Origin of the sequence: Mesorhizobium sp. M0563 (assembly GCF_040321065.1) — a bacterium.
Lineage (GTDB): Bacteria > Pseudomonadota > Alphaproteobacteria > Rhizobiales > Rhizobiaceae > Mesorhizobium.
The window spans coordinates 171190-227731 of record NZ_JAMYQV010000005.1 but is presented as its reverse complement, the minus strand read 5'-3'; the positions used below and the strand labels follow the sequence as shown (position 1 = coordinate 227731).

51 protein-coding genes and 9 pseudogenes (2 of these 60 running past the window's edge) are annotated in these 56542 nt (G+C 60.4%); 31 read left to right on the top strand and 29 right to left on the bottom strand.

Going from position 1 to position 56542, the window contains the following annotated elements; translation table 11 throughout:
• Both panC and panB read right to left on the bottom strand, forming a co-directional pair.
• Positions 1-595, bottom strand: partial view of a pantoate--beta-alanine ligase gene (gene panC / locus NKI50_RS10060; RefSeq protein WP_352494305.1) — the 5' portion only. The gene continues 365 nt to the left of window position 1, outside the view; only the first 595 of its 960 coding nucleotides appear in the window; it begins with the start codon at positions 593-595; its stop codon lies off the left edge, out of view.
• Entirely contained in the window at positions 592-1428 is an 837-nt protein-coding gene (gene panB / locus NKI50_RS10055) for a 3-methyl-2-oxobutanoate hydroxymethyltransferase (protein ID WP_352716378.1), read from the bottom strand. Before panB ends, panC begins: the two co-directional genes overlap by 4 nt.
• Before the next feature lie 448 nt (positions 1429-1876).
• On the opposite strand from panB, the gene NKI50_RS10050 reads away from it, so the two are divergent.
• Both NKI50_RS10050 and NKI50_RS10045 read left to right on the top strand, forming a co-directional pair.
• Complete coding sequence (locus tag NKI50_RS10050; protein WP_023722276.1) at positions 1877-2188, top strand: hypothetical protein; 312 nt, start codon at positions 1877-1879, stop codon at positions 2186-2188.
• An 851-nt stretch (positions 2189-3039) separates the two neighbouring features.
• Positions 3040-3381, top strand: a complete 342-nt coding sequence (locus tag NKI50_RS10045; protein WP_352716376.1) for an FCD domain-containing protein — start codon at positions 3040-3042, stop codon at positions 3379-3381.
• Between the two features lie 153 nt (positions 3382-3534).
• Here the strand turns inward: NKI50_RS10045 and NKI50_RS10040 are convergent, their stop codons facing one another.
• A complete protein-coding gene (locus NKI50_RS10040) occupies positions 3535-3837 on the bottom strand; it encodes a hypothetical protein (protein ID WP_352484671.1) in 303 nt (100 codons plus the stop codon).
• On the bottom strand, positions 3834-4496 hold the full coding sequence (locus NKI50_RS10035) for a nucleotidyltransferase domain-containing protein (RefSeq protein WP_352484673.1): 663 nt from the start codon (positions 4494-4496) through the stop codon (positions 3834-3836). Before NKI50_RS10035 ends, NKI50_RS10040 begins: the two co-directional genes overlap by 4 nt.
• Positions 4497-4803: 307 nt before the next feature.
• Between NKI50_RS10035 and NKI50_RS10030 the strand changes: the two genes are divergently transcribed.
• On the top strand, positions 4804-5067 hold the full coding sequence (locus NKI50_RS10030) for a hypothetical protein (RefSeq protein ID WP_023722282.1): 264 nt from the start codon (positions 4804-4806) through the stop codon (positions 5065-5067).
• A gap of 55 nt (positions 5068-5122) precedes the next feature.
• Here NKI50_RS10030 and NKI50_RS30550 read toward each other — a convergent pair whose 3' ends face one another.
• Together NKI50_RS30550 and NKI50_RS10020 are read right to left on the bottom strand one after the other, a co-directional pair.
• Positions 5123-5713, bottom strand: coding sequence for a hypothetical protein (locus NKI50_RS30550; protein ID WP_502895956.1), 591 nt, complete (start codon positions 5711-5713; stop codon positions 5123-5125).
• 229 nt (positions 5714-5942) lie between these two features.
• Positions 5943-6356 carry a Ros/MucR family transcriptional regulator gene (locus NKI50_RS10020; RefSeq protein WP_023722284.1) on the bottom strand — a complete coding sequence of 138 codons (414 nt, stop codon included), beginning with the start codon at positions 6354-6356 and terminating at the stop codon, positions 5943-5945.
• Between the two features lie 83 nt (positions 6357-6439).
• Here NKI50_RS10020 and NKI50_RS10015 point away from each other — a divergent pair.
• Positions 6440-7276 (top strand): annotated as a pseudogene (locus NKI50_RS10015) (IS5 family transposase); the annotation flags it as partial.
• A gap of 201 nt (positions 7277-7477) precedes the next feature.
• Here NKI50_RS10015 and NKI50_RS10010 read toward each other — a convergent pair.
• Positions 7478-9064 carry a serine hydrolase gene (locus NKI50_RS10010; RefSeq protein ID WP_352716374.1) on the bottom strand — a complete coding sequence of 529 codons (1587 nt, stop codon included), beginning with the start codon at positions 9062-9064 and terminating at the stop codon, positions 7478-7480.
• 554 nt (positions 9065-9618) lie between these two features.
• On the opposite strand from NKI50_RS10010, the gene NKI50_RS10005 reads away from it, so the two are divergent.
• Complete coding sequence (locus NKI50_RS10005; protein WP_352716372.1) at positions 9619-9870, top strand: alpha/beta fold hydrolase; 252 nt, start codon at positions 9619-9621, stop codon at positions 9868-9870.
• Between the two features lie 389 nt (positions 9871-10259).
• Here NKI50_RS10005 and NKI50_RS10000 read toward each other — a convergent pair.
• Positions 10260-10675, bottom strand: a pseudogene (locus NKI50_RS10000) (molybdopterin cofactor-binding domain-containing protein); the annotation flags it as partial.
• Positions 10671-11086 (bottom strand): annotated as a pseudogene (locus tag NKI50_RS30545) (DHA2 family efflux MFS transporter permease subunit); the annotation flags it as partial. The pseudogenes NKI50_RS30545 and NKI50_RS10000, both read right to left, overlap by 5 nt.
• Positions 11087-11314: 228 nt before the next feature.
• On the opposite strand from NKI50_RS30545, the gene NKI50_RS09995 reads away from it, so the two are divergent.
• Positions 11315-12712, top strand: a complete 1398-nt coding sequence (locus tag NKI50_RS09995; RefSeq protein ID WP_352716420.1) for a cytochrome B6 — start codon at positions 11315-11317, stop codon at positions 12710-12712.
• Between the two features lie 56 nt (positions 12713-12768).
• Positions 12769-13371, top strand: a complete 603-nt coding sequence (locus tag NKI50_RS09990) for a DUF4142 domain-containing protein (RefSeq protein WP_031193942.1) — start codon at positions 12769-12771, stop codon at positions 13369-13371.
• Between the two features lie 344 nt (positions 13372-13715).
• Here NKI50_RS09990 and NKI50_RS09985 read toward each other — a convergent pair.
• The 3 genes and pseudogenes from NKI50_RS09985 to NKI50_RS09975 form a co-directional block, all read right to left on the bottom strand.
• Positions 13716-14579: pseudogene (locus NKI50_RS09985) on the bottom strand (IS110 family transposase).
• Positions 14504-15103: a hypothetical protein gene (locus tag NKI50_RS09980; protein WP_198030478.1), complete on the bottom strand. Its 600-nt coding sequence runs from the start codon at positions 15101-15103 to the stop codon at positions 14504-14506. The pseudogene NKI50_RS09985 and the gene NKI50_RS09980 overlap by 76 nt, the downstream one beginning before the upstream one ends.
• A gap of 337 nt (positions 15104-15440) precedes the next feature.
• Complete coding sequence (locus NKI50_RS09975) at positions 15441-15659, bottom strand: KTSC domain-containing protein (RefSeq protein ID WP_023722567.1); 219 nt, start codon at positions 15657-15659, stop codon at positions 15441-15443.
• A gap of 313 nt (positions 15660-15972) precedes the next feature.
• On the opposite strand from NKI50_RS09975, the gene NKI50_RS09970 reads away from it, so the two are divergent.
• From NKI50_RS09970 to NKI50_RS09960, 3 genes are all read left to right on the top strand, one after another.
• Positions 15973-16182, top strand: a complete 210-nt coding sequence (locus NKI50_RS09970) for a hypothetical protein (protein WP_023722566.1) — start codon at positions 15973-15975, stop codon at positions 16180-16182.
• Between the two features lie 431 nt (positions 16183-16613).
• The gene (locus tag NKI50_RS09965) at positions 16614-17126 is read left to right on the top strand and encodes a DUF2231 domain-containing protein (RefSeq protein WP_023722565.1); all 513 of its coding nucleotides are present in this window, start codon (positions 16614-16616) and stop codon (positions 17124-17126) included.
• A 99-nt stretch (positions 17127-17225) separates the two neighbouring features.
• The gene (locus tag NKI50_RS09960; RefSeq protein WP_084643096.1) at positions 17226-17423 is read left to right on the top strand and encodes an RNase H family protein; all 198 of its coding nucleotides are present in this window, start codon (positions 17226-17228) and stop codon (positions 17421-17423) included.
• A 95-nt stretch (positions 17424-17518) separates the two neighbouring features.
• On the opposite strand, the pseudogene NKI50_RS30540 reads toward NKI50_RS09960, so the two are convergent.
• The 3 genes and pseudogenes from NKI50_RS30540 to NKI50_RS09945 form a co-directional block, all read right to left on the bottom strand.
• A pseudogene (locus tag NKI50_RS30540) lies at positions 17519-17723 on the bottom strand (spore coat protein U domain-containing protein); the annotation flags it as partial.
• Positions 17724-17747: 24 nt separating this feature from the next.
• Positions 17748-18401 (bottom strand): annotated as a pseudogene (locus NKI50_RS09950) (IS110 family RNA-guided transposase); the annotation flags it as partial.
• A gap of 690 nt (positions 18402-19091) precedes the next feature.
• Positions 19092-19274, bottom strand: coding sequence for a hypothetical protein (locus tag NKI50_RS09945; protein WP_352589228.1), 183 nt, complete (start codon positions 19272-19274; stop codon positions 19092-19094).
• A gap of 845 nt (positions 19275-20119) precedes the next feature.
• Between NKI50_RS09945 and NKI50_RS09940 the strand changes: the two genes are divergently transcribed.
• The 4 genes from NKI50_RS09940 to NKI50_RS09925 all read left to right on the top strand — a co-directional run bounded on the left by NKI50_RS09940 (position 20120) and on the right by NKI50_RS09925 (position 23932).
• On the top strand, positions 20120-20989 hold the full coding sequence (locus NKI50_RS09940; protein ID WP_023722561.1) for an MBL fold metallo-hydrolase: 870 nt from the start codon (positions 20120-20122) through the stop codon (positions 20987-20989).
• Positions 20990-21331: 342 nt separating this feature from the next.
• Positions 21332-21784, top strand: a complete 453-nt coding sequence (locus NKI50_RS09935) for a YidB family protein (RefSeq protein ID WP_352494309.1) — start codon at positions 21332-21334, stop codon at positions 21782-21784.
• Positions 21785-22977: 1193 nt separating this feature from the next.
• Entirely contained in the window at positions 22978-23565 is a 588-nt protein-coding gene (locus NKI50_RS09930) for a PHB depolymerase family esterase (RefSeq protein WP_502900350.1), read from the top strand.
• 16 nt (positions 23566-23581) lie between these two features.
• The gene (locus NKI50_RS09925) at positions 23582-23932 is read left to right on the top strand and encodes a hypothetical protein (RefSeq protein WP_023722557.1); all 351 of its coding nucleotides are present in this window, start codon (positions 23582-23584) and stop codon (positions 23930-23932) included.
• A gap of 189 nt (positions 23933-24121) precedes the next feature.
• On the opposite strand, the gene NKI50_RS09920 is transcribed toward NKI50_RS09925, so the two are convergent.
• Entirely contained in the window at positions 24122-25204 is a 1083-nt protein-coding gene (locus NKI50_RS09920) for a sensor histidine kinase (RefSeq protein WP_352716369.1), read from the bottom strand.
• Between the two features lie 126 nt (positions 25205-25330).
• Here NKI50_RS09920 and NKI50_RS09915 point away from each other — a divergent pair, with 126 nt between their 5' ends.
• Complete coding sequence (locus tag NKI50_RS09915; protein ID WP_352716367.1) at positions 25331-26137, top strand: alpha/beta fold hydrolase; 807 nt, start codon at positions 25331-25333, stop codon at positions 26135-26137.
• 272 nt (positions 26138-26409) lie between these two features.
• A complete protein-coding gene (locus NKI50_RS09910; RefSeq protein WP_352589216.1) occupies positions 26410-27336 on the top strand; it encodes an ArsR/SmtB family transcription factor in 927 nt (308 codons plus the stop codon).
• A gap of 429 nt (positions 27337-27765) precedes the next feature.
• Here the strand turns inward: NKI50_RS09910 and NKI50_RS09905 are convergent, their stop codons facing one another.
• The gene (locus NKI50_RS09905; protein WP_352716365.1) at positions 27766-28689 is read right to left on the bottom strand and encodes a glycoside hydrolase family protein; all 924 of its coding nucleotides are present in this window, start codon (positions 28687-28689) and stop codon (positions 27766-27768) included.
• A gap of 420 nt (positions 28690-29109) precedes the next feature.
• On the opposite strand from NKI50_RS09905, the gene NKI50_RS09900 reads away from it, so the two are divergent.
• The 3 genes from NKI50_RS09900 (at position 29110) to NKI50_RS09890 (ending at position 31776) form a co-directional block, all read left to right on the top strand.
• Positions 29110-30282, top strand: coding sequence for a glycosyltransferase family protein (locus NKI50_RS09900; RefSeq protein WP_352547689.1), 1173 nt, complete (start codon positions 29110-29112; stop codon positions 30280-30282).
• A 2-nt stretch (positions 30283-30284) separates the two neighbouring features.
• Complete coding sequence (gene glf, locus NKI50_RS09895; protein WP_023717096.1) at positions 30285-31427, top strand: UDP-galactopyranose mutase; 1143 nt, start codon at positions 30285-30287, stop codon at positions 31425-31427.
• Between the two features lie 259 nt (positions 31428-31686).
• Positions 31687-31776 (top strand): hypothetical protein, encoded by a 90-nt coding sequence (locus tag NKI50_RS09890; RefSeq protein WP_352494395.1) that lies wholly within the window; start codon positions 31687-31689, stop codon positions 31774-31776.
• Positions 31777-31825: 49 nt separating this feature from the next.
• On the opposite strand, the gene NKI50_RS09885 is transcribed toward NKI50_RS09890, so the two are convergent.
• From NKI50_RS09885 to NKI50_RS09875, 3 genes are all read right to left on the bottom strand, one after another.
• Complete coding sequence (locus NKI50_RS09885; protein WP_023717094.1) at positions 31826-32992, bottom strand: beta-glucosidase; 1167 nt, start codon at positions 32990-32992, stop codon at positions 31826-31828.
• A complete protein-coding gene (locus NKI50_RS09880) occupies positions 32989-33261 on the bottom strand; it encodes a cell division topological specificity factor MinE (RefSeq protein ID WP_023717093.1) in 273 nt (90 codons plus the stop codon). Before NKI50_RS09880 ends, NKI50_RS09885 begins: the two co-directional genes overlap by 4 nt.
• A 293-nt stretch (positions 33262-33554) precedes the next feature.
• Positions 33555-34079 (bottom strand): YciE/YciF ferroxidase family protein, encoded by a 525-nt coding sequence (locus tag NKI50_RS09875; protein WP_352494317.1) that lies wholly within the window; start codon positions 34077-34079, stop codon positions 33555-33557.
• A 780-nt stretch (positions 34080-34859) separates the two neighbouring features.
• On the opposite strand from NKI50_RS09875, the gene NKI50_RS09870 reads away from it, so the two are divergent.
• The 4 genes and pseudogenes from NKI50_RS09870 (at position 34860) to NKI50_RS09860 (ending at position 38610) form a co-directional block, all read left to right on the top strand.
• Positions 34860-35786, top strand: a complete 927-nt coding sequence (locus NKI50_RS09870; RefSeq protein ID WP_023717091.1) for an NAD(P)/FAD-dependent oxidoreductase — start codon at positions 34860-34862, stop codon at positions 35784-35786.
• 1590 nt (positions 35787-37376) lie between these two features.
• A pseudogene (locus NKI50_RS30535) lies at positions 37377-37543 on the top strand (PIN domain-containing protein); the annotation flags it as partial.
• A gap of 150 nt (positions 37544-37693) precedes the next feature.
• A complete protein-coding gene (locus NKI50_RS30530; protein ID WP_353041502.1) occupies positions 37694-37978 on the top strand; it encodes a DUF982 domain-containing protein in 285 nt (94 codons plus the stop codon).
• 164 nt (positions 37979-38142) lie between these two features.
• A complete protein-coding gene (locus NKI50_RS09860; RefSeq protein ID WP_352716362.1) occupies positions 38143-38610 on the top strand; it encodes a PTS sugar transporter subunit IIA in 468 nt (155 codons plus the stop codon).
• A 309-nt stretch (positions 38611-38919) separates the two neighbouring features.
• Here NKI50_RS09860 and NKI50_RS09855 read toward each other — a convergent pair whose 3' ends face one another.
• Both NKI50_RS09855 and NKI50_RS09850 read right to left on the bottom strand, forming a co-directional pair.
• Positions 38920-39276 carry a hypothetical protein gene (locus NKI50_RS09855; protein WP_023717087.1) on the bottom strand — a complete coding sequence of 119 codons (357 nt, stop codon included), beginning with the start codon at positions 39274-39276 and terminating at the stop codon, positions 38920-38922.
• Between the two features lie 346 nt (positions 39277-39622).
• On the bottom strand, positions 39623-40447 hold the full coding sequence (locus tag NKI50_RS09850) for a 5'-3' exonuclease (RefSeq protein ID WP_352483876.1): 825 nt from the start codon (positions 40445-40447) through the stop codon (positions 39623-39625).
• An 825-nt stretch (positions 40448-41272) separates the two neighbouring features.
• Between NKI50_RS09850 and NKI50_RS09845 the strand changes: the two genes are divergently transcribed.
• Positions 41273-41560, top strand: coding sequence for a hypothetical protein (locus NKI50_RS09845; protein WP_352483875.1), 288 nt, complete (start codon positions 41273-41275; stop codon positions 41558-41560).
• Positions 41561-41713: 153 nt separating this feature from the next.
• Here the strand turns inward: NKI50_RS09845 and NKI50_RS09840 are convergent, their stop codons facing one another.
• The 4 genes from NKI50_RS09840 to NKI50_RS09825 form a co-directional block, all read right to left on the bottom strand.
• Positions 41714-42028 carry a hypothetical protein gene (locus NKI50_RS09840; protein WP_352483874.1) on the bottom strand — a complete coding sequence of 105 codons (315 nt, stop codon included), beginning with the start codon at positions 42026-42028 and terminating at the stop codon, positions 41714-41716.
• 456 nt (positions 42029-42484) lie between these two features.
• Positions 42485-44326, bottom strand: a complete 1842-nt coding sequence (locus NKI50_RS09835) for a HipA domain-containing protein (protein WP_352483873.1) — start codon at positions 44324-44326, stop codon at positions 42485-42487.
• Positions 44327-44661: 335 nt separating this feature from the next.
• Positions 44662-45018 (bottom strand): hypothetical protein, encoded by a 357-nt coding sequence (locus NKI50_RS09830; RefSeq protein ID WP_352716359.1) that lies wholly within the window; start codon positions 45016-45018, stop codon positions 44662-44664.
• Entirely contained in the window at positions 45005-45301 is a 297-nt protein-coding gene (locus NKI50_RS09825; RefSeq protein ID WP_352494324.1) for a hypothetical protein, read from the bottom strand. Before NKI50_RS09825 ends, NKI50_RS09830 begins: the two co-directional genes overlap by 14 nt.
• A 91-nt stretch (positions 45302-45392) precedes the next feature.
• Here NKI50_RS09825 and NKI50_RS09820 point away from each other — a divergent pair, with 91 nt between their 5' ends.
• The 7 genes from NKI50_RS09820 to NKI50_RS09790 are packed head-to-tail and all read left to right on the top strand — an operon-like array spanning position 45393 to position 53053.
• The gene (locus tag NKI50_RS09820; RefSeq protein ID WP_245278510.1) at positions 45393-46598 is read left to right on the top strand and encodes an ROK family transcriptional regulator; all 1206 of its coding nucleotides are present in this window, start codon (positions 45393-45395) and stop codon (positions 46596-46598) included.
• Positions 46595-47854: a M20 family metallopeptidase gene (locus NKI50_RS09815; protein ID WP_352716357.1), complete on the top strand. Its 1260-nt coding sequence runs from the start codon at positions 46595-46597 to the stop codon at positions 47852-47854. The genes NKI50_RS09820 and NKI50_RS09815 overlap by 4 nt, the downstream gene beginning before the upstream one ends.
• A gap of 33 nt (positions 47855-47887) precedes the next feature.
• The gene (locus NKI50_RS09810) at positions 47888-48949 is read left to right on the top strand and encodes a substrate-binding domain-containing protein (protein ID WP_352716355.1); all 1062 of its coding nucleotides are present in this window, start codon (positions 47888-47890) and stop codon (positions 48947-48949) included.
• Between the two features lie 59 nt (positions 48950-49008).
• Positions 49009-50070 (top strand): substrate-binding domain-containing protein, encoded by a 1062-nt coding sequence (locus NKI50_RS09805; RefSeq protein WP_352716353.1) that lies wholly within the window; start codon positions 49009-49011, stop codon positions 50068-50070.
• A 35-nt stretch (positions 50071-50105) separates the two neighbouring features.
• Entirely contained in the window at positions 50106-51080 is a 975-nt protein-coding gene (locus NKI50_RS09800; RefSeq protein ID WP_023717074.1) for an ABC transporter permease, read from the top strand.
• Positions 51081-51091: 11 nt separating this feature from the next.
• Positions 51092-52291 (top strand): alanine racemase, encoded by a 1200-nt coding sequence (locus NKI50_RS09795; protein ID WP_352716351.1) that lies wholly within the window; start codon positions 51092-51094, stop codon positions 52289-52291.
• A 9-nt stretch (positions 52292-52300) separates the two neighbouring features.
• The gene (locus NKI50_RS09790; protein WP_036244138.1) at positions 52301-53053 is read left to right on the top strand and encodes an ATP-binding cassette domain-containing protein; all 753 of its coding nucleotides are present in this window, start codon (positions 52301-52303) and stop codon (positions 53051-53053) included.
• A gap of 104 nt (positions 53054-53157) precedes the next feature.
• Here NKI50_RS09790 and NKI50_RS09785 read toward each other — a convergent pair.
• The 3 genes and pseudogenes from NKI50_RS09785 to NKI50_RS09775 form a co-directional block, all read right to left on the bottom strand.
• Positions 53158-54582: pseudogene (locus NKI50_RS09785) on the bottom strand (transketolase-like TK C-terminal-containing protein); the annotation flags it as partial.
• A pseudogene (traG, locus tag NKI50_RS09780) lies at positions 54549-55988 on the bottom strand (IncP-type conjugal transfer protein TraG); the annotation flags it as partial. The pseudogenes traG and NKI50_RS09785, both read right to left, overlap by 34 nt.
• Positions 55989-56506: 518 nt before the next feature.
• Positions 56507-56542, bottom strand: the final stretch of a protein-coding gene (locus NKI50_RS09775; RefSeq protein WP_051409569.1) for a YybH family protein. The gene runs 420 nt beyond the window's last position; only the last 36 of its 456 coding nucleotides appear in the window; the start codon falls outside the window, past its right edge; the stop codon is at positions 56507-56509.

Here is a 56542-nt window from a genome sequence, read left to right as displayed (position 1 = left end):
CGCGCTCTGCCGGCGAGAGCCGGACATTGCGCGATGACAAAGCGAGACCATCGGCTTCCCGGACTGTCGGACAGGGGACGACGGTGATCGGAATATCCAGGTCCCGGACCATGCGCCTGATAAGTTGAAGCTGCTGGAAGTCCTTCTCTCCGAAAAAGGCGAAATCAGCGCCGGTCTGCAGGAAGAGTTTTGCAACGACGGTCGCCACCCCATCGAAATGGCCGGGCCGGAACGCACCGCAAAGGCTTTCACTGACGCCCGACACGGACACGGTCGTGGCGAAGCCGTCAGGATACATCTCAGTCGCATCCGGAACATAAAGCAGGTGGGCGCCCAGCCGCGTGAGCTTTGCAGCGTCTTCGTCTTCCGTGCGGGGATAGGCGGCAAGATCCGCCGCACTGTTGAACTGCTTGGGATTGACGAACAGCGTCACGATCACGCGATCGGCCTTTTGAAGCGCAGAACGCACGAGACTCAAATGCCCTTCATGCAAGGCCCCCATCGTAGGCACCACGGCGATGTTGGCACCAGAACGGCGCCATCCCGCCACAACGGTACGAAGCCCGGCAATGGTGCGGACGATCGGCACGCTCACGCGGATTCTCCGGCCTGCGGCGCGTCGGCGGAGAGATGTTCGGCCGCCGGAAAGCGCCCTCCCCGCACATCAGCCGCATAAGCCGCAATGGCCGCTTCGGCCTCTGAGCCCAGTTCGGCATAGCGCTTGACGAATTTCGGACGAAAACCGGTGAACATGCCCAGAATATCGTCGACGACCAGAACCTGGCCGTCGCAGGCGGCGGAGGCGCCGATCCCGATGGTTGGAATCGTAACCTCCTCGGTTATTCTTCGTGCGAGCGGCTCGGCCACCTTTTCCAGCACAACGGAGAATGAGCCGGATTCGGCAACAGCAACAGCGTCCCGCAAAATCCTGTCGCCGTCTCGGCCCCTGCCCTGGACCTTGTAGCCGCCAAGCACATTGATCGCTTGCGGTGTCAGCCCGACATGGCTCATGACGGGGACGCCGCGGGCAATGAGAAAGCGGATCGTGTCAGCCATGCTCTCGCCGCCCTCCAGCTTGACCGCGGCGCATCCGGTCTCCGCCATCAGCCGGGCGGCGTTGCGAAAGGCCTGTTCGCAGCCCTCCTCATAGGAGCCGAACGGCATGTCGACGACCATCAGCGCCCGTTCAAGACCGCGGCGCACGGCCTTGCCGTGCATGATCATCATCTCCAGCGTAACTCCGAGGGTTGACGTCAGGCCATGAAGCACCATGCCGACGCTGTCGCCGACCAGGACCACGTCGCAATGCCTATCGGCGAGGCGCGCAACCGGCGTTGTATACGCTGTTAAGCAGACAATCGGCATCTTGTGCTTTCGGGCCGCAATGTCCGGCGGCGTCAGCGCCTTTGTTTCGACCGCCACACTCATCGGCACATTCCCTTGGGCCAAGTTCCAGCGGTGACGGTTTTGCATAGTTCTGTGCAGGTGCGAAGGCCAAAACCGCACTGCATCAGAAAAGTTTGTGCGTCGCGAAGCAGGCTCTCCGCAAAGCAAAGACAGAGGGCCAGCGTTTCTCTGCTTCGGTGATCCTGCGCGACAACCGTGTTGCTGATCGGCTGAGCAATCGGGCTCCGGCCGTTTTCAACTCGAACAGTTCAACTGCCGCACGGCGGTTCACGCCAGAAGCGACCTTGGTTGCAAGCCTACCCGAAATGCGTTGTGACGGAAGCATGCGCCCGCACTCCAGACACTACGATTTGAATCAAAATCGCTGGTTCGACTCAGTTCCGAAACAAGGTGCACGCTGGCGGTGTTGGCATCTTCCGCATATTAGCAATCCCTTGACTACCGTCAAAGCCGCTCCAGAATCAGGGGCATGGCTTGGGAAATTGCGGACATCAATATCGGCGATGAGGTGGCGATCACCGTGACGGTGCTGAAGCTCCTGGACGACGGAAGAGCTAGCGTCAGCATCCCCTCCTATGGTTTTCCGCATTCGATCCCTGCTCCTAAAAAGTCCAAACCAGGTGACGAGCTCCAGCTCACTGGCGAGGTCACGCGGGTCGACGAGGAAAATCGAAAGGTGACCGTGAAAGCTGGCGGGCTAATCACCGTCGATGCTGATACGATCATCGACTGGACGCCTGTCCGCCGCAAAAAGATGTCGCTCAGAGATGAGGCGGATTAGCGAACGCAGATCAAACCATCGATGCCGAAGACAAGTCCGCAAGGCCTGGCCGCCCTTGCTCTGGTGCGCGTGGCATCGAGGAGACCTGCCCGGCCGGCGTGCTGCCGATCGAGGAGGCTGTCTTCCTGCTCTTATGGCCAAGAGCCCATGCATGAGGGTGAGGCGCTTGCCAGGGCTATCATTGAAACAGTTGAACGGCTAACTGCTTGCGGAAAGGCAATCGGCCCCAGGTGGCGCACTGTACGAAAATTACCAACTTCGTTAGCCGGGAACAAGCACTCTACATCAAACGTTTTTTGCGCGAGAACTCTCCTCCGTTCTCCAGTCTGGCTGTAAAGGCCCGCTGCTCTGCACGGGCAGCGGGCCTGAGGGTTCGCACATGCCGCAGCGCCAGCGTACCAATCGCACCTGCCTTAGTCCTCATGATTTGGCTATTTGCCAGCGCGTTTTCGATCAGATTTGCGCAGACGAAGACCTCGACCCTTTAAGCCAACAGGGCAAAATCCTGGCGGAAACGGTAGTGGCGACTTTTCGAAATGCTTACACTGACGAGCGGGAACTGCTGAAGGCAGTCAGGTCTCATCGAGGAAATTGAGCGGCAAAATTTCACCCGACCGACAAGGTCGGGCTTGACCCATTCGGCCTTGTCCCCGGAGCAGGCCCGGAAGCTAACGAGGCCCTAACTGCCAACAAGATAGGCGTCACCGATTGCGGCGTCGCTGTGTTGACGGTCGTTTTGCGCCCTCATCATTCCGCTCTTGCATAGCAGTCCCAGTCTTCAGCCGCTGTTCCCGTAGTCTGGCCGTTTTTGCGTCCCGTGCCGTACGCTCAGTGCGGTCCTTGCTTTCCTGATGAGCAGCCATGCTTCACCTACGTTTTTTGCTGGTGCCCAAACCTTCGTCAAAAACCCGCTGTTCCACTCCGGATCCTACCTCAGGGCTAACTACGCCTTTCATTTCTCCATCTATCGAGCCGCGGGCTCGGAAAACATGCTCAACATCATCGAGAACCTGTGGCTGCAGATCAGTCCCTATTTCAACATGCTGCACGATTCCGGAAACTATTCGACCGCCAACCAGCACCATCAGCAGATGTTTGCAGCGCTGCGAGACCGTAACGCGGAAGCGGTCCGCGCCGCGGTTCGCGCTGACATCGACGCGGCTTTCACAGTGCTGATCAAACTGCTGAAGTAACATTCAGGTCGCCGTAAGCGACATGCCGCCTCCATTGCTGATCAGACTTCCAGTTCTTTTTCCGCCCACTCCGCGAACTTTTCCAACTTGTCGAGCAAGCTCTCCGCTTCGGGTAATGATTTTGCCCTTATTCCGTATTGAGTTTCGTCCTTCTCATCGAGGATGCTCCGCAACCTGCTGGCCTGCGCTGCAGGAAGGCGATTTCCAAGCGCGTCGCATGGTTTTCACCACGGCCGCATGATCCGCGCGGTTGATCTTTCCTGCAAATCGGGCAGTGAGCGCATCGGCGTATGCTATTGCCGCATTCACGATCTGCGACATAGCCGGATTTCCGATGTCACCCGTTCCGGACATTGCCACCTCTAAACGGGCAGCCTTCAAATATGAGCGGGCGATGCGCAATCGCCCCTCGCCAAAGCCTGTCTCGACTGCTTTCGTCGCACCTCTTCTGGTCATGCCAACGCCTGCCGGCGAGTTTTTGTTGCGAGTTCGTCCGGGCGTGAACCCAAGACGAGCAGGGCATTGGCTTCGACCCCGCCCCACCACGGGTCTCGCGTGCTCGACAGCCTTGCCACATCCTCCGGAGTGAGTCCCACGACCGAGGGATTGAAGCCAAGCTTTTGACCTTGGGTCACCAGTGCCTCACGGATTTCTTGGAGCGCGCTATCTAGCTTTTCGGATGGCGTAACCACTGCGATGTCGAGATCGCTGTCTGGACGGTCCTCGCCCCTCGCTACGCTGCCGTAAATCCAGGCCGCGAGTACTTTCGGCCGAACTGCGGAGACCGCCTCAGTGATTACGGCGCGAATATTGGAATACCGAAGCGCCTCCTGCTCGAAGAGAGCTTCCAGTGATGTCGCCAGCGGATGGCGATCATTCAACCGGTAAAGACGAGCCCTGCCCGTTCCCTCCGAAGATACGATGCCAATCCCTTCCAAGGTTGCGAGAGCAGACCACACGCTTGCCCTTGCAAGCCCGCTACGAGTCGCAAGCAATGGAGAAGAAAGCAAGCCGCCGTGGCGCGACAATTCCCGGAGCAATCTTACGCTTGCTTCGGTGCCGAGCATAATGGTGAGTGGATAGCGCAAAGCGCTTTGAGCGGTCGAGCGTGCCATGCGCAAGTTCCTTCTGCTGTGGACTCATAACACATCAAATCGTCGGATATCAAATCGGATGTTTTGTTTTCTAAACGAACGTCCTGTTGTCTGAATCCTGGGCGGTTGCTGCGCCACGTTTGCATCTGGACCTGATGCTGGTCGCCGTCGGCCATCTGTTCAGAGGATATCGGCGGCTTGGGCAACCCGCTCCAAGTGTAGATAGTGTTCCGCGACCTGCACGGGCTCCTCAAAACGGTGGTCTTGCATGCGCACCTCCCGAGTCTCGAACACGACTCAATCCTCGGTCATGTGACAGGTTCCTGCCATGTCTGATCATATTCTGCCCGGTCAAAAGAAGCCCAAGCTAATCGTCGTAGTGGCGTTCGATCGTGGCGAGGACGGCGAACTGTTTCCCGCCTTTGGTCCCGCCGATCAGCAAAGCGAGGAACGCGCAATCCGCACCGGTCAGGCGCTCGCAGGGAAGCACGTTGGCGTAATCGCATGGAGCCGCGACGCCGACCCGGCTATTGGCGACTATGGCCCGCCGACCGTGCTATTCACCTGCGGTGACGTGCCGGATATGGAGTAAATTCAGCCCCGAGATTCCATTTCGCGGCGTTCGGAGAACTCCCCTTCACTGCCCTTCACTGGGTATTTTGTGAATCATTTATTGGGTAACGCCGCTCTTGGCGATGCGCTCTTCGAAACTCGGGGCCGGCCCGACGTGCTGAAGCACTGGCCAGCGTCCATCGCGGCGGCAGCTTCTGGGCTAAGCGGATGCCTTCTGTTACTTGCGGACGTTTGATGTGGCGCAAAGGATCAGCAGAAGCTAACATATCTTGTTCTTGGAGGCTGTCGTGCGTACGAAACGTTTCAGAAAGCCCGTCATCATTCAACCCGGCCGGATCGATCGCGACAGAGTTGTTGCGTCGGTATCCGACGCGGCCGAAGTTCTGCTGAAGGATTGGCCGAGGCCGGAGGGCAAGTCGCGGCGCGCCGCAATCGAAGCATGCCTTGCCGTAATCCGTGGAGAAAAACCACCAAGGATAGCACGCCAGGCGTTCATCGCTGCTGCCAAGGAGGCCAGGATATTGCTCGGGGAAGAAATTTAGGCTTACCCAGCACCCGTATGGCCATGCCCTTGAAGCACGGAGCGCTGCTGGATTCAGCGGCTTTGTTGCTTTGTGGCATCGAGCAGAGCTTGATGTATCGATGTAGTGCGATTTTATCGACATGATTTGATTATCTGTCGAGGGCGACGATGTATCAGCTCGACTTGTCGATCGCACATTGATCGACCTCTCCTGCCCCCGCCAGGATACGAGGACGTGAAGACGCAAGCAGTGCTGAAGCTTGTGTTGTGGCGTGAGCGGCGCTTACTGAACTGCGAAGCCAGGCAGCTCATTCCCAGCCACGCCACCTGGACCATCTAGACCTGATGGCATGGCCCGAATTCGTGCACTGTCAGGCTTTGGCCTTGCGCTTTGCTGGTGCTTTCTTTGGCGGCGTTTTGGCAACCGCCCTGCGGCCGAGACCGGCAGCTTTGGCCAGCGCAGACCGCTGAGCCGCATAGCTTGGCGCTACCATAGGATAGTCCCGCGCCAAACCCCACTTGGCTCTGTACTCATCAGGTGTCATGCCAAGCAAGCCCAGGTGGCGCTTCATCGACTTGAACTTGCGCCCGTTCTCAAGGCTTATAATGTATTCGGGAAAGATCGACTTCTTAGGATTTGCCGCGGGCGTAAGTATTGGCGATGGTGCAGCGACCGGCTCATCCAGGCCAGACAACGCAGAATTAACACTGGCGATCAAATTCGGCAGATCCGCCACGGGCGTTGCGTTGCTCTGGACATAGGCTGCGACGATATCTGCTGTCATCCCTAGCAGGCTGTTGAAAAAGTGGCTCGCAGCGAGGACGTGAGCGTGATTCAGTGTCTCCGGAGAGATTCGGAGAACGAGGCATGCGCGGTGGAGACGAACGGTCTCTCGAGGCTCGGGTGCGGCGCGATCATCCGTTGCGGCGCATTCGGGCGATTGTGAACGAGGCGCTGGCGGCGTTGGAGCGGGACTTGGCGGCGCTGTATTCGCCGATGGGGCGGCCTTCGATCCCGCCGGAAAAGCTGCTGCGAGCGATGCTGCTACAGGCGTTCTACTCAATCCGCTCGGAGCGGCTTTTGATGGAACGGCTGGAATACGACCTTCTGTTCCGCTGGTTCGTCGGCATCGGCGTCGATGACGCGGCCTGGGACCATTCGGTGTTCTCCAAGAACCGCGACCGGCTGCTGGAGGGCGACATCGCCGCAAAGTTCCTGAGCGCGGTGCTGACGCAGCCCAAGGTCAAGAGGCTTCTGTCAACGGATCACTTCTCGGTCGACGGGACGCTGATCGAGGCCTGGGCGTCGATGAAGAGCGTCAAGCCGAAGGACGGCTCGGGCGAGCCGCCGGCTGAAGGGGGCGGGCGAAACGCGGAAGCGGACTTCCATGGCCACAAGCGCTCGAACGACACACATGCCTCGACCACCGATCCGGATGCCCGGCTCTATCGCAAGGGCAAAGGCAAGGAGGCCAAGCTGTGCTTCATGGGACATGGCTTGATGGAGAACCGCCATGGCCTGCTGGTCGACGCCTGCCTGACACTGGCCGACGGACATGCTGAGCGGGTGGCCGCACTGCACATGATCGAACCTCGAGCGGAGCGGCCACAGGCGATCACGCTCGGCGCCGACAAGGCCTACGACGCGGAAGACTTCGTCAATGAGCTGCGCTCGATGAGGGTGACGCCGCATGTAGCGCAGAACAAAGCTCATGGCGGAGACCGGCTGATGGCCAAGGTCAGGGCCACCGCCGGTCGGTGGCCACCACCCAGGGTGGTTTTGATCCCAACGAGACGAGGCGCTTTTTAAGACACTGCGGCTCTGTCTGGCGAGCGCCCACGAGGCTTTGAAGCGTGAGGTCGACCGACGGCATGGGGTGTATGAAGCACTCGACGCCTTCACCCCCTACCTCTGAAAATGCCCCAACTCGTTCTCATTCAGATAGTCCACCGTCATCACCCGCGCGCGAATGCCGCCGGGGGAACCGACGAACTTCACCGATGACAGCGAGCCGGTCGGCGCGTTCTCTCCGCGGGGCGTGAGGGCGTAGGTGTCGCCGTCCCAGTGCTCGAGCGTGAACTGCATGGGCTTGGGGCCGAGTTCGAGCATCAGCTTGTCGCCATCGGCCCGCACGGTGGCGGTGTCGAAATAGTTGCTCGTATATTGGCCCTCGTAGAAGGATGGACTGCGCGCCTTGGCGGGGTTCGTCGGCTTGACCTTGCCGGCGAGGTCGCCCACCGGCTTGTAGTAGCCCATGAACCGCGGCTTCATGTAGGGATACCAGTCGCGGGTGATCTGGCCATATTGCACGATGTCCATGAAGCTGGCGGCGACCGCCTCGGCGGCGCCGACGGGGGAGCCGTTGGTGAGCACGACGATGCCGACGTCGGCCGAGGGCAAGATCTGGAAGGTGGTGCCGGCGCCGAGCAGGAAGCCGCCGGAATGGCCCATCGTGGTGCGCCCATTGGCGTTCACCCCCACATTGAAGCCATAGCCATAGGAGCTGGCCCGCGTATCGGGCGTCTCGCCGCGGTAGGTCACGCTCTGCGGTGTGATGGCGGGCTGCAGGATCTTCGGGTCGATCATGGGCTGGCCGTTATAGGTGCCGTCGCCAAGCAGCAGGATCATCCACTTGGCAAGATCCTGGACGCTGGAGGAGACGCCGCCCGCCGGCGCCTGCTGGTCGGGATCGCGGTCATAGAGCGGCTCGAACACATTCTCCGCCACGCGCGCATGCAGCAGGGCGCGGTTCTTGCCGGCGGCCATGAAGTCCTCGTGCCGATAGCTGCTCGAGCGCATACCGAGCGGATCGAACAACAGGCTCTTGGCCAGCGGCTCCCAAGGCTGTTTCTCGGCGTGGGCCACTGCCTCGGCGCCGATCGTCGTGCCGAAATTGGCGTAGTGATAGGAGATGCGGAAGGGATCGAGCGGCACCATCCACAGGCCGCCGACGATCTGCTTGCGCTGGAAGCCGAGATCCTCGAGCTCATCGCCCGCCGCCATTGGCAGGCCCGAGCGATGGGCGAAGAAATCGCCGATGGTGGCGTTGCCCGAGACATAGTCGAGATTGAGGCGGAAGCCGTCCCAGACCTTGCCGACCGCGGTATCCCAGTCGAAGCTGTGGTCCTTCGTCATGGCGATGGCGGCCACCGTGGCCGAGATCGATTTCGACACCGAGGCGACCTGGAAAATGGTAGTGCTGCTGACCCTAGAAGGGTCGTCCCGGTTGTCGCGAAGGCCATAGCCTTCGTCAAAGATCATTTTGCCGCCCTGCACCACCGCCACGGCGAAGCCGGGAACGTCGGATGCTTCCTTGACTTTCTTGACGATGTCCGACAGGGCGGCCACAGCCTTCTCGACACCGCCGGGATACAGCTGCATAGCATCCTGCGGCGGCGACGGCCCAAGCTCCGGCACGTAGGACTGCGCGGCTGCCATTGCGGGCAGCATGGTAACGAGGGAAAGTACCAGGAGAGCAGCGGCCTTCTTCATTGCATGTCCTCAAACTTGCACCGGCAGATGATCGGACCATACGCGGCAAGATGAAAGATGGTTACGGTTATTTTCTACTGATATGTTTAAGTCCAAAGATCAGACAAAGACGGCGGCTGCGCGCATGTGATTTCGGGACCTGGCGAAGTATCCGCGTTACCTACCCGGGCGGCAATTGGATGGGACTGCGCGGGAGAACGTCAAGTTCCAAGGCCGGGCGGCAAATGGCATCCAATCAGGAGTTGTTCGCCAACGGGCTGGCGGCAAACCAGAAAGTCATCGAAGCCAATTATATGGCCCATCGCGAGGCCCTATGGCCTGCTGCATGGGGTCCGATGGCCGAGGGGCCGGGACGCTTCGTCTTCACCGATCTTGCCTGCGGCAGGGGGCCCGTTTGCTGTCCGTCCGGTTATTGCCGCGGGACCAGTTAAAGCCGCCATTCGGCTCACGACCTCTTCTCGGAAATACGTGGCAAGTTCACATCCCGCGGAAGCCGACATTGAACTGCCTCTCCGTTTACACGTTTGGCAAATGTTGCGAATGGAGGGAGTTGCATGTTTGAAGGTTTCTCGCTGGAGCAGATCAAACTTCCGGAAGCGACGCTCAGAGTGCGGGTTGGTGGAAGGGGCCCACCGCTTCTGATGCTGCACGGTCATCCTCGCACCCATGCCACTTGGCATCGCGTGGCGCCGATTTTGGCTGAGGAATACACCGTAATTTGCCTGATCTTCGCGGTTTCGGCCAAGCCCTTTGACATGCCTGACCATTCGGGCTCGTCTAAAGGTCCAATGCCCGCGATTGCTTAGCCCTTATGTACTATCTGGGCTTCGATCGCTTCGGACTTGCGGGTCAGGACCGTGGGGCGTACACCGCATTTCGGACAGCAATGGATCATCCGGCATCCGTCAGCCGGCAAGCCATTCCGATCGGCATGCGCTGGCGCGATGTGACGCTCGGTTCGCATCGGCTTGGTGGCATTGGTTCTTCTTCGCTCAGCCTGAAAAGCCGGAGCAGGCTATCCTTGCCAATCCAGACGCATGATACGGCGGTGATCCCGCGGAGATGGGCGCGGAGGCTTACGCTGATTTCTCGCCTCGATCCACGATCCGGCGACGGTCCACGGCGTGATCGAGGACTACAGGGCCGGGTTAGGCATAGACCGACAACATGACGAGGACGACCGAGCCGCAGGCCACGAGCCGGTCTCGGAATCCACCTCGATATGGCAGATGTGGGTGGCGAAGGAGACGCCGGCGCCGTGGGCGACGAGCTCACTGTGGCCGGCGATCGGTCCGCCGGTCTCCCCGACGCGGCGTCCTCCAGCGACAGCGGCGAAAGGTTGCCGTGCGTCGCGCCCCTGGCGATCGCGTGGCCCTTTTCCCAGGCCAGGTCGTCGACCGGGATGTCCCACGTCTGCGTGGCGCGGTCCCGCAGGATCTTGATGGCGCTGCGGGCGGCGGAGATCGCCGCCATCGAAGACGAGAAGGCGCCGCGGCTGCCGTCCGTCATATCGTTGTAGCCGAGGCTGGAGGTATCGGCGACCACCGCCTTGACCTGCTCATAGGGGATACCGAGTTCCTCCGCCGCCACCAGCGAAATCGAGGCGCGAGCCGCCGATGTTGCGGGCGACGTTGATCAGCGCTGACGCCTGATTGGTCTTTGCGCAGGGAGACCGACGTAAGCCGCGGTCGAAATAGGGATGATCAGGAACGCAGTCCGATCATCAGGAAGACGCGCCCAAAAGGCAAAAAGTAGTAGCTGGCGTCGGGGTGAGCGACGTCATATGCCATAGGGCGAACGTAGCCACCACATACCCGCAGCATGGCGATGCCGCCCGGCATTATCGAGAGGCCCGACAGCGTCCCCTGTGTAGGCCAATGCCGTTTGTTGCAGCTGTGGCATGATCTGCGTTGTGCTGAACATGACGGCGCCGACTGCCATCATAACCAAGAAACATGCACCAAATTGGCGAGTGAACAGCAGGCGTATTTCGACGGTCGGATCGCCGCGGCCAATATCCCAGAAATGACTGCAAACGTCGTGATGAAGCTCGACACGAACCAGCCGTTGCGTTGGCCTTGGTCAAGGAGGATTACCGCTCTGCAATTCCAGTCGTCTTAGTATCACGGCGGCTCGCCCGAGCTCATCAACGACGCGGTCCGGTTTGGTTGGAGTCACGGGAACAAACATCGCACGTGGGAGTTGGGGCGGTCTGTTCGTATTGAGACTTTCATAATCTTGGGAGGGGATATGTCACGTGTCTTCAACCTTGGCTTGCCGGCGCTGCTTGGCGCCGCCGCGGTCACGCTTACCGCTGCTTCCGATCCGCTGCCGCCAGATCTGACCTATCGTCCATTGCCAAGCCTGCCCTTTTCTGCGGTGAAGGAGAATGACGAAGCGCAAAAACCCGCCGTGATCGAGCGGCAGCGCAAGTTGCTCGAAAGCCGTTACAACCTGGCGGACCGGCCGATGCGGGGCGTCATGATGTCGGGCGGCCGGAAAGTGGTGCAGGAGGGCGTCAGGGTCAAACTCCCGGCAGGCGAGACCTGGGACAGCCTGGCCGCCAAGACTCCCCAAGAAATCCGCGACCGTGGTTTGTTGCCGAACGGCTTCCTGCCGCTGCCGCACGTCAAGCAGGCGACCGGAGGCCAGGTCTTTCCGGAAAACCAGATCAGAGAGAGCGGCGCCGATGAAGGGCGCGATCTGCGGCGCTTCGACGTCGATTTCGACCTGCCCGACTATCTTACGCCGGAATTTCCACCTCCGATATTCCTCACCACGCATCCCGAACTGGGGGATGTGTCGCGCGGTGATCTGCTGACGATCCGCAACTTCTACGAATATATGAACGGCATCATCACACCCGTACAAATGGAAGGACTGCGTCTGCTGCTGACGCCCTTCCCGCAGGAGGAATTCAATCAGACCGAGGACAGAAAGGTCGCGATGCAAAGCATGGGTGTGGCATGCCTCGACTGCCATGCGAATTTCCATACCAACGCAGCCTTTCACCTGACGCCGGACGTCCGGCCACAAGCCGAGCGCTTTCGGCTCGACACAACCAGCCTACGCGGCCTGTTCAATCAGCAGATTCATGGCTCCAAGCGCTCGCTGCGCTCAGTCGAGGACTTCACGGAATTCGAGCAGCGCACCGCCTACTTCAACGGCGATCACGTGAGCGCCACCCGCAAAGGGGTGAATCTGCCCGACCGCACGAACCAGGTGGCGATGATGGCGCAGATGCAGAATATCATCGATTTTCCGCCGGCGCCGAAGCTCGACCCGTTCGGGCGGCTTGACCCGGCCACCGCAAGTGCGCAGGAGCTCAAGGGCGAGCAGGTGTTCATGGGCAAGGGCCGCTGCGCCGAGTGTCATGTTCCAGGGTTGTCATTCATGGACAACAACATGCACGACCTGAAGCTCGAGCGGTTCTACAAGATCGGCGAGACCTTCAACGACCAGGTCGCCATACCGGATGGGCCGATAAAGACCTTCACACTGCGCGGGATCAAGGATTCTCCGCCCTATCTGCATGACGGCCGCCTAATGACGCTTGGCGATACCGTTGAGTTCTTCAACTTGGTGCTCGGAACGAAGCTTGACCAGCCGGAAAAGGATTCACTCGTGGCTTACCTGCTCACTCTCTGAACGAGCGAAAGAGCCGCTGCCGGGGGCCCGCCTTCGGCGCGGAATGGAGGACACTCATGCGTGCTGCCGCAATCACCTTCGCCGTGGGGCTGTCGCCTTGTTGTGCGATGGCGCAGATCGGCAATCCGGCCGGCCTTGCTCCCGACACGAGGATGGAGAAGCCCGGAGTTCCAGCGCCGAACCAGACGAATTATCAGGATCGGCTTTTCGCCCAGCTGGTCACGGCTGGCGGCCGGGCCGAGGTGGAACTGGGTCGGCTCGCGGCCGAAAAGACAAGCCATGATGGGGTGAGCGCATTTGCAAATCGAATGGTCGAAGATCACGACGAGGCAAATAAACAGCTGAAATCCGTCGCGGACAAGAGCGAGATTCCGCTTCCCGAAGAGCTCGACCCTGATCATAAGAAAATCCGCGCTGATCTCGAAAAGCAGGACGGCGTCGCGTTCGATCTTGCTTATCTGGCTGCGCAGATCCTCGACCACCAGAAAACAGCGCAGCTTCTGGCTTGGGAGATTGGCTCCGGCGAAGATCCAGAGCTCCAGCACTTCGCCTCAGACAACCTACCAAAGGTGCTCGAGCACCTCGATATGGCGCGCACGCTGCACGCGGAACTGGCGGGACAAGCCTTGCTCGCAGCGGAAGCGCAAAAGAGCAAGTAAACTGCCGGCCACATCTGCAACGTGAACAGTGCTTACGATTGCACGCGAGCCGCCAAACGCGTCAATCTTAGCTGTTGTGGCCATTCGGCGAGCTCCGCCTGTCAAACGGCCCTTTAATTGCGGGTGGTTGTCAATCCGGATCTCGCACTGCCATCGCCGGGGTCATGGTCCTTTCCGAGGTCGAGTGCCTCATGATGATGTTCGGGTCGGGCGCCTCAACGTTTCCAACGAGATGCAGATGAACTGCTGTCAGCCGTTTGACCGAGGTCGCCGCAACCACCGTCCCGGCGGGGGACATCACGAGTTCCGCAAAGGGCCCGCGATTGGGATCGAGTGCGGATCTGTTACGCCATCTTTTCGCTGCCCCACTCGAAGCTGGTGCCGTCGACCCAAATGCAATGAAGCAGAACCGCGATCTTCCGTGCGACCGCCACCTTTGCCTTCTTCAAGCCGATCCGCCTCGACAGACGCATCCCCCAGGCTTTCAGCGTGGACCATTTCTTCGTCCGGTGCAGGAGGACACTGGCTGCTTCGTAGAGATAGGTTCGCAACAGTCGATCGCCCCAGCGTGAGACGCGGCCATTGATATCCGTTTCGCCGTCGTCTTCACGAGCGAGATGCCGGACTTGCCGATCGAGCTTCTCCTGTTCACAGCAGACCTGCTCGTGGACAGATAGAAGGGCCTGAACCAACGACCGAAGCGGATGCCCGTCAGCAACCAGCTCCCAAACCTTTCGCCGGAACTGTGACCCAATCGATCGACTGAACTGCAGCCCGTATTCCTTCAGCATGGACCGTGTCTGGTTTTCGAGATCGCGCCGGATCTCAACAAGTCTTGACCGTGCGACGAGCATGGATCTGGTGGCCTGACTCTCCGCGCTTTTGACCTTCACTTCCCGATACCAACCGACGTGAACCAGCTCGGCCAGGCCGCGGGCATCGTTCTCATCACTTTTGTTCATTCGAACTGAAGTGCCGCCTTCGCATGCCGAGCATCAATGCAGACGACCGGCAATCCGACCCGCTTGAGCTCATGCCAGAGCCAGCTGGACATGGCCCGTCTCGAATCGGATGCGCTCGGCGTGAGGTGCCCGTTTGCGGAGCAACTCGGTCAGTGCTCCCGGATCGGACTTCACCTTCCCTTGGAAGATAGGCCTTCCAGCATCATCGTCGACGCAAACGCTGGTCTCTCGCTGCGACACATCCAATCCGACATTGCTTCAGCCTTAGGATGGCTGGCGTATATTAGAAGCCTCTTGAAGAAGACACTGCCCGCACCAGAATCCATGGCATGGCTCGGGGAATAGGCATTGGTGACCAAGTGGCGATTACTGCCACGGTTCGAAGGCGGATAACAGAGGACCGCGTAAGCGTCTCTATCCCAGGTTACGAGTTCCCACATTCCATCATCGACCACACCAAGGTGAACCGAGGCCAGCAAATTGACCTGAAAGGCGAGGTCACGCGCATCGACGAGGACACCGACGGTCGACCTCGGGCCACTAGTCACGGTCGACCGTGACAAGCGAGAAATATCGGCCGCCAAAACGACCAAAGGCACTTGTCGATGCCCCGGATTAGAACCGACAACATCGCCACAGGCTATAAGGGCAGGCCGCATGACGGGCCGGTAGAGGACGAATCGAAGCACTTTATCTACTGCCCAGTCTGCGGCCAAACGTTCGACGCGCGCGATCTTGGACAGGTGTTCCACCACGCTGAGCCGCAGCACGAGCCGCTTCCGGTCGAGCAATAGTCCACTAGTTGAGCTCCGGCGGCAAACCGACGTTGAGACCCTTCAGCGCCAGCGACGTACGTTGGATGAGAAAAGGGTGCTGCGTGCACCGCGCCTTCCCCGCGCGCCGATGTTCCACCTGGACCGCAAAAAGTCCCGCCGCACTGCCAGAACGGCGGGACCGATCAAACGCTTTGCACCAGGCGGGGGGATGCGGGGGGGTTGGGCTTGCCAAGTGAGCGCGGACCGTAACCAACCCTAAGCGCAACAGCGGCAACGCGTCCACCAACCGCCGGTTGGAGCGACAGGACGATTGACCCGCCGGCAGGTCAGGTCATCCCGGGTCGCTATCGCTCGCAACCAGACGGTAGCGGAAATTGTTGCGGATGTGGTCGTTGAAATAGCGGCCCTTGGCGAACGCGGCCCGGAACGCGGCAAAGGTTTCCGGCGGTACCCCCTCAAACTCGTACCGTTTACCGCTGGCGACGAACCACACCGAGAGGGTCCTTCTATCCAGATCATATTCCATCTTGCGGATCGAAGTAGATGGCATGAGCACCACAGGCCGAGGCCCGCGCCCTTGCGGGGAGCGCGGGCCGATCGGGATACCGATCTGCAGCAATACCTGGAGGGGAGGGTTCGCTGCGTGCACCGAACTTTCGCGGCGGTCCCGTGTTCCCAATCGAGATACACAAAAAGGTAGCTGCACCTTTCGGCATCACGCGCACGTTGGATTTCTGAGAAAGCGCGAGCGTCAATACTAACAATGCGGCTGGTCTCGAAGAAGCCGCCCATGACATTGCCGCTCAGGCGTCAGCCAAATGGGATTAGTTGCGCAGCATACTCATCCGGCGTGGGAGGGACACATGCCGATCCACCGAAAAGCTGAAGAGGCAGGCGTCTTCAATCCATCCGAACTCGCGTTGCTGGGCCGCGTGTTCGATCGGCTCAAGTTCGAAGGTCAATCTGAACAGCGGCGCGAAGCGCTGGCGTCTCGTATCCTTGCAAACTACACCGCTGGAATTACACACGAGGAAGAACTTGTTTCAACGTCGAAACTACCGCTGGCGCGCTAGGGAGTTGGCTCCGCCATTGTGTGGCGGGCCAGATCCCGCCGCGAAGGTGCGCCTGGCTTTTTGGCGTTTGCGGGCGTGCGCTCGTCAATCTAGAAACGTTGAATGTACCGCCGTCGGGCCTTTGCCCGCACCAGGACAGACCGACGGGAAGACGTATCGGCTTGTAAGCCCAGCGGCCCGCCCTTTTCCACGGCGTCGGCGGCGTCATCGTCGAGACCCACCGCGCGAACGCAGCAAGTTCTGACAGGCCGCAGGATCGGCATTTCCAAGGCCGCCGAGGCCGAATGGCGGTTCGGCTGCGCGGCTCGGAATATTTAAGTCGAAGGTTTTCATCCTGCGCATCGCGCCGCTGAGAACAACTTTCGATAGCGACTGATTGCTGCTGTTCGCGCCGGTCTGGAACCCCCGGGCCGCCTTCAACGTTGTTGGGCATGGCTGACGATCGCGCAAATCATCTGCTGGGCGTTGCAACCACCGCAAAGATCGGCAGCCATCCGATTCACCCCATGCTGATCCCTTTCCCGATCGCATTGCTCGTGTCGGTATTCCTGTCGGATTTAGTGTTTTGGTCGACCGGCAATGCATTCTGGGCCGAAGCATCCTTCTGGCTGCTCGGCTTTGCCCTGTTGATGAGCGCCGCCGCGGCGCTGGCCGGCTTTGCCGATTTTCTTGGAAATTCAAGGGTGCGGTCCATCAATGCCGCGTGGCACCATATGGTCGGCAACGTCGTGGCCGTGGTGCTGGCGCTGGCCAGCTTCATCCTGCGCCTAAGCGCCGGTGCCGCCGAGGGCGCCTTGCCCTGGGGCCTGGCGCTGTCGACGATTGTCGTTCTGCTGCTCCTTTATACCGGCTGGAAAGGCGGGACGCTTGTCTACGAACACAGGGTAGGCGTCCATCCCGAAGAGGGTGAGGACGTCAACTCCCGCCCGGAACTATCCCGATAGGGTTGACGAATGGCCGACCTGCCGGGAGCCGTCGTCGTGGTCACCGGCGTTGTTTCGTGTCTTTGGGATTCGTCAAATACCAGGGAGACACCATGAGTTTTGAGTTGCAGAGCCAAGGGCTGGCGCAAGGCTCAACGCAAGCCAGTTCTAAACCGTAGCCTGTGGGAGGAACTGGAAGCCCTCGTTGCCGGCCGCGATATCACCTGGGAACGGGTGCGTGGCCACAATGGCGATCCATTGAACGAGGAGGTCGACCGGTTAGCCAATGAAGCTGCTCGGTCGGCTAGGTTCTCATAAAATGCTCATTGCTGTCGGATTGGCGTTCGCGTCCATTGTTGCTTTAGCCAGGCTGCCCAAGTAAACATCGCTCCCCGGGCCGCATCGTGTCCCACTCAGTAAGTGACTGTGACGACGACAGTGTCGGTGTAAACACCGGCCGACGGCATGGCCTGCGGAGGCACCCGGCCATAAACGGTCAAGGCTGGGGTGTCCGGTGCCAGTTCCCGTCACCATGCTGCCAGCCATCGACGCATCACCCCAAGGCTGAGTTCGGGCAATGTCCTTGTAGAGCCCGTAAGTCACGGTTCCGCCCCCTTTGACATTTGCGGCTGCGGGGGTGAACCGGCGGTCGAGGCTGCCCAGTTCCGGCATTTCGGCGATCAGGCTGCGGGCAACGACAGGACCGACACCCGGCACGGAGGAAAGCAGCTTTTCGTTGACCCGCCAGACTGGGGACTTGCGGATATGATCGTCCATGCCCGCATCGAGGCTTGCCAGCTCACGCCGAAGCGCGACGAGCAGCCGGTGGATGCTCTTTTGCGCCTGTTTCGCGATGACCGTGCGAGCACGGTTGTCCTCCGCCACAATCATCTGCACGATCTGACGCCGGCGGGCGACGAGCTCGGCCAGGGTCTCGGTTTCGGCGTCGCGCAAGGGCCGCAATTGCGGCTTGGTCGCAGCGATGAAAGCGGCAATGACGGCAGCATCGATCGGGTCGGTCTTGGCCCGCTTGCCGAGTGCATTGGCATAGGCGCGCACCTGCGCCGGATTGACCACAACAATCGCCAGGCCGGCGCCTGCCAAGGCGGCGACCGCCAGTCTCTCGAAGCTGCCTGTCGACTCCAATCCGACAACGGCCGGCGAAAGGGCTGCCAGCCGCCGAACCAGATCCTCCACCCCGGCGTGGTCATTCTCCACCGAGAACGCCTCGCCGGACGGCAAAACATGCACGTCGAGCCGATCCTTGGAAAGGTCGATGCCAACAATGATTTCCATCTTGTCCCATCCTTGCCTAATCGGGCTTCGCTTGCGGCCCAGGCGACTGTTCGGGTTCGATGGAACGGCGGACGAAGACCCTTGCTCTGTCACGGGCTCAAAGGCCCAAAGAGGGGTCGGTCTCCCGTCCGCCACCGCACCTGCCTTCATAGCACAGTCGGCAAAAAACGATACACGTTGGCCTCCTTGGCAGCCGCCTCAAAGGCTGACGACCTCTTGGGGGAAGACTCTGTCCTCGAACGCGTCCACGCAGGATTGGACCGCCTTGGTCCACTTCGGACCCTTTGTGTCCCACGCCATGAGTTCCTCGGCGGCTCCCTCGACGTGGCTGACCCCATTGCGAATGCCCGGACGTTTCGTTTTCACGTAGACCGGAGGGTTGAACGAGAGGGGAGCCATGAGGGGGAACTTAGAGCGACAAGAGCCCGCTGACCAACCCAGTTGTAGCCGCAGCCAAGGGAACGATGTAGGCCCTCGCGGGTTTAGAGGTTGCAGTGGTCCTTCTCGGATGTGCAGCCGCTGTGGCGGGGTCCGTCGCCTCCCCTTGCTGGCGGCGGGCTCCTTTCGCGAAGGCGGTGTTGGTCAGAGACACCTAGAACCTTATACCGCATCCAATTTAGCTAGTTGTCATTGGGGGGGAGCAATGTCCCCTCCTCTTTTGCAGCAGCTAGGAATGCCTTGCGGGCCTCCTCAGGTTCCATCTCGTCGAAAAATTACGGCCATGCAAACGCGCACCGCGAGGTCCCACCAAGGACCACGCTTGGTCCACTTCATCAGCTCCTCGCCGGCTGCCTCGGCGTTGTTGACATTGCGGATGATCCCGGGACGCTCGGTCTTGACGGGGACCGGAGGGTTGAACCAGTGGAGAGCCATGCGGTCACTCTTTGTCGACCTTATCAAGTTCCTCCAGCAAATACCTTTGCTCAGCCCGCAGTTCCCGTTCTACAGGCAGATATAGCAGGTTGCGAAGGTAATTACGGATTACCTCTGACTATTGAAATGCGCAGGACGGCGCGCTTCCGTTGCGATGCCACAGCGGCTGAAGTTGGCTGACAGCTACTCGCGACCGTCAAAAGCCACGCAGAGGCCCAAGGCAGTTGCTGCCTCGACGATTGCCTCGGTTAGTTCTTCGTCGGAGGCCACCAAATAAGGCGCAGTCTCCCGAGCTTCGTGTAGTGCCGCTTTGATCGAGACGGTGTCGCCACGGTCCGTCGCGGATGGTGCGAAGGCCGAGTTCGGCGCAGCCGCGGTAGGCGCCCAGGGCATGCAAATTATGCGAGGTCGCACGAATAAGATCGAGGCGAACCCCGTCCTTGCGCCGGTGCGAGGAGCACTCAAAGCCTGCCATGAAAAAACTGGCGAAGCGCGAAGCTTGCGGAACCGGAGCCTCCACCTGGTGCTCGTCCCTGCGCCCCACTTCGCTCATTCGAAGTCTCCTTTCAGCAGTCGGCTTCGAACTCGGCCGCCTTGTTAGGACCGGGAACCGCGTTGGCGAAATACCGCATCCAATCGGGCGCGCGCCATCTTCGTTGCTCAGTCCAGCTCGTCCTTGCGTGGCCGGGTAATGCCGAACCGATTGGTCGAGCCTTGTTCCTGTGGTGGACCGTCCGGAGCTGGGGGCGAATGAGGAACAAGGGGGGCCGTGCCAAGTTCGGGGCGATGTACCACCGCCGATCGACTCGAGCGGCTGCTCAGCAACAAGAGAGGCACGGGATCACATGACCGTTCAGATTCGACTTTCCGAGATCGACCACGCCAGGCGCGAGGATCGTGGCGACGGCGCTTGGAGCATCGCACCGGACTTGGGCTATTTGCGGCTAGCAATCGTCAATGTCGTGTTCTTCGGCGCACCGGGCAGCGGAGATCGGAACTGGGTGCTGATCGATACCGGGTTGCCGACGTCCCGCAGCAGCATTCTTGCGGTCGCGGAAAGGCGGTTTGGCACGAACGCACGGCCGGCCGCGATCATCCTGACCCACGGCCATTTCGACCATGTGGGAACGGTTCTAGACCTCGCAAATAAATGGGACGTGCCTGTCTTCGCGCATCCACTCGAGCACTCCTATTTGGACGGAACCGCATCCTATCCGCCACCCGATCCCTGGGTCGGGGGTGGACTGATGGCGCTGCTGTCGCCGCTTTTTCCACGCGGGCCAATTGATCTTGGCAACCGTTTGGAACTCTTACCTGCCGACGGATCGATCCCCGGAATGCCCGGATGGCTATGGTTACACACACCCGGGCACGCGCCTGGGCATATCTCGCTCTGGCGCGAGAAGGACCGTTCGCTGATCGTAGGGGACGCTTTCATCACCACCGGTCAGGAGTCAGTCTATGAGGTCGCCGTTCAGGATCTTGAGATGCACGGTCCGCCGCGCTACTTCACGCCGGACTGGGATGCGGCGGAAAGATCCGTGAAGCACCTGGCTGCCCTGAACCCGCAGATGGTCATCAGTGGACACGGTGCGGCTGCTGCGGGGGTGGGCATGCGTCACGCTCTTGACAGCCTGGCTGAGCGGTTCAGGGTGTTCGCCGTCCCGCCGAAATTGAAATTTGTGCGCGAGCCGGCGGCAGTCCAAGGTAGCTGAGGCTAACCGAGCCGCCGCCGTTCTGAAGTATGGTCAAGTTGGGCAGACTCTATTTCTCGAGCCGGTAGAGTTACCCGTCGGGTCGTGCCCCCTACCGTCGCCGACAAACTCTGACAAGCGGAACAAACCCGGAAGGCGCCGGGTTAGGGCGTTCGATCGGCGCAGGCGACAGCGGCCAAGCGCCCCGAAGTTCTGCGTCAGGAGAAGACGTCAGATGGAAAAGAGTACCCGAGGACGCGCCCTCTCCGCCGGCGAGCCGACCGGCAAGAAGTTGTTCGAGCCCACACGCGTCGGCATCCGCCGAGACTTGGCTTCGATTCGCTCAACCGTGGAGGAGACCAAATGGCAAATCTGGGAAGATTGGCGATCGCCATGCTTGGCGTTCTGGCATACCAAAATCGCGACAAGCTCTGTGAATTGATTCCGGGAGCGGGGTATCTTAACCCAAACGACCCGCAACGCAGAATTCTGGCTCAGATAACGAATGGCGTGTCGAGGGCTGACCTTGGTGAGATCCTCGACCGGTTCAGGGAGGTGGGGGCAGGATCGAAGGTCGACTCGTGGGTTGGCAGCGGGCCAAACCAACCGATCGAGCCAAGGGACGTCGAAGCGGCAATGGACGAAGGTACACTCACGTCCATTTTGATGCACACGGGTCTTTCGCGCGACGAGCTAATCAGAAGGATTGCGCGGGATCTACCCGAGACAGTCAACGAGATCACGCCGAATGGTGAATGGCCGCCTGAGCCGACACAAGGCTTGGATAAGTCGACCCTGCTCGACAATGTATCGTAGGGGACGCAGCCAGGAATGCAGCCGGCCAAGGCGAGATCCAGTACTCTACACCGGGGAATCCAATTGCTCGGACGCACCCAGTTGGACAGCCCGCCAGCCGCAAGTTACCGGCCTTGGGAAGGCTCGTCGGTCGTGTCCCATCAGGTGGTGTAGCTCGGCGGTTACGAAGCCGCTCGCGAGCGCGCCGTCAGTAGCGAGTGGGGCGGCCGAGTCGCGGGGCAGCGGTGGTCCAAGCATCGGGGGCTTGGGCTTGATCCCGGAATAGTCCTTAGACAGCCTTTCAATTGCCTCCGTGGTTGGCTTCCGCTCAGTGTTGTAAAGCTCGTCAGCCTGCTCTTTGATGCGCAGCGCCGGTCCCTGCAGCGCCATCATGGTGACGCCTAGCTAGAACGGTGCCGGAAGCAACAGCTGCAATGGCGACAATAATGCTGCGCTTGAAGCGCACAGCGCGGCGAGGCGAGGCCCGCAGCTGCGGCTGTTCTGGATCGAGTTTCGGTGTAGCATCGGAGCGGGGAGTATCCGTCATGGACCGCATCCCGTTCATCGAGATCTCCAGCCCCACACGATCTGAGAAGGCGGCCGGGAGATGGGGCAGAAGTCGGGTGCTCCGCGTTAAGTGAAGCATGCGGCAACGGAGGCACGCCTTGCGAAGCTCGCCGGTCACTGTCGTGTCATGTTCCCGTAGACCTCCGGAGTGCGCCACCGTCCGCCCATCACTTGGTTTGTCTTGGCGGGGCGGTTGCGGCAAGCGCGTCGGCCGACAAAGCGTCTGTTGAACTGCTACGCCCAGAATACATCGCCATCGCAGCGGCAGCGCAGGGCGGCAAGCGGCACCGCGACAAGGAAGCGGTCTGCCCACCATCAGGTTTCCTCCAAGCCCAGCTCCAGGGCTCGGCCGGACTTTGTCTCCCCACCTACCTTGCTATTGTGCAATGCGGCAGCGATATTGCTGCGTATGCGTTGCGCGGATCGAGGTCCATTCGGGCATCACAACCGGAGGCGGCTCGATTGCGAAAAATATCCGATACGTCGCAAGTATCGCCGCGTTGTAAGCGCGATATGCGTCACATACTCCCAAACGTAGCGGGTCGAACCATCTGCAGACGCTGGCCGAGTTCGGTACCAAACCCGGCGCGTTGGGGGCCACGTTTTATCTTCCCGATGAACTGCCCAAAGGCGCTCCGCTCGTCGCCATGCTGCATGGCTGCACCCAGACTGCGGCAGCGTACAACCGTCACTCCGGATGGTCGCGACTTTCGGACGAAACCGGGTTCGCCCTGCTCTTTCACGAGCAGCAACGCGGCAACAATCCAAACCTCTGTTTCAAATGGTTCCAGCCTGACGACGCCAAGCGCGGTTCGGGCGAGGCGCTTTCGATCCGCCAGATGATCAAGACGATGGTCGTCACCCACGGTATCGACCACGGGCTTTTCGGCTGGAGGCGCAATGGCAGCGGCCATGCTGGCGACATATCCGGAAGTATTTGGAAGGCTGTGCGATATTGCCGGCCTGCCCTACGGCAGCGCAACGACACACCGGACGCGTTCGATAGAATGCGTGGACATGGCGGCCCGTCGGAACAGGATCTGCAACGAACTCCGCGGCGCGTCGCATCATCGAGGACCGTGGCCGAAGATCTCAATTTGCCACGGCACCGCCGACCAGACGGTTTCGCCTTCCAACGCCGAAGCGCTCGCGAGCCACTGGCGGAAGGTCCATCGGGCAAAAGCGCTAACGCATCTTTAGGCTGCCGGCCAGCACGCAAAGCAAGTTTGGCGTGATGGCGCGGGAGAAGTCTTGATCGAGGTCAACATGATCGCTGGGATGGGCCACGGTACACCGCTCGGCAACGGCCTCGGCGCTCCGGGACCCTTTATGCTTGATGTCGGCATCTCTTCCACTCAGGAGATCGCGCGGTTCTGGGGCATCTTGGTAACGGAGAAGGGTGTCTCCACGACATCGAGGCCAGAGTTGCCTGCTCGCCAGCACGTGCCATCCCGTTTGGAGATACCAGCTATGGAAAAGGCGAAGACGGCGTCCTCGGAGTCAACCGCCACCCTCCAGTCCCCGCGTACTAACGCATCGGGCCAGCCGGGCGTGAAGAACCTCATCGAGCACGCCCTTCGGACAGCGGGCCTTATGCGCTAACCCAAGCGAGCGCACCGCCCCCACACGTCGTCCCTGCTTCCCCGCCAATAATAATGCGGCCCTTCGACCGGGAAATTTGGACCGCGTGATGGAAGCCGTCTCGAAGACCTCCGGGCCTATTTGCAAGCACACTGTTCAAGGCCGCGATATGAACGCAACTGCCAGTGCAGTATGTTCGACGGCAATTTTTCAGCTTGCTGCCGCCGATCGTTTGAAGATGATGGTCACCTTCGTCCCTTTGCTAGCGCTAGAGTCGACTGCGAACTGCGCCTTGGCGTTCTCGGTCAGCGATCGCGCGATCAGCGCTCCAAGCTTGCCTGGCTTGGGCCACATCTCGCCTTCCGGCAGGCCGATTCCGTCGTCCGCCACTATAACCCGGCAGCCGTCGCCATTGACGATGCTGTGCAGCGTTATCGTGCCGCCGTCGCGTCCCCGGAACGCATGCTTTAGTGAATTGGTCAGCAATTCGTTCACGACCAGTCCCGCCGGCATGGCGACGTTTATTGACACGGGATATGTATCGACCTTCATATCCAGGCGGATCCCCTCGACTGCATGCGAACTCATCACCGCGGACGCGATCTGGCTGAGATAGACGCCAAGATCGACCTCCTCCTTCGGCTCGTCGGCCGTTAGCGTCTGGTAGAGGATCGCCAGAGCGTCGACGCGACCGGCGAGCCGCTCAAACCGTCTCCGGTCGGCCTCGGTTGCGTTGCGGCTTTCCAGCCGGATCAGTGCAGTGATCATCTGCAGGTTGTTCTTTACCCGGTGCTGCAGTTCGCGTAGCAGCGTGTCTTTCTCGCTGACACGCTCCTCCACCGAGCGCTCATCTCCCGCCTCGCCATGGGCCGATACGTCGACCAGCGCCACCAGCCGGAAGCACATCTTGCCGTTGTCGTCCTCGATCACGTTGGAATAAACGTCGACGATCGCCGGCTTGTCCTCGTTGCGCTCCAGCCTGTAGGTGCCGACTAAATCGGTTCCCTCGACCACGGCCTCGGCAAGCGGCCGGTCCTTCTGCTCGTGGAGGCCTTTGCCCAAAAGGGCTGCCCAGTTTTCCCGGGTGAGCCTGGCGGCCATCAGGCCTGAGAGCTTCTCGAATTCGGGATTGGCGTAGACCACACGCTCCTCAGCGGCAAGGTCGGAAACGGCTATGGCGATCGGCACCTGGTCGAGGAATTTCTTGAACTGTTCGCTTTCGAGTGCGGTTGCAAGCTCAGGTGTATCCAGCAACTGCTCGACCGCCGCGGGCTTCTCTGAATCAGATGTCATTTGCGCGCCTGTTCCGTGCGTACAATATCAACAATCCAGCGCCCCCGCCATCGCCAAAGCTGGACACTGCATTTTCATGCGCCGCGTATAGGCCTCGAGGAACAAGTCGCCAGTCAGCTGGACTTCATGCGGGCCGAGAACGATAGCGTGAATGCGATCACGCAGATGACCACCGGCCAACTGAACCAGCTACCTGAGCATCACGATAGCTTATCTATCTTGGCCCGGCCCTGCCCCGGCCTTTACAGACGTGCGCTGACGCGATGGTCGAGCCATATCGACTCGCCTACATCGTATGTTCACGACAGCGGAAATCGCCTGTGGGCAATGCAACCAGGCAGATCATCGAAGATTGCCCGGGACATCACGTCGCCGAGGGAAACCGGGCATCGTATTCGCATGCTGATGCGCGAGGTCAACCATCGCGTCAAATCAGTATTCGATCATCATTTCGATCCGCGAGACCAACAAGCGGGCCGAAAGCCCGGCCGCATTGGAAGCGCATTGTGTCACACATTTATGCCACTCCTTGTCAGGCTGACTTGGCCGCTGGCAGTGCCGAAGATATTTGGGCCGGCTGCAGTGTCGACCGTCTCCGCTTCGGCTATGAAGGAACTTGCAAGCCGTCCCTCGCAATTGCGGTCCACCTCAGCGGAATCGGGCTTACTTGTTCCGTCGGCGCTGCTTCGCTCCAGCTATAAAGAGGTATCGGTGCCTGCCGGAATCCTAGCCGGCGATGGTGACCGCCTGCTCGATGCGAAGGGGCAGGCCCACCGCCTTCATGCTGATGTGCCAGGTTCGCTGATTCATATCGTGCAGAATTCCGGTCACATGGTGCACCACAGCGCGTCCCAAGCCGTCCTTGCCATGATCCATACAGTGGTCGCCACGGCGGGAGCGAACGATGAAGCATTGCGGCGCACCCATGACTAGCCCCCCGCAACGCTACCGGTGCGACTCGCGGCTTGCTGCAATCGATGCGTGCCTTGCCGAGCTGCGCGGCAAACAATTTAGACCTGAGCCAAACATCCTTGTTGCGGTGTGGCTTCAAATGCGTACCGAACGTGGGGCCGCTTGCATGTAACCAAATTGCCGGCTCGGCGTTTCCTTCGACGCCGTTGCAACGGTCCCGCCCACCAACGCAAGCTTACAGAACACGAATTAGCGAGGCGATAGCTTCTTCCACAAGTATAGACTGGAAATTCATGGGTCGTAATTTTCTGGTGATTGAACCTGAGGAAGGCATTGCCGTGCTCAAGGGGCTTGCCTCCTCGGCGCGTATCTCGATGCTGAAACTGCTGCATGAGAAGGGGCCGATGAATGTCAACGAAATCGCCGCCGTGCTGTCGCTGCCGCAGTCGACCGTCTCGACCAACATCCAGGTGCTGGAGGATGCGGGGCTGATCCGCACCGAGCACCTGAAAGCGAAGAAGGGCAGTCAGAAAATCTGTTATCCGACGGCCGAAGAAGTGCTCGTAGTGTTCAAGGGCGAATATCGTGCGGTCAAGAACGACGCGATCGAAGTGTCGATGCCGATCGGGCTTTACACCGGCTTCGAGGTTACCGCGCCCTGCGGCCTTTGTTCGCCGGACGGCATCATCGGTCTGCTCGATGTACCGAACACTTTCCTCGATCCGGATCGTATGAAAGCCGGGCTGTTGTGGTTCACCCGCGGTTTTGTCGAATACCAGTTTCCCAATAATGCCAAGCTCGCCAATGCCGAGATCACCGAGCTCGAAGTGGCGATAGAGCTGTCTTCGGAAGTGCCGGGCACCAGCGCCGATTGGCCCTCGGACATCACGCTGACGATCAATGGCGTCGATGTCGGCACCTGGACGTCGCCGGGGGATTTCGGTGACAAACGCGGCGTCTTCACGCCGTCCTGGTGGAAACTCAAGGGTTCGCAATACGGCAAGCTCAAGAACTGGCGAATTGCCAATGACGGCACCTATGTCGACGGCCTCAGGATTTCCGAAACCGGCCTCGCCGCACTCGATCTGAAGAGCCATCATTCAATCCGCGTCCGTATCGGCGTCAAGGACGACGCCAAGCGCCCTGGCGGGATTAACATTTTCGGCAAGGGCTTTGGAAATTACGATCAGGACATCCTGCTCAGGATCAAAACCGGTTGATATCATCGATCCCGGTTTGAAAAATAGTGAACCCAATTTCAGCTGCTTCCTTTCATCTAGCCAACTCGCATCCAATGGTCAGACTTGCGGCTATCTTGTCACCGGCGCTGAGAAACCGATTGGCACGACTGGTCTCACCGAGGAGTTCGAAGAGAGAATTTAAATGTATTATCTGACGACCAGCTTACCTTGATCCATTTTATACTCTCAACCTGCCTCGTCGCAGGCTTCGCCGACTGCCTACGTCATCCGCCTGGGACATCTAGCCCATCCGTTATCGCTTGACGACCATTGATCCGAAACGGCGACTGGCAGCACCATTGTGATGAGCGAGCTTAATCTGTGCCTTTCTTGGGTTTTGTCGGCGTCCGTCGGCAATGCGACCTGGACGAGGTGGGTAGCCCAGCGGCTACGATTGGATCACGTTCTCTAGGCTACTCTGGAAAGTATGTGCCGATCCAAGTCGCACTTGGCCAAGCCATATCGCCAGCGGTGGTTCGTCGTCTCGCGTCTGCTCTGGTAGAACAAAGTCAATTGCCGGCCTTCGATCATTACGGTCGAATGGCCATTCTCGCCGGGCTCACCAGGGTCGAGAACGGGGCCAACGGAAACGTAGGGACCCTTGACGTCATCGGCGATGGCGAAGAAGACGCGCTGCCGGCTGCCGCGCGGACCTTCGGGGAGGAAGCAGGTGGCGTTAAGAAGCACACGACCGTCCGGGAGCTCGACGAGCTGCGCGCCTTCGATCCCCCATTCGTAATCCGGGTGTTCGCGCGCATTGTGATGCGGCACGTCGAGATGATCGAGTATTTTGCCGAGACGTTTCCATGGCCCGAACCAGGAATCGGATTGGCTGCGCGCCAGATAGACATCAGGCTGGGGCACCCTGGTGAATTTTGGCATGCCTGAATAGACGATATAGCGCTTGCCTCCGATGATTGCGGGGTGGGGATCGTAGATGCCGTCCTCATCGGTGTCGGGCAGCGACAATATCGCCGGATTGAGCACGACCCAATGAAAGCCGTCATTGGAGACCGCGTGCTCGCAACGTCCGCCGGACTTCATGAATTCGGTCTGGATAAACATGTGGAAGACGCCGCACTCATGAATGACGCCGGGCGCCGCAATGCCCGATCCGGTTACCGGCAAAACGATCGCCTCGTGCTCTGTCCAGGGTCCATAAAGATCCGGCGCTGTGGCGTGGAGGATTTTCCAGCTCTCGGTTGTGACGGTGCCGCTGGAGCCGAAGACGTGCCAGAGCGTGCCATCGAACACCGGACAAGGGTCCTTCAGATCATCCACCGCCTGCGGGTGAAACAGTGGAAAGACGTTGGTTTCAAAGTCGATCTTCATTCGCAAGCATTCCCGCGATTGTTTCGCGGACCCCTTTCATTTGGACCGTCTGCGTGACTCAGCCGAATCGATTCGCAGCCCTCATTTATAACTCCGCCCATGAACGGTTGTTGAACGATTGAACGATTTCAACCGTTCTGTGGCAATGCGCCACATTTTGGGTGAGGTCACGCACGGCGCGGGGCTTCAGCTTCTGGAGCGGCCATCATGTCAGCCGGATGCAGGGTCGTTCGGCTTGACCTTCTCTGTTGAGCCATGGCCGGAATGGAGCGGACCGCTGGCCTCGCCCGAGACAGTTTGGAACTATGGAACAACTTACTGGGATGAAAGTTATATAGATGGCTGCGAATTTCATTCGAAGCTGCCTCGATTAACGTATGTTAGCCGAGGCAATTTCTAATTGTAACGAAGGATTTCTATATGGAAATGGCGGTGGGCACCCCCCTAAAACCAAATACCACCGTGCAGTCGTCAATTTTACTTTGCTTTTCCCACCTCCGATGGAATTTTGTATTCCAAAGACCGCAACAGATTCTGACGCTCGCCTCAAAACAGCAGCAGCTAATTTATTTCGAAGAGCCGATCTTCGACGAAAGGCGCCACGCTTCGACGCGGGTGAACGATGTTTCACCTACGATCAAAATTGTGACGCCGCTGATCCCAGTTGGTACTTCCGCGACCAGGGCGAACGCGATCCAGCGCAGGTTCGTCGATCAGATCCTCGCCTCCACGCCGCATGACCGATTGACGACCTGGTATTACACGCCCATGGCGCTACGCTTCAGCGATCATCTCGCCTGTGACGTCTGCGTCTACGACTGCATGGATGAACTCTCCGCGTTCAAAGACGCTCCCGCAGAGTTGACGCAGTTGGAAAAGGCGCTGTTGCAACGTGCCGATGTCGTCTTCACGGGCGGGCAGAGCCTTTACGAGGCCAAGCGAAGCCTGCATCGTTCGATCTTTGCTTTTCCAAGCAGCATCGACGTTGCACATTTCCATCAGGCGAGAGAGCCGGGTGAGGACCCACTCGACCAGGCCAACATACCTCACCCGAGAGTGGGGTATTTCGGGGTCATTGACGAGCGGCTCGACGTCGAATTGGTAGCGGAGACGGCTGCAGCAATGCCGGACGTGCAATTCGTCATGCTCGGCCCTGTGGTCAAGATCGATCCGGCGAGGCTGCCCACGGCAAGCAACCTGCATTGGCTGGGCGGCAAGTCCTATGCCGACCTGCCACGCTACCTCCGGCATTGGAGTGCCGGCTGGATGCCTTTCAAGCTCAACGAGGCGACACGCTACATCAGTCCGACAAAGACTCCTGAATTCCTGGCGGCAGGACTGCCGGTGGTTTCGACAGCGATCGTCGACGTCGTGCGCACCTACGGCGCCGAAGGCCTTGTCGACATTGTCGACGCCGAGGATGTCGAAGCCAAGCTTCGATCCATCCTGGCGCGTCCTCGCGATTTCCTGGTGGAGAAAGCCGACGCCTACCTCGCCGATATGTCCTGGGAGAAGACCTGGAATGCGATGGCGGCCCACATCCAGCGCGCCCACGCGATGAAGAGCGTCGTGCCGTTGCTGAGGGGAGCGTGAGCATGTTCGACTGGCTGATCGTCGGCGCCGGCTTCGCCGGCAGCGTGCTGGCGGAACGCATCGCATCGCAGCGACAAGAAAGCGTCCTGATCGTCGACAGACGAAATCACATCGGCGGCAATGCGTATGACTGTTATGACGAGGCAGGGATCCTGATCCACCGCTATGGGCCGCACATATTCCACACCAACGCCCAATCGATCGTCGACTACCTGTCGCAGTTCACCGAATGGCGGTCTTACGAACACCGCGTGCTGTCGCTGGTCGACGGAAAGCTGCTGCCGATACCGATCAACCTAGACACCATAAATCGCCTTTACGGCCTTAAGCTGACATCCGAGCAGCTGCAGGAGTTCTTCGCTTCCCGGCGAGAGACGGTGGAAGAAGTCCGCACAGCCGAAGACGTCGTCGTGAGCACCGTGGGCAGGGAGCTCTACGAGAAATTCTTCCGCGGCTACACGAGGAAGCAGTGGGGTGTTGACCCTTCCCAGCTGAGCAAGTCGGTGACGGCGCGAGTCCCAACCCGGACCGATCGGGATGATCGCTACTTTGGCGACACTTTCCAGAAAATGCCGGCAGGCGGGTATACGCGCATGTTCCAGCGCATGCTGGATAATCCCAAGATCAAGATCATGCTGCAGACCGACTACCGCGAAATTCGCGACAAGATCCCCTTCCAGCGGATGATCTATACCGGTCCGATCGACGAGTATTTCGACTGGAAGCTTGGTCGCTTGCCCTACCGTTCGCTGCGCTTTGAGCACACGACGCTTGATTGCGAGGAGTTTCAGCCGGTCGCCGTCGTCAACTATCCGCAGACGGAAAACTACACCCGCATCACCGAGTACAAGCATCTGACCGGACAGAAGAGTCCGAAGACCAGCCTGACCTACGAATACCCCTCGGACATCGGAGATCCCTATTACCCGGTGCCGCGGCCCGAAAACGAGGCGTTGTACAAGAGCTACGAAGCGTTGGCAGCGGCGTGCCCACAGGTCTGGTTCGTCGGACGTCTGGCGACATATCGCTATTACAATATGGATCAGGTCGTCGGGCAGGCTTTGGCGACGTTCGCGCGCCTTCAAAACAGCATGCCGGTAAACGGCATCGGGCAGATGCCGAGGCAGCGCGAGGCGGCGGAGTGAACGATGCGCCGGGATTAAGCTGCATTCGCGGTGACCATTAACATTTGAGATGGCGCAAAGATCAGCCGAAGCTAATATGCCGTTGGAGGGGTCGTGCGTACGAGACGTTTCACAAAGCCGATAGTCGTTCAACCGGCCGGATCGATCGCGACAGGGTTGTTGTCTCGGTAACGGACGCGGCCGAGGTTCTGCTGAAGGATTGGCCGGAGCCGGCTTGCAAGCGTCGAGACTCGCAACAATCGAGGCGTGCCTTGCCGTCATGCGCGGTGAAAAGTCGCCAAGAGTCGCACGCGAGGCGATCATCGCTGCGGCCAAGGACCCCAGGATCTTTCTCGGTGGACAGATTTAGGCTTACCGCGTTGCCGATGCAGTTAAAGCGCGGCGCACTATCGGCGGGGCTATACCGCGCCTGCTGGCTCGTTGTCGAAGGCCTCGAACAATCGGCGTTGGCGCTCCAACTCGTCGGCAAGCGGCTTGTGAAGAGTGCGCGAGCCGTTCGCATGAATGGTGGAGAACAAGCCTACTTCGGCGTGGCGCGAATTGTCCCAACCGGGGTAGGCCGTCACCGGGTACAGGCATATGCCCTGAATAGGTGCGCCGAGGCTCATCGCATCGCGCACTTCGTCGCAAACATAATGGAGCCAAGCCGGCCGTCCCGACCCCTCGGCGCCGGTCTCGGCAATAATCATCGGCTTCTTGTAGCGCTCGTCGACCTCGACCAGCATTTCCGAAAGCGCCCGGTATTCGTGGTGTCCCATCGGTATCGTTGGCCCATTCAAGTACCATTGGTTGTGCGGATAGAAGTTGAGGCCTATGACGTCGACAAGGTCCTCGCTGCCACCCAACTCCGGCTCAGCGCGCCCGACCAGCATGTCGTAAGCCTCGAACTGGCCCTGACGAGCATTTTCGGCGCGCCGCCGCTCGGCGCGACTGCGGTCACGAGGAGCAATATGGATGAGCGGTTCAGCCCAGATGAACCTGCAACTGGGTTCGGCCTCCCGCATTGCTCTGATCCCGGCGATCGCTGCCCTGACAAGGTGGCGTTTGAACCATCCGCGCTTATTCTGCCCGGCGCGCGGGAAATAGCCGACCTCCACCGCCCACGCAAAGAAAGAAATTTCGTTGATCGGACACACCAGGGGAGCCACTCCGGTGGCTAAGCGATGAACCCGAACAGCTTCCGCGGCGAAACGGACATAGGCCTCGACAAAGCCGGGGCCACCTTGGTCGACGTGGTCTGGCGAACCATAGTGGAAGATATCCCAGATGACCTGCACCCCGGCCGCCTGGGCTGCTTCGATCACCAACATCCAGCTCGACCAGTCAAAGACTCCCGGCGCTGTTTCGATCAAGTGCCAGCGCAAGCCGTCGCGGATCGTGCGAAGCCCAAGCTCGGCACAGTGGCGATAGTCGCCGGATGCATGGGTGTCATGTGAGGTCGCACGGATCAGATCAAGGCGCACCCCGTCGGCACGTCGATGCGAGGAACACTCGAAACCAGCCATGAAAAAGCTCTCGATGCCAGAAGGATCTGCCGCGGGCCGACGAGCCGGTTCCTCGTTCATACCGGCATCCTGTCGGCCAGGGATGGCGCAAGTACTTGCGTTCGGCGACCGCCCTTTGCCAGGTTCGGTCGCCTCTTCGATTTCGATGAGGCTGCCGTCACGTCGAGGTGTTGGCCTTGCCTGGCGTTCACAGCCATGATTTCCTCGCGCAACACGGAGACGAGATCGGGCTGGTTGCGGTTGCGGCGCTCGTAAGCCAACAGCAGTTGCAAGCGCTCGCGCGCCACGGACGCGCTGCCGCGGCGCTTGAAGATATCGAGCAGGTTCATGCTGCCCTCCTTCCCAACAGCCGGTCGAGGAGGCCCCTCCGCTCGAAAGGCAGAATGACCGGGCCTCGCCCTCGAGTCTTCTTGCTGCGTCGATACAGGCGCGTGCGGCGGGGTTGGTGTTTTTGCATAACCGGCGCGCCCACATTGGTGCGCGTAGTAGTACAATGCGGTTAGAGCCAAAACACGTGTGCTCGACGGGCAAGCGACAGAGGAAATGGCCAAATCCGAATTCGCCCATTGCGCTGCTCACGAAGATGCAAATTTCGGATTGGCCACCCCAGCAATGCGCGACCTCACGCGGCCTGCTGCATTGCCCGTTCGTTGACGCCAGTTTCGCCGAGTTGGGTGAGCGCCTCATCGGTGGCTTTTTCTTCTTCGAGAGTCTGTTCCAGAAGTGGGACTGCGTCTCGTAGGCCGAGCAAGCCCGCCCACGTCACAAGAGTGCCGTAGCGCGCGATTTCATAATGCTCGACCGCCTGGGCTGCAGCCACGAGCCCTGCGTCCAATGCTGGAGCGTCTCCGAATTCTTCCAAAATCTCCTGCCCCTCCTCGATCATGCCATCGATCGCTGGGCACGTCTTACCCTGAGCCCTCTTGCCAAACGCGTCGAAAACCTGCTGCAGGCGCTCGATTTGACCTTCTGTCTCGTCTCGATGCTTTTCGAACGCGGCCTTCAGCTCTTCGGACTCTGCGCCCTTTGCCATTTTCTTTAAGGCGGTCAGAATCTTCCGTTCGACGTAGTAGATGTCCTTCAGACCATCGTAGAAAAGGTCTTCCAAGCCCTTGGAACTGCCCTGTGATCTTCGCGTCGTCGCCATTCTCATCTCCTGTTGAAAGCTATCGATGGATGTACGGCTCTAACGAGGCCAGTGCCTTGTTGTTCCTTCACGATGGCCCCACTGACGCCGACTCATGGTGGCGAGCGGCGTCGCTTGCAGGTCATCAAGATGCGTGGGGCATAAATACGCGGCGGCTACCACGACTTCGTCATCCAGCCGGACGTCGTTACCGTCTTTGCGCGGCTGGTAGCCGCCGAGCACCCTAAAGCCGAACACGGCTCGCCGGCCTTAAGCGGAAATTCCGTGGACACTCTGATCGGCGGCCGCCTCGATCGGGGCACAAGCTCGCTCTTGATCGGCCCTCTCAGGTGTCGGGAAGTCCACCATCGCTTGCTGCTACTCTCACGCGGCGCTCTCAAGGCCGCCTCAAGGTGCGATGGTGGATCCGCGGTTCCGCGGCTGAGCAGGTTGTTTACCTCGACCGGCAGGAGCGAAACGGCCCCGCCGTGGAGCCCCTGAAGCGGCGAGGCTTTGGAACGACATTGCTGGGAAAGGTAGTTGCCGTGCATTGCAATGCAAAGATCGAATTACACTACAACCCCGAGGGACAATCCCGAGGGCCTGCATTTCACCATGGCGTTGCCATTGCGCGAGCCAGGGTTCAGCATACTCCTGAGCGCCGGGTCGAACGCAACGTGGGAAGCATGCAGCTATGCCCCAGCAACCAATACTTGGTAACCAAATTGGCGGTTCGGCGTTTCCTTTCAACGTGGTCCACGGTGCACTCACGGTGCGGTTTTGCAGTGTCAGGATTTCTGAATGGTCGACAGAGACAAAGCGCGCCGCGATCGGATGTTTGACTCCCTGGTTGTGGGCGGCGGGCCAGCAGGCCTCGTGGCCGCGACCTACCTTGGACGTTTTCGGCGTCGGGTAGTTGTCGTCGATGCAGGTCAAAGCCGGGCAAACTGGATTCCCTTGACGCGCAACTGCCCGGGCTTCCCGCGCGGAATCACCGGCCCTGACCTGCTTCACCGCCTCAAACTGCAGGCCACCCGGCACGGCGCAGATTGGGTGTGCGATACGGTCGTGGGCATTCGCATCGCGGAGAATGGATTTTTAGCGCAGGCTTCATCTCCCATTCATGCCCGCTCACTGCTTATTGCCACTGGTGTCGTCGACAGCCTCCCCGACGTTCCGGGCACCGCCGACATGATTAAAGCCGGAGCCTTGCGATTGTGCCCTGTCTGCGACGGCTATGAGGTCATTGACAAACGGGTGGCCGTCATCGGACCGGCCGAACACGCAATGAAAAAGGCGCTGTTCATGCGGACCTTCACTCGAGACGTAACTTTGCTGATTGCTGATGCAGCCCAGCCCAGCCCGGATGACGTTCTTAGGCTAAAAAGGGCTGGAATCGAGTTCGGCGCATGCGCCCGAGACGCAATTTCAGCTGAGGGCCGTCGGGCAGTTGTCGAACTCGTCGACGGCAGGACGCTCTCGTTTGACACCATCTACCCTGCGATGGGGTCGATCATCCGCTCGAGGCTAGCGACCGACCTTGGTGCAGAATGTGACCGAGCCGGCAATCTTGTCGTGGATTCGCACCAGCGCACCGCCGTGCCGGGACTCTATGCAGCTGGAGATGTCGTCGACGAGATCAACCAGCTTGCCGTCGCGTTCGGGCACGCAGCGGTCGCGGCAAGTGACATGCATAACTATCTTGCGAATGGCGAAGGGGAGCACTGATTGCAGGCTGAAAACACCGCGTAGGGACAGTCCTACGCGAACGGCGTGCCCGGCGCTGACGTTAAGATACCGACAATCACAAACCATTGGGCTGCTGCCATATGTGTCTCTTTCCGATCCTGCTGCCTCGCGCGAACAATTCCGGCAGACCGTTCCCCAAGCAGGAATTCGACCCGACAAGGCCGAGCTGGCTAGCCGTTCGCCGGCGTCATGGCTTTTCTGCAGTCACTGGCCGAAGGGGTGTGGCGGCAAGGCGGCCATTCCAACATTGACGACCTCGTCATGTTGGAGATGATGACGGACGAGATCGACTTGCCGCGCGGAACTCGAGCGGCGATTTCGCCAGGACGAAAATGACCATCCGTTACCTATCGATCTGCGTCGTGTAGCGCACGCAGCGCTTCGGTTCGACCACGCGTGCTTGCCGTTCCGGCTCCTCTTCGGTGTCGGTTGCACAGGGGTGCCCCCTTGCAGCCTCCAAGCGCACTCCCCGATCCGAGCGGTCTTTGCATCTCGTGCTGCGCGCTCAACCTCGATCAGTGCTCGTACAGCATCGATGTTCGGTTCTCTCTCACTTGTCTCTTTTCTCAGCCGCGCTCCCCGCCTAGTTAACCGATCCATCGTCGCAAACGGGTGTTCCACCACGACAACAAAAAGCCCGCCGGCCGGAACCGGCGGGCTAAGTGACCCAACAGCGGAACACAATTGCTAGGGGTCGGTGGAGTACGAGATTCCAACCGACGAATGCGCAGAAGGTTCCGCAACTGCTAATGTAACGTAGGAGGAGTTGGGGGAACTGGAATTCCGGTCGTAGACCTGTTCGTATCCGAGCTGCTACACCCGGCCAACGAAGCCCGTCAATGAACGATGGCGGAGCGTGCTGCCCTGCTCCGGCGCACGGCGGCAACAATCAAGACTATCAGCCTGACCGACTATTCCGGATCTCAGCCAATGACAGCGCCTCAGGCGTGTAGCTTTCGACTTTGAGTCGATGGCGGTTGTAGTGGCGATTTTCCGGCCACCAACACGCGAGCTGGAGGCTGGTGAGTGCATCAAGGCCGGCAGAGCGCTGTTGGGCCGAAAGCTGAAACTCCGCCGCCGGCTCAGTACGGCCCACCGCCGAGAGGTATTTATAGCCGCCGGTGGTCGTCTAGCGAGCGCGTGCGAGATGCACTTCCCAAACACGAACGCCCGCTCGGAAACGACGGCTGGATGCTCTGCATAGCCAACGAGATCACAATCTGCGGGCTTCGGGAGCGGGGCTAGTCTCCATGACGTCAGGGCACGCCGCCGCTTCCGGTCTGTCAGCTTGGTGCATGTGTCAACAGTTCGGAGCCGAAGCAGTGCGCCGCCCTCCCAGCCAAAGAAAGTTGGCTCGCCCGACTGGCAGAAGAAGGCCCCGGATGCTTCGCGCCTTCGCGGGGCCGTCAGCCAGACCATCGTCGGTGAGCCGCCGAAGGAACATGGCATCGTTGCCGCGCTGCGCCGATCCCGGCTGCCGGAGCCGATCTCCAGGTCAAGATCTGATGCGACATCTGCTCGATACAAACCGACTCGGAGCCCCTGCTCTAAAGGACAGCCGAACGAAACGACCATAACCTTTTCATCTCCTCCCTCACAGTCGCCGAATTCGTCGCGGTGTACTTGAGAAGCTGTCGGGCAAGCGGCGTGACGAACTCGAAAAATGGTTCGCGGCGTCGGACGGTGCGCAGATGCTTTTTGCCGGTCGGGTCCTGTTGTTCGACGAGAAGGATGGTCCGGCGAGGCAAAGAGCCGGGCCCAAGGAGAGCCTGCTCAGCCTCAATCGCATCGGCCAGCGGTTCTTTGAATTCGCCGTGATCCACATTCATGCAACCACTGCCCTTGTCTTCGCGTTTAGCCGCGTTCAATCGTGGGGAGCGACAAGAATGCGGGCCTTCAGTCCAATTACAATTTGCCTCAATCGCAACCTGACGGTGGTCGCGTCCATAGCCGACGCAATGAAGGTGCTTCAGCAGCCATGGCCTAGAATGGGAAAGCCGGGGCGGCTCAAGGCGATCCGAATGGTCGAGGAATCGCTCGCCGGGCATTGCAGCCAGCAAGCTGCGTTCGAAGCCTTCAAGGCGGCCGCGGCTGAACAGGGACTCCTTAGAACAAGAGGGACCAGCACAGGTCTGGGGAAATGTGCGCGGATGGTTGAAGACCTGATGTGAGGTCATGCCGGCCTCGCTAACACTGAAGAGCCACCCCACCTGAAGCCCGAAATACTGCCTTCTCCCGCGAGAGCCGAAACGCCTCAAAACGGGCTATTAGCCCGGACGCGAGAAGCGTCCGGGACAGCCACTTATCCGACGGTGAATTCTGCGCTGGCCAAGCAGTGCGCTGCACCCCATTTGCGATCGCGTTTGGGATCCACATTGAGGTTACTCTGACGGTCTGCCCCATCTTGTCAGAAGAAGACATTTCGCTTGACCTTGCGACTAAAGGAAAGCAATCAGCCTTGACAAAAATCGCGATCAGGATTGCGCGAAGAGCCGAGCTTGACGAGCAGGTGGTTCTCCGTAGTCTCTTCGACCGCGAGGATTTCGGCTCGACGGGCATCGGTCGTGGTGTCGCGATCCCTCACGCTCTACTGGGTATGATCTCTTCGCCTGTCGCGTCTTTGACACGCTTGGCCCAGCCTATCGATTTCGACGGCCCCGACGACGACCCAGTCGATCTCATTTACTGTACTCTGGCCGCGCTCTGCTACTTCCGCTTTCCTCCCTGCCCTTTCGCAAATATGCCGGGTGCTTCGGACATCTCAAGTTCGGGAGCGACTCCGACAGGCACAGTCATCCGATGAGGCCTTGGCGATTCTCGAAACTGAGCCGCTTCCGAGAATTTCACCAAATTTGCATACTTGCCGCGTCGGGCCTGGCGCTGTGATACCTAAGCAGTTCAGCAATGCCTTAGAATCCAGAGGCGCGGCGCATACCGCAGTCAACTACGGGGCTCGCTACCAGCCGATGAGGCGGTCTTCGCGGGGGATTGACGCATCTTCGGGTTCCTTTTCTGCGCGGTAACCCAAACAGAATGTCTGCGTCGTCATTACTCCGAGGCCGCGCCGCGCTCCGGCAACGCGCGGTCTGGTCCCCGCGGGTACTGCGATCGATCAGCCCCGCATCGTTGAGCGTAGGATGGCCTGCATGTGCTCTTTCAAGTCGAGTTCGCCTCGTGCCTCAACAGTCAACAGGTACTCGGCCTTGACCCGGCGGTCGCCTCGGCTGGTCGCAGGATAGGAACAGATGGCCAGCAAGGCTTGCTCTTCAATTCGGTCTGCCGTCTTGCGGTCGTGCCAGTTGCTGCCCGCTCGATGAACAACCCTGTGGAGCGCGGCATAGGCGGTTTCATGCCTTGCGATCAGCGCCTGCAGTTCGCGCGAGATACCTTCGCCTTCAGCAAACGTCGGTTCAATGACAGACGCAACGGCGGTGAACGCAAGAAGTGTACGGCGGGTGACTGCGGGCATGCCTCATATCCTTGCCGTCTGATGAGTGCGGGCACACCATAGCACCGGCGCAGCGTTCGGAGAGATGCTTTGCAACATGACCCTATTTTCTGCTGACAAAACGTTTCCGATCCCGCGGCTGCTCCTCCTGCAATGGCTGGCAGCTTCAGTCTCCTGAAGGTCCCAGGTGGACGCTAGTATGCCATTGAACGCCACCCACAACTCAGATGCTGTGTGAGCGCCTGCCCCCAGCCGGCACATTTGCCTGTGTCTTATTCCAGACTGTTCCCGCGTGCACAGTGCCCCTGTGCGATCGGGAATCGACGCTGGCCTTTTAAAGGCCGCTTCCAGATCTCGCCTCCCGAAGTCAGTTTCGGCGAGCGTTGAGAGCACGTGCGAGGAGCCGGGTGTCAGTTAGCTGGATCACGCACGTCTCGAACGCTTTGGTCGGGCCGCGCCAGCGCAGCTCTTCGACGTCATCGAACAGCCGAGCGTCCGTGCGAAGCGTCGCGAGATTTTTGAATAAAAGCGCGAGCTCTCTACGCTTGCCGAGGGCTTCAGGCGGAAAGCTTTCAAGAGGGCCGTAGCGGCCAAGCAGCCGGGCGGCCGACACCAGGCCGATGCCTTCGAGACCCGGATAGCCATCGGCGGCATCACCGACGAGCGCGAGGAAATCTGGAATGAGGGCCGGCTCAACTCCGAACTTCTCGCGTACACCCGCGGCATCGCGAATTTTCTGGGTCCTGCGGTCTACCTGGACCACATGGTCACCGCGCACACACTGCGCGAGATCCTTGTCCGGCGTCCAGATGCACACCTTCTGCACGCGCCCATCGGCAGCCGCGCTGTGCGCCGCGGAGGCCAGCGCGTCGTCGGCTTCCAGCTCGATCATCGGCCAGACTGCCACTCCCATCGCCGCCAAGGCTTTCTCGAGGGGGTGAAACTGCGCGAGCAATGCCGGCTCGATGCCATCCCCGGTCTTGTAGCCCGGCCAGAGCTGATTTCTGAACGATTCTACTACATGATCGGTAGCCACCCCAATGTGTGTGGCGCCATTCTCGCTCATCTCCAGCACTGTGTTCAGCACGCCGACGACGGCGCCAAACGGCTTGTCTTGGCCGTTGTTGAACCGGCGTTGGCCGTAGAAGTGGCGAAACAGTTCGTATGTGCCGTCTACTAAATGTACGATCATCGCAATCCTCGAGAAACAGCATCCGGCCCCGTCTGCAAAGCTAGACCGACAGTTGGCCTTCTCCAAACCTTCAAGTAGGTGCGCTCGGCCGTGCCCGTACGCCCACCGCAAGCCATGCCTCTCACCGGCACTTAGCAACAGCTTACCTTCAAGGGCAGGCGATATTTCTCGCCCCGCCGCCTCGCTTTTGCGCCAGGCGGCCATTTGGTTCGCGAGAGTATCCCTTCTTCCAAACGCAGCGAAAAACGACTTGGCGATGCTGTCGCGACTAGCGCCGGCCGCGCAGGAGGCAGCCTGGGCCGATATTGCGACCAGCTTGCGATGTGGGGAAGCCCGGACGGGTGGGTTGGCCCGAACACACTGCTCCTGACGACAGAATGGAAATGACGACGTTCAGACGCTCCGATCTGCGGCGGCAGTTCCGTCATGACGATGATATGGAATGCATGCCCCCGGTTTGGGGTTCTCATTCCTGTGACGGCCGGCGAGGCGCACCCCGCCTCTTGAAACCTTCAAACATTTTGCAGTTGTTAGGACTCACCTCGTTGACGCACTTCGACACAAAACCCGATGTCGGTAAATTGCGCAGCTTCGGAGGTGGCACAGGCGCAGCCTCTAGCACCTGGTCTGTGATCGGTCGGGTCCCAAGCCAATTTCCGCCTGCCGCGCTTCACGCTATTGCAAGACGTTCAAATTTCAAATTTGAGCTTCCGCACTCATGCTTTGTCGAGAGTATCTCTTAAAGTCACTTAAACCTTCTGCGCAGTAAGTTTTAGCCGTTCTGAATCGCCGTCGGCGACGATGACGATGAAATAGGAGGACGCAATGGCTCGCAGTCACGTTGAACGTCTTGGTGAGTTCAGGGAAATCCTGGTCGCGACTCGACGCGAAGGAGTCCGTAACGTGCACCATACTCGCGACGCAATGCGGGCAAGTGGCTTTCAGATCGGGGACAGCGACGGCTCCAGCTACGGAGCCGAGATGAAGGTGCTTCAAGAGGAAATTGAGGCAGTCGATCGCGCCATCGAAGACGAGAAGCGGCTGGCTTTGGCCATCGAGGGCGCGGCTCAACCCCGCCGACCGACTAAACCGAGAATCGTGAAGGGAACATAGAGTCAGGTACGGCCCTTGGCGCCGTCGCGTCGATCGCCTGCGGTATGGTGTCGGGCTCGTCGCCGCCGTGGTGCAGCACCCTGACGTCATCCATTGCCATCAAACGTCAGGAAGGGACGGCCGAAGCCGCCCTCTGCCGGCGTCGCTGACTGCTCAGCTTTCATCTTCCCCGTCGATTTCGCCGTCTCCATCGTGACGATGCTTCGCTAATCTCGTGAAGGCGTTCTTCAGGTGTCCGAGTACGGCCTGAAACGCGACATTTGGACACGAAATCACGGAGGTCAGCTTCGAGGCGCGAAGCGGGGCGTGGCGGTGGAATATTGCGGCGAGCAGTTCGATAACGATGGCAGCATGGTCTCTGCAATCCTCAAAAATATGAAACGGGTGATGGCAAGGGAGTACAGCCGCGAGCTGTCCCCAAAGGTCTCCAGAGCGCAGCTGCAGCAGGCTCGTCTCGGATTCAGCCAAAGGGGGACCCGTGCCCTACGGCGTCCGGCGAATGTTGCTGGATAAAGATGGGGCCCCGTTACGTTCTCGGCTCTGGAGAACAGAAAGGGCTCGCTGGCGAACGTGTTCTCCTTGTCCCTGGCCCGCCAAACGAAATCAGGCTTGTGAGGGGCATCTTCAACATGTTTGTTGCTGAAGGGCAGAGCATGGCTGGTATATCAGTTCGTCTGAACAAAGAGGGAGAGCCGTCCACATACGGCGATGTGTGAACGCCTGCCCGAACAGCCCGCCGCCGACGATGAAGTTGTTGGGGCTATGAAGCTTGAAGAGAAACAGTTCGCCCGGTTGGAGCGCTCGGAACTGCGACCGCCCCCCCGGGCTGCCAGAAGTTCACCTCGTCAACGTCCTGGCGGCGCGACAGAAATTCGAACCAATCTAGATCGGTGACGCCGACATAGATCTTGATCCCATGGGTGCTCATGAAAACGCCTCAGCGCGGTCGCGCACGATCGCCTTCACTCGCTCCGCCGCTGTTTGAGCGGGATCAGCCCGTTCGGCAAAGGACGGCAGAGCGAGCATGCGCGCTGCTTCGCGCAGGGCAGCGGCGATCGAACCTATCGCTTCTTCCGCGCGAGTGACCGGCAACTCGATCGTGCGCGCGAGAGTTAGGAAGTCCTGCCGTGTAAGCCGGTCGTCCTTACCGTTGAGCTTCAGCGCCATACGATCGCCACCAAGCCCCGGAAAGACGCGGGTCGTCACGGTGTCGTAAAGGGATGCGAACCGGACGGTCTCGAACCGCTTGGAGCCAGGGCCTGCAATCTTGAGGAGCGCCAGGTTCTTGAGATGCATGTCCCCGTCGGCGATCAGCCACGCGAAAAACGCCCGGCGGAACAAGGTCTCGATATCGGCGGCAGGGTCGGTCGAAAGCGGCCGCAAACCGCGCGCCATGCGTTCGATTGTGCCGTCGTATTTGGCTGAGGTCGGCAGATCGAGAACCGAACAGAAGTCCTCGAGCGCTAGGAAGCGTCGATCATCGGGCCCGCGTCGCACGTCGAATCGCTCGACGACCAATGCAGGTGACATCCCATCCGGCATGTCGATGAGCGCGGCGGCCGGAACCTCGAAGCCCGCTGCGCGACCAAGTTCAAGACAAAGCCATTCGACGACCGGCAGCATTTCGAAGCCCGCGGTTCCGGCCGGCTTAAGGATGTGAGTGAATGGCAGATCGATCGCGGGTAGCAGCGCGCCGTCCGATGCCAAATTCATCGGCGCCTTAATCTGGACACCCGATAATCTCGGCATTTCCGCGCGCGCAAACAGCTGAGCCAAGTTGTGCTCGAACGTCTCCTGGATCTCGCCTCGCGACGGGCCGACGTATCGACCAGTGAAGCGCCCATCGTCGGTGAACGCGACAAGTTTGGTGTCGAGTTCGTCTCGCGGCAGGACGTTAAGCTCGGCTTGGCTCTCGACGACCGCGATATTTGACATGTAGCGCTTGCCGCTTCGCAGCGCTTCGCGTTCATCCCGCTGACGGAGCACTTGCGCGAGCCATCCTTCTGGGAGGAGCGACTCGATGAAAGCCGGCAGCTTGCCTGGTGCAGTCTGTCGAACGAGTGGCGGGCCGCTGCGCCTCACAGGCTTCCAGCGCCACTCGAATCCATCGTGGATTAGACGACCGAGAGGATCCCCATGCCATGCCACAAGGAAATCCAGGGCCGCCTTGTTAACGGGGCCCTTGGCCACCGCCGGGCGCGCAATCAGATAACGCTCAGCGCCCTCCCCTTCGCGGTACCATCCGTTCTCGCGGGCCAACGCCCAGACCGCGTCAGCGGCCACCTGTGGCGAGCCGTGTTCTTCTATGAGTCTTGCCGCCATGTCGGCCCGCATCAGTTCGGTGATGGCGCTAGCATGCTCGCTCCGCAAGCGGAATGCTTCCAGGAAGCGTTGGCGCGGCGAGGAAACGTCAACTCGCAGCTCGCCAAGATCGTCCCCTACCACCGCAGAGGCAGTCGAAGGATGGGGAGGCGCCTCGTTTTGGATTATTTCGAGCGTCCGTAACCGGGTTCGTTGATTACGCCGACCGCTAACGAACAGGCGGCCGTCAGGTGTGGGAGCAAGAAGTTGGGCAGAGGCCGATGATAGATAGGCAGTAGGATAGAGGTAGCGCGCGATGCGTACGGCGTGGCCTAAAACTGCTTGCTCAACGTCGTCGCCTGATCGTGCATAAACACCGCGGACGAGCGGGACGAGTTCCCCTACCACCGCTAGCGCATGCGCACGTCTCTTGTCTATTGTCTCTCCAACCAGCAGTATGGACACGGACTTTCTCGCACTTCAGATGCGCAAAAGTCCGCTAATAGGCGTCAAGAGTCAAGGACTTTCTCGAATCTGAAATGCGCGAAAGTCATGCCTGTCTACGGGCGTCGCCAGTCTGCTCGGCCGCATTCTCGATCTGCTTTTGCCGAATGCACTGGTATTACGGTCGAGCAATGGAGCCCCGTCGAATGAGGGCTCGCGCCGAGCGGAAGCGACCAGTCCAGCACGGGTCATGCCCCTGCCCTGCGCCCTTTTCCGCAGGATCAACGTTCGTTGTTGTCATCCTCATAGCCTTCATAGTTGTCCTGCGGCGCATAATATTCCGCTGCGTCATAGACTTAGGTCTTCTTGTAGCGCTCTCCAGGCCAGCCGCAGCGAGGCGCGAAAAGCCGTTGATCTTCAAGCCGCAGGCGATGCACTCGAAACGATTGGGCAGATATTCCTGCGTCTCGGTGATCTCGCCGTCCTCGGGAAGCGCACGATGGACAGTTCACCCGATGGCCGGCCGGGCGGATTGCCCAACCGGCCGCCGACTGGCTGAGCGTGGTGCGCTCCTCGTTGCTCTTGGCGGCCCAGGCGTTCTTGTGAGCGTCGACATCTCCCAGGACCGCCTTAGCGCCGTCATCGGCAGCGGCGGCGATGAGTTTGGCGGCGACTTTCGCCTCGGCATCCCCGATGAAGTCAGGCAGTGACATGCCCATCGAACCAAGGAGAACCTCGCATAACCGCCAGGCGATCGATGGATTGCGGTGCAATCTCGCATTTGATGAGCCCGTCGGCGACGACGATGCCGATATCGGACGACTTCACCTTCCTGAGCTTGGCAAGCGAGCGGTCGACGATCGGGTGCGGCGACGCAGCTTGGTCATCGCCACCAACGCCGCAAATCGGTAAGACCTGGTAGTCGCCTTCGAAGGGCTTCCTGCTTTTCACCGGGACGTTAGATCGCCAGCGCTGCTGTTTTTCCCCGGTGTACAAACCCCTCTTTTGAGCGGCCAGTTGACTGCCGTCCAAAATGATTATTAAGTTCGGTGACAGAACGAATTAATCGGAGCTGCTGTTGAACGACGTGCCACGCATTTCTCGTCAGTTCTCGCAGCGCTCCGTCATGGAGGCGATCGTGCAAGGTGGGCCGATCTCGCGCGCTTCAATCGCAAAGCAGACCGGCTTGTCTAAGCAGACAATCTCCGAGATCGTCAGGACACTCGAGCAGGAAGGCTGGGTGCAGGAAACGGGGCGCACGAGCGGACATGTCGGACGCACGGCTGTCACTTACGAACTCGTATTTAACGCGGCCTACATCGCGGCGGTCGACCTCGGCGGCGCCAAAGTCCGGGTCGCCCTCACCGATCTTGCCTGCCAGATATTCGCGGAGGAAACGGCGCCGACCGATCCTCGGGGCGGACAGTTCGTCGTCGACCAGATCGTGGATCTAGCGCTTCAGGCGGCCCAGAGGCACCGCATCTCGCGCACAAAGATAAGGCTGGCGGTGATTGGTGTTCCCGGTGCACCCGACAAGAAGACCGGCCGCGTCCTGCTTGCCCCGAATATTGCCGGCTTTGGCACAATGAATGTCGTTCGCGCTTTCGAGCACGCATTCGGGTTTCATGTGGTGATCGAGAACGATGTCAATCTGGCGGTGCTCGGCGAGAACTGGCAGGGGTGCGGCCGCGGTATCGACAATCTCGCCTTCATAGCGCTGGGTACCGGTATCGGCAGCGGCCTCATGGTTGGAGGCAATCTGGTGCGGGGCGCCAGCAATGCAGCCGGCGAGATGGGCTTTTTGCCGATTGGCGCCGATCCTTTCGCGCCGACATCGTTGCGCGCCGGCGCTTTCGAGCGCGTGGTCGCAACCAACGCCATGGTTGAACGCTACGCGGCGCTGACGGGCAACATCGTCAACGTGCCGACGATTTTCCACAGTGCATTGGCCGGAGACAGGCATGCCGCGACGGTGCTCGACGAAACCGCGCGCTACCTGGCGCAAGGCATTGTGGCCATAGCGGCAATTGCCAATCCGCAAAAGGTCGTCCTGGGCGGCTCGATCGGGCTGCGGCCGGAAATCCTGTTGCGCGTTAGGGACCTGCTGCCGCGCTGCTTCCCCTATCCTATCGCCGTTGAGGCCAGCGAACTCGGGTCGCGGGCAGCGCTCATCGGCGCCGCCGCCATCGGGCTCGGCCAGTTGCACAACAAACTGTTCGGCGTCGACGCGCCCGACGGACGCATTTCGCTTCCCCCAGCCAGTTCGGCCGTGCTGCGCGAGGCCACGCTATGACCGCTTCAAAGGACATCACCGCCCGCTTGCGCGCCGCCCTCGATTGCGACGCAGCGGTGGAGCTTCTGCAGGGGGCAATCGGCCGCGAAAGCATAACCGGTCACGAAGAAAACCTTGTCGCCTTCCTTGAACACCGCATGCGCATGCTTGGCTTGAGCGAAATTCGGCGTGCGGAATTCGCGCCCGGCCGGCCCAATGTCTGGGGTGAGCGCAAAGGTGCCGGCGCCGGCAAGCGGCTGCTCTTCATCGGCCACACCGATACGGTTCATGTCGAGGGCTGGCGCGAGCACTGGGCTGGCACCGCCAGGCAGGATCCGTTTGCCGCGCCAATGATCGACGGGCAGATCTGGGGCCGCGGCGCCGGCGACCTCAAGGCCGGCATCTGCTCCGCGCTGTCGGCACTCTCTCTGCTCGACACGGCCGACATCGAACTGGCCGGCGACGTTGCCTTTGCCTTCGTCGGGGACGAGGAGAGCGGCCAGCCTGGAATCGGCGTCTCCGCCGGCATCAAGGACTTCGTCGGCCGCATTGAGAGAGGCGAAGTCGTGGCGCCCGATTTCATCGTCTATGTGGAGCCTACCCGCCTTTCGGTTTATCCGGCCCAAATCGGCTTCTTCATTACCGACATCACCGTCACCGGACGATCGGCCTATTTCGGCGTACCCGAACTCGGCAAGGATGCCTTGCGTGCAAGCCACGCCGTCATGAGCGCGCTGTGGAAGCATTCGGAAGATATTGCAACCAGAGCCGAGCACCCGCTGATTGGGCGTGGCTTCCTGCTGATCACCGGGCTTGCGGGCGGAGGCTACATCGCGGTGCCCGAACGCTGCACGTTGTCGCTGATCCGCAAGCTGTTGCCCGGCGAGTCACTGGACGAGGCCGCCGCCGAAATCGAGGCAGTGGTGCGCGGCGCCATCACCGATCCTGAAATCATGTTGGCGTTCGCCTATCCGGCAGGCCGCGATCATCCGCTCGGGGGTAACGCCGCCGAGATTGCACCTGACAGGCCGGAGGTCGGCGCCCTTGCTGCCGCCATGGCCCGATCGATGGCTGGTCGCGGCGCCATCGAAGGCGCGCCATTCTGGTCAGAGTCATCATTTTTCACCAACCGGCTCGGCATCCCCGCCGTGTACTGCGCGCCAGGCGACATTCGCAACTGCCACACCTTCGACGAACACGTCGATGTCGAGGAATATCTGGCGGGCATCGTAGGCTTCGCCCGGTTCATGGCGGAGTATTGCGGCGTTACGGAATAAAGGACAACTGAGAGCGAAAATGGGAGAACTACCATGCTGATAGACAGACTTGTTGCTACAGCACTTGCAGGCAGTCTGATGCTGTTGGCCGGCGGAGCCGGCGCACAGACAGTGGGACCGAGCGGCGAGACGGCGACGCCCAGCGCCGAGGTTACTCTGTCGGACACAGATCTGGCCGCAGTGAAGGAGAAGGGCTACAAGGCCGCGCTGCTGTGGCACACCTCGTCCGACTTCACCAATGCGGTCAGCGCCGGCGCCAAGGATGAATTTGCCCGTGCTGGCATTCAGATCGTCGTGACCACCGACGCCGGCTTTGACGCGGCGCGCCAGCGCAGCGACATCGAAACCGCGCTCGCAGCCAAGCCAAACGTCATCCTGTCGCTGCCCCTCGATCCGGTCACTTCGGCCGAGGCTTTCCGTCAGGCGCTCACCGACGGGACCAAGCTGGTATTCCTTTCGAATCTGCCGAAAGGCTACAAGCACGGAACCGACTATGCCGCCATCGTCACTGACGACCTGTTCCAGATGGGCAAGCAGGCGGCCGATGCACTGGCCAAGGCGCTCGATGGCAAAGGCAAGGTCGGCTACATCTTCCACGACGCCAGTTACTATGTGACGAACCAGCGCGACCAGGCTTTCAAGACAACGATCGAGAAGGATTATCCCGGTATCAAGATCGTCGCCGAGCAGGGGATCTCCGATCCGGCGCGGGCAGAAGAGCTGGCCAGCGCCATGCTCGTGCAGCATCCCGATCTTGACGGCATCTACGTCACCTGGGCCGAACCGGCCGACGGCGTGCTGTCGGCCTTGCGGGCAAGCGGAAACACCGAGACCAAGATCGTCACGCTCGACCTCGCCGAACCGGTGGCGCTCGATATGGTCAAGGGCGGCAATGTGACCGCACTGGTGGCCGACAAGGCGTATGAGCTCGGTCGCGCCATGGCCGCTGTCGGCGTCAAGGCGCTGCTCGGCCAGGAAACGCCGGCCTTCGTCGTTGCCCCGGCGCTTACCGTGACCAAGCAGAACGTTGCGCAGGGCTGGAAGGATTCGTTGAACCGCGACGCACCGCAATCGGTGCTCGACGCGGCCAAGTGACAGGCGAATGCCGGCGGCCAATGAGGGCCGCCGACACCATAAAAACAAGGGGAACTGACATGCGCACAGCAATTGGAATGTTGTCGGCACTGGTAGCGCTCGTCGCCGCCAACGCCTTCGCAGCCGACGGCACCACCACGGGACCGAACGGGGAAAAGCCGACGCCGGCAAAGAGCGTCGTGCTCACACCAGCTGAGGAGCAGCAGATCAAGGTCGGCAAATACACCGCCGCGCTGGTCTGGCATGAGATGAGCGAATACACCAACGCGGTGAACAGCGGCGCCCAGGACGAGTTGAAGCGGCTCGGCATCACGGTGGTCGCTCAGACCGACGCCGGCTTTGATGCAGCCCGGCAGAAATCCGACGTCGAGACAGTACTCGCCAAAAAGCCCTCGATTATACTGTCCCTACCGGTCGATCCCGCAAGTGCGGCCACCGTCTATGATCCTGCGCGCCAGGCCGGCGTGAAATTGGGATTCGTCGACAATTCGCCAGCAGGCTACGTTCACGACAAGGACTATGTGACCATCGTTTCGGACGACCTTTTCCAGATGGGCAATAAGGCCGGGATCGCAATGGCCGACGCGCTCGGCAAGCAGGGCAAGGTCGGCTACATCTTTCACGATGCCGATTTCTACGTCACCAACCAGCGCGATGGAGCATTCAAGCACACAATCGAGCAGGACTATCCGGACATGAAGATCGTAGCCGAGGCCGGAATGGCCGACCCCGCGCGCAGCGAGGAAATCGCGCAGGCGATGATCACACAGCACCCAGACCTCGATGGTATCTACGTCACCTGGGCTGAGCCGGCGCTTAGCGTGCTGTCCACATTGCGGGCGGCCGGCAACAGCCACACCAAGATCGTCACGCTCGACCTGAACGAACCGGCGGCACTGGACATGGTGAAAGGCGGCAACGTTGCGGCACTCATCGCAGACGAAGCCTATGACATCGGCGTGACGCTGGCACGCGCCACGGCCGCCTCGTTGATCGGCAAGAAGGCCGCCCCGTTCATGGTGGTCGATTCCCTCGCCGTCACCAAGGACACTGTCAAGGACGGGTGGAAGCGGTCCCTCAACAAGGACGTGCCCGCGACCATCGCGGCCGCCATGAAGTAGCGGCAGACAATGGCGCCCCGCCGGAGGAAGTGAGAATGTCGAGTATCAACACCAGCCCCGGCCGGGCAGCGAGCTTGGTCAGCCGCTTCAACCTGCAGCAATATGTCGTCTATCTCGGATTTCTGGCGATCTTTCTGTTCTTCGCGATCGTACTGAAGGACAGCGGTTTTCTGACGGTTCGCAACCTGTCGAACATCGTGCTGCAGACGGCACCCGTGACGATCATGGCGATCGGCCTTGTCTTTGTCATGTCGGCGGGCGAGATTGATCTTTCGATAGGTTCGATCGTTGCCGTGGCAGCTCTTGCTGCCGCGGTGGCGATAAACGCCTGCGGCTTGGTGGCCGGGGTGCTGGCTGGCCTCGGCGCCGGCCTGCTGATCGGCCTGCTCAACGGCGCCCTCGTGGCTTACGTCAAGTTGCCTTCATTCCTGGTAACGCTGGCGACGCTCGGGCTGTTTGCCGGCGTATCTCGCTCGATGACCGATTTGCGGTCGATCCCGGTCACCAACGACGCCTTCACCGGCTTCTTCGGCTCGGGTTCTTTGCTGGGTGTTCCGTCCTTGATCTGGTGGACGGTCATTGTCGTTGCGATCGCGCATCTCGTCTTTCGCGAGACGCGCTTCGGCGCCCATGTGCTGGCCACCGGCGACAACAGCCGTGCCGCCAGTGTTTCCGGCATCAGCGTGGCGCAGATAAGGCTGGCCGTTCTGACCATAAGCGGCGGGCTCGCCGGCCTTGCCGGGCTGCTCTATGCCGGCCGGCTGCAGGCCGCGAAATATACGCTCGGCGAAACCGACCTTATGACGGTGATAGCGGCCGTCATTGTCGGCGGAACCCTGCTCAACGGCGGCAAGGGATCGATTGTCGGCGCGCTGGTCGGCTCGCTGATGATGGGCATGCTGAACAACGGCCTCATTCTGATGGGCCTGTCCGTCTCCGATCAGATGATCGTGCGCGGATTGATCATTCTTGCGGCGGTCGCCGTATCGCTGCGCGAAAAGTCGCGTTGAAGGAGTTTGTCATGTTCCTCGCTGTTCTGCGGCGCCGCAATCCGAGCTTTATAGAAAGCGCCATGCGCCTGCACCAGGAAGGAAAGCTGCCGGCTAATTCGTATGTGCTCGACCTCGATGCCGTCGAAAGCAACGCCCGGGTCCTGAAGCGCGAGGCCGACCGGTTTGGACTGAAGATTTTCGCCATGACCAAGCAGGTCGGCCGCGCCAGTTCGTTCTGCCATGCGCTCAAGCGCGGCGGCATCGATCAGGCCGTTGCCGTCGACATGGCCTGCGCGCGGGCAACGCACAGAGCCGGCCTGAGGCTCGGTCATCTTGGCCACCTGCAGCAGATCGCAAGGCACGAGGCCAATGCGGCGGCCAAAACGTTCAGGCCGGACTATTGGACCGTCTTCAACGACACCAAGGCTGAAGAAGCCGCTGCCAGCGCAAGGCTCGCCGGGTACACGCAAAACCTGCTTGCCCGCATCCGCGCCGATGGTGACGTTTTCTACCGCGGCCACGAAGGTGGTTTTGAGGCGGCCGATATCGCCGCGGTCGCCGAAAAACTGGATGGTCTCGACGGCGCACGATTCGCTGGCATCACCACCTTCCCGGCGCTGCTGTTCGACCAGACCACGCGAAAGGTCCTGCCGACACACAATCTGGCGACACTGGGCGGAGCTGCCGAAGCGCTCGCCAAGTCCGGCCGCAGCAACATAGAGGTGAACGCGCCCGGCACGACGTCGAGTGTCCTGCTTGGCGCGCTGGCCGAAGCCGGCGCCACGCAATGTGAACCGGGCAATGGCTTGGCCGGCACCACCGCGCTGCACGTCATGGAGGATCTGCCGGAGCTCCCTGCCGTTCTGTATTTGACCGAGGTGTCGCATTTGTCTGGCGGCAAAGCCTACTGCCTTGGTGGCGGCTTCTATATCGATCCGATCTTTCCGGACTATGAGGTGAAGGCAATCGTGTCCGCAGATCCCACCACGGCCGCCGCCGCGCTCAGAAGCGTCGAGGTGCCGCCGCCTGCGGCAATCGACTATTACGCAATGATTGACGCTAGCGGCGCCAATGCTCCACGCCCCGGCGACACGGCGGTGTTCGGCTTTCGCGGCCAGGCGTTCGTGACCCGCGCCTACGTGGTCGGCATCTCCGGTGTCTCAAAGCGGGCCCCCCAAGTCGAAACGATCGAAAACGGTTTTGGCGAAACCGCTGCCTGGCCCGTCTAGGAGCAAGCGATGAACGCGACCATGACCGGCACGGCCCCTGTTTTGCAGCTGCGCGACATCCGCAAGAATTTCGGCGGCCTGACCGCCATCGAAAATTTCTCGCTCGAGCTCTATCCCGGCGAAATAGTGGCGTTGGTCGGCGATAACGGTGCCGGCAAGTCGACGCTGGTCAAGATCGTGACGGGGGTGCATGCTCCGACATCCGGGACGATCATCATCGAGGGGCAGGCGGTGGCAATGTCAAGCGCCACCATGGCGCGCGCCCACGGCATTGAGGTGGTCTATCAGGACCTGGCGCTCGCCGATCAGCAGACCGTCTACATGAACATGTTTCTTGGCCGCGAGCCGGTGAACCGCTTCGGCCTGCTCGACCGACGCCGGATGATTGACGACACCGAAAAGCTGGTGAAGGATCTCGACGTTCGCATCCCATCGGCTCACGCCACCATCCGCGATCTCTCGGGCGGCCAGCGCCAGGGCGTGGCGATCGCGCGCGCCACGCACTGGGCAAGCAAGCTGATCCTGCTCGACGAGCCAACCGCCGCGCTCGGCGTTGCCGAAACCGCCAAGGTCGAGACGATCGTTCTGTCGCTGAAGCAGCGCAATATTGGCGTGCTGATCATCAGCCACAGTCTCGACCAGGTGTTCAGGCTCTCAGATCGGATCTGTGTTCTGCGACGTGGCAAACAGATCGGCGTGCGCAAGACCAGCGAGACCGACAAGAACGAGATCGTCGCCATGATCACCGGGCTTCAGCACTAGCCTGGTCGATAGAGGCGCGCCGTTCCAGATACTGCGTTACCCGAGCAGTGAGTGGCATCACTTCAGATCCACGATCAGGCCTCGGCCAGAGAATGTTGCCAGCATCAATCTAGAGCACGCAGGTAGCGAATGGGGCGACCGCCGGCAATCCGGTCGGCCGCTGTGGCTATGGAGTTGGCGTCGATGCCGAAATGCCCGTAAAGGTCGCCGATCGTGCCCGACTGGCCAAAATGCTCGACGCCGAGACTACGCGTGCGATGGCCGTAGACCGAGCCCAACCAGCCGAGCGCGGCCGGATGGCCGTCGGTGACGGCGATGATGGCGCAATGCGCCGGAAGGTCGGCAAATAACCTTTCGACATGGCTCCTGGCATGAACAACGCCGCGTTCGCGTGCCCGGCTCGCGGCAGTCCAGCCTGCGTTCAGCCGATCGGCCGAGGTCACCGCCAGGAGACCGACATCGCGACGGTCCTCCGCCATAATGCCGATAGCCTCGATGGCTTCCGGCGCAACCGCGCCGGTATAGGCAACAATTACTTCGGCATTAGGACCCGGATGCCGCAGCCAGTAGCCGCCGTCGATGATCTCCTGCTCGAGTACGGGCGTCACGCTACGCGTGATCTGCTCGACCGGGCGCGTCGAGAGCCGCAGATAGACCGAGCCGCCGGTCTCGTCGCGCAGCCAGGTGCGCTCCGACTGCACGGCGTCGCCGTCGCGCTGCATATAATCCAGGGCAAAGCGCATGATCACGCCCAACTCGTCGACGAAGGCCGGCTCGTAGGCGGCAAGCCCGTCTTGCGCTATGCCGATCAACGGTGTGGCGATCGACTGATGCGCCCCGCCTTCCGGCGCCAATGTGACCCCCGAAGGCGTCGCGACAAGGAGGAAGCGCGCGTCCTGGTAGCAGGCATAGTTGAGCGCATCGAGACCGCGCTGGATGAACGGATCGTAGAGTGTGCCGATCGGCAGCAGCCGTTTGCCGAAAACCGAATGCGACAGCCCAAGTGCCGACAGCAGGATGAACAGATTATTCTCGGCGATGCCGAGTTCGATGTGCTGGCCGGAGGTGCCGAATTCCCATTTCTGCGCCGAGGCGATGCGTTCGCTGCGGAAAGTGTCCGCGAGTGACTGACGCGCGAACAGGCCGCGCCGGTTGACCCAGGGGCCGAGATTGGTCGAAACCGTGACATCGGGTGATGCCGTGACGATCGCGTCGGCGAGCGGCCCGCCAGCCCGCGCAATCTCGTCCAGAATTCTGCCGAAGCCGACCTGCGTGGAGACGCTGCCTTTGGCTTCCGCGACGAGACGACCAGGGATCACGATGCGCTGGGCGTGCCGGCGCCGCTGGCCCTTTGCCGCGAACGGAACGGCATCGAGGAACCCTTGCAGCTCCAAATCCCCAACAGCCAATCCCTCGAAGGCGTCCCACTCCCGCCCGTCGCCGACCGACATCGAGGCGCGAAGGACCGCCATCTGATCCTTGGTCATCAGGCCGGCGTGGTTGTCCTTGTGGCCGGCGAGCGGCAGGCCGTCCTCTCGTCATTCGTGGCGAAGCTCACCCGCACATGACAATTGTCGAGGATGGAATTGTTCGGTCCGTAGGCCTTCTCGATCTGATTGAGCGATTGTGCAATCAGGAACGACTTGATGCCATACCCGGCCATGAAGGCCAGCGCGCTTTCGAAGAAATCGAGCCTGCCGAGCGCGGGAAACTCGTCCAGCAGCATCAAAAGACGCTGCCGGTGATCCTTCGCGTGAAGATTTTCGGCGAGCCTGCGGCCGATCTGGTTAAGCACGAGTCGCATCAGCGGCTTTGTGCGACTGATGTCCGATGGCGGCACGACCAGATAGAGCGTCGTCGGCCGTGCCTCCTCGACAAGGTCTGCGATCCGCCAGTCACAGTATGACGTCACCTTGGCCACAACTGGATCGCGGTAGAGGCCCAGAAAACTCATGGCCGTCGAGAGCACGCCGGAACGCTCGTTCTCGGACTTGTTAAGCAGTTCCCGAGCAGCCGACGCCACGACGGGATGCGGGCCTGCATCACCCAAATGCCGCGTCAGCATCATGGCGCGCAGCGTTGCCTCGATTGGCCGCTCTGGATCAGAAAGGAAGTTCGCCACGCCTGCGAGGGTCTTGTCTTTCTCCGCATAGAGCACGTGCAGTATTGCGCCGACCAGCAACGCATGGCTGGTCTTCTCCCAGTGGTTGCGGCGTTCCAATGTGCCTTCTGGGTCGACCAGGACATCCGCCACGTTCTGCACATCTCGAACTTCCCACTCGCCCCGTCGCACCTCCAGCAGAGGATTGTAGGCTGCGGATCCAGCATTGGTCGGGTCGAACAGAAGCACCTGGCCGAAACGGGCCCGCCATCCGGCCGTCAGTTCCCAGTTTTCGCCTTTGATGTCGTGGACGATTGCCGAACCCGGCCAGGTCAGTAGTGACGGCACGACCAGGCCGACGCCTTTGCCGCTTCGGGTCGGTGCGAAACATAGCACGTGTTCCGGACCGTCGTGGCGTAGATAGTGTCGGCCCAACATACCCAGGATCACCCCATCCTGACCGATCATCCCAGCGGCCTTGATTTCGTCTCGCGTCGCCCAGCGCGCCGAGCCGTAAGTCGTGGTATCCTTTCCCTCGCGCGCCCGCCACAGCGACGTCCCGATCGCTGCGACGATAGCCATGAGGCTTCCGCTCGCCGCAATCGCCGCGCCCTCCAGGAAGACGTTCGGCGCGTAGGCGTCGTAGAAAAACCACCACCAGAAAAAGGCTGGCGGCGGATAAACGGGGTGTCCAGCCAATTCGAACCACGGCGGACCGAGTTGGCTTTGAAAGTCGAGCCGCCCTGCCGTCCACTGTGTTGCTCCCCATGTTGTCGCGACGACGATCAGAAAGGCGGTGAGTATCTGGCCCCATAAAACCTTGCTTGCCGGCATCGGTCGTTTCCCAAATGGATGATCGGAACAACCGAAAAGCTCGAATTCCTAAATCCGCAAGAAAAAAGGGGCGGTCGAAGCAGCATGGCGTACCCGCACGTGGAAAGACTTGCCCGATGCGATCTCGAATGTTGAACGAGCATAGGGGGGCTGCTTTCTTCTGGAGCCGTTGAGCCGCTACTTGCCCAATGATAGTTAGTTGTCTCGGCTCAGATGGCATTTGACGAGATGGACGGGTTCTTGGAGAACCACGGATTGCGCATGACCAAATGAACAAGAGTCCTCAGCGGCGCGCCGAGCCGGAGAACACTCTAGTCCCGGCAAGTGGTGGTCAGCCGTTCTGCTGAGCTCGAATCTTACCGCCTCCCTGATCGGTAGCGCGATAGATCCAGAGCCGACTCGATGAGCAGACCCATCAAGTCTGTTCAATTTTGTTAATGAATTCAGTCACATCAACTATTGCCATGGACTTTCGTTGGAACTGTTGCAAGCCGCGCCGGCCTCACGGATCGCGGAATCTATTGGGCCGCACCTAAGTTCCAGATGTCCCGATG

Bases quoted from the DNA above. Each gene is read 5' to 3' on its own strand.
- NKI50_RS09910 (WP_352589216.1), top strand. From the start codon at position 26,410: ATGGGTCGTAATTTTCTGGTGATTGAACCTGAGGAAGGCATTGCCGTG.
- NKI50_RS10040 (WP_352484671.1), bottom strand. From the start codon at position 3,837: ATGACCAGAAGAGGTGCGACGAAAGCAGTCGAGACAGGCTTTGGCGAG.
- NKI50_RS09875 (WP_352494317.1), bottom strand. From the start codon at position 34,079: ATGGCGACGACGCGAAGATCACAGGGCAGTTCCAAGGGCTTGGAAGAC.
- NKI50_RS10030 (WP_023722282.1), top strand. From the start codon at position 4,804: ATGTCTGATCATATTCTGCCCGGTCAAAAGAAGCCCAAGCTAATCGTC.
- NKI50_RS09945 (WP_352589228.1), bottom strand. From the start codon at position 19,274: ATGGCTCTCCACTGGTTCAACCCTCCGGTCCCCGTCAAGACCGAGCGT.
- NKI50_RS10010 (WP_352716374.1), bottom strand. From the start codon at position 9,064: ATGAAGAAGGCCGCTGCTCTCCTGGTACTTTCCCTCGTTACCATGCTG.
- NKI50_RS09900 (WP_352547689.1), top strand. From the start codon at position 29,110: ATGGAAATGGCGGTGGGCACCCCCCTAAAACCAAATACCACCGTGCAG.
- NKI50_RS09995 (WP_352716420.1), top strand. From the start codon at position 11,315: ATGTCACGTGTCTTCAACCTTGGCTTGCCGGCGCTGCTTGGCGCCGCC.
- NKI50_RS09940 (WP_023722561.1), top strand. From the start codon at position 20,120: ATGACCGTTCAGATTCGACTTTCCGAGATCGACCACGCCAGGCGCGAG.
- glf (WP_023717096.1), top strand. From the start codon at position 30,285: ATGTTCGACTGGCTGATCGTCGGCGCCGGCTTCGCCGGCAGCGTGCTG.
- NKI50_RS30550 (WP_502895956.1), bottom strand. From the start codon at position 5,713: ATGTCGATAAAATCGCACTACATCGATACATCAAGCTCTGCTCGATGC.
- NKI50_RS09850 (WP_352483876.1), bottom strand. From the start codon at position 40,447: ATGATCGTACATTTAGTAGACGGCACATACGAACTGTTTCGCCACTTC.
- NKI50_RS09920 (WP_352716369.1), bottom strand. From the start codon at position 25,204: ATGACATCTGATTCAGAGAAGCCCGCGGCGGTCGAGCAGTTGCTGGAT.
- NKI50_RS09915 (WP_352716367.1), top strand. From the start codon at position 25,331: ATGCGGGCCGAGAACGATAGCGTGAATGCGATCACGCAGATGACCACC.
- NKI50_RS09870 (WP_023717091.1), top strand. From the start codon at position 34,860: ATGGTCGACAGAGACAAAGCGCGCCGCGATCGGATGTTTGACTCCCTG.
- NKI50_RS09930 (WP_502900350.1), top strand. From the start codon at position 22,978: ATGCTGCATGGCTGCACCCAGACTGCGGCAGCGTACAACCGTCACTCC.
- NKI50_RS09935 (WP_352494309.1), top strand. From the start codon at position 21,332: ATGGCAAATCTGGGAAGATTGGCGATCGCCATGCTTGGCGTTCTGGCA.
- NKI50_RS10050 (WP_023722276.1), top strand. From the start codon at position 1,877: ATGGCTTGGGAAATTGCGGACATCAATATCGGCGATGAGGTGGCGATC.
- NKI50_RS10020 (WP_023722284.1), bottom strand. From the start codon at position 6,356: ATGACAGCAGATATCGTCGCAGCCTATGTCCAGAGCAACGCAACGCCC.
- NKI50_RS09975 (WP_023722567.1), bottom strand. From the start codon at position 15,659: ATGCCATCTACTTCGATCCGCAAGATGGAATATGATCTGGATAGAAGG.
- NKI50_RS09890 (WP_352494395.1), top strand. From the start codon at position 31,687: ATGCGCGGTGAAAAGTCGCCAAGAGTCGCACGCGAGGCGATCATCGCT.
- NKI50_RS09830 (WP_352716359.1), bottom strand. From the start codon at position 45,018: ATGTCACTGCCTGACTTCATCGGGGATGCCGAGGCGAAAGTCGCCGCC.
- NKI50_RS09970 (WP_023722566.1), top strand. From the start codon at position 15,973: ATGCCGATCCACCGAAAAGCTGAAGAGGCAGGCGTCTTCAATCCATCC.
- NKI50_RS09845 (WP_352483875.1), top strand. From the start codon at position 41,273: ATGGCTCGCAGTCACGTTGAACGTCTTGGTGAGTTCAGGGAAATCCTG.
- NKI50_RS09790 (WP_036244138.1), top strand. From the start codon at position 52,301: ATGAACGCGACCATGACCGGCACGGCCCCTGTTTTGCAGCTGCGCGAC.
- NKI50_RS09810 (WP_352716355.1), top strand. From the start codon at position 47,888: ATGCTGATAGACAGACTTGTTGCTACAGCACTTGCAGGCAGTCTGATG.
- NKI50_RS10035 (WP_352484673.1), bottom strand. From the start codon at position 4,496: ATGGCACGCTCGACCGCTCAAAGCGCTTTGCGCTATCCACTCACCATT.
- NKI50_RS09805 (WP_352716353.1), top strand. From the start codon at position 49,009: ATGCGCACAGCAATTGGAATGTTGTCGGCACTGGTAGCGCTCGTCGCC.
- NKI50_RS10005 (WP_352716372.1), top strand. From the start codon at position 9,619: ATGTTTGAAGGTTTCTCGCTGGAGCAGATCAAACTTCCGGAAGCGACG.
- NKI50_RS09880 (WP_023717093.1), bottom strand. From the start codon at position 33,261: ATGAACCTGCTCGATATCTTCAAGCGCCGCGGCAGCGCGTCCGTGGCG.
- NKI50_RS09800 (WP_023717074.1), top strand. From the start codon at position 50,106: ATGTCGAGTATCAACACCAGCCCCGGCCGGGCAGCGAGCTTGGTCAGC.
- NKI50_RS09965 (WP_023722565.1), top strand. From the start codon at position 16,614: ATGGCTGACGATCGCGCAAATCATCTGCTGGGCGTTGCAACCACCGCA.
- NKI50_RS30530 (WP_353041502.1), top strand. From the start codon at position 37,694: ATGCGGGCCTTCAGTCCAATTACAATTTGCCTCAATCGCAACCTGACG.
- NKI50_RS09905 (WP_352716365.1), bottom strand. From the start codon at position 28,689: ATGAAGATCGACTTTGAAACCAACGTCTTTCCACTGTTTCACCCGCAG.
- NKI50_RS10045 (WP_352716376.1), top strand. From the start codon at position 3,040: ATGAGCAGCCATGCTTCACCTACGTTTTTTGCTGGTGCCCAAACCTTC.
- panB (WP_352716378.1), bottom strand. From the start codon at position 1,428: ATGAGTGTGGCGGTCGAAACAAAGGCGCTGACGCCGCCGGACATTGCG.
- NKI50_RS09885 (WP_023717094.1), bottom strand. From the start codon at position 32,992: ATGAACGAGGAACCGGCTCGTCGGCCCGCGGCAGATCCTTCTGGCATC.
- NKI50_RS09990 (WP_031193942.1), top strand. From the start codon at position 12,769: ATGCGTGCTGCCGCAATCACCTTCGCCGTGGGGCTGTCGCCTTGTTGT.
- NKI50_RS09795 (WP_352716351.1), top strand. From the start codon at position 51,092: ATGTTCCTCGCTGTTCTGCGGCGCCGCAATCCGAGCTTTATAGAAAGC.
- NKI50_RS09815 (WP_352716357.1), top strand. From the start codon at position 46,595: ATGACCGCTTCAAAGGACATCACCGCCCGCTTGCGCGCCGCCCTCGAT.
- NKI50_RS09855 (WP_023717087.1), bottom strand. From the start codon at position 39,276: ATGCCCGCAGTCACCCGCCGTACACTTCTTGCGTTCACCGCCGTTGCG.